Annotated in this window: 55 protein-coding genes and 2 tRNA genes (1 of these 57 cut by a window edge); 19 read left to right on the top strand and 38 right to left on the bottom strand. The window is 41.4% G+C overall.

Annotation, left to right across the window (positions count from 1 at the left end; translation table 11 throughout):
- From AC1D0K_RS20155 to AC1D0K_RS20135, 5 genes are all read right to left on the bottom strand, one after another.
- Positions 1 to 19, bottom strand: partial view of a TolC family protein gene (locus AC1D0K_RS20155; protein ID WP_477391324.1) — the 5' end (the start) only. It extends 1,403 nt beyond the left edge of the window; only the first 19 of its 1,422 coding nucleotides appear in the window; its start codon is at positions 17 to 19; its stop codon lies off the left edge, out of view.
- 526 nt (positions 20 to 545) lie between these two features.
- Positions 546 to 947 carry a DUF1634 domain-containing protein gene (locus tag AC1D0K_RS20150; protein WP_477391325.1) on the bottom strand — a complete coding sequence of 134 codons (402 nt, stop codon included), beginning with the start codon at positions 945 to 947 and terminating at the stop codon, positions 546 to 548.
- Between the two features lie 21 nt (positions 948 to 968).
- Positions 969 to 1,802, bottom strand: coding sequence for a sulfite exporter TauE/SafE family protein (locus tag AC1D0K_RS20145; RefSeq protein WP_477391326.1), 834 nt, complete (start codon positions 1,800 to 1,802; stop codon positions 969 to 971).
- A gap of 42 nt (positions 1,803 to 1,844) precedes the next feature.
- Positions 1,845 to 2,213 carry a hypothetical protein gene (locus AC1D0K_RS20140; RefSeq protein WP_477391327.1) on the bottom strand — a complete coding sequence of 123 codons (369 nt, stop codon included), beginning with the start codon at positions 2,211 to 2,213 and terminating at the stop codon, positions 1,845 to 1,847.
- Positions 2,214 to 2,519: 306 nt separating this feature from the next.
- A tRNA-Ala gene (locus AC1D0K_RS20135) sits at positions 2,520 to 2,593 on the bottom strand.
- Between the two features lie 287 nt (positions 2,594 to 2,880).
- Between AC1D0K_RS20135 and AC1D0K_RS20130 the strand changes: the two genes are divergently transcribed.
- From AC1D0K_RS20130 to AC1D0K_RS20110, 5 genes are all read left to right on the top strand, one after another.
- The gene (locus tag AC1D0K_RS20130) at positions 2,881 to 3,420 is read left to right on the top strand and encodes a TetR/AcrR family transcriptional regulator (RefSeq protein WP_477391328.1); all 540 of its coding nucleotides are present in this window, start codon (positions 2,881 to 2,883) and stop codon (positions 3,418 to 3,420) included.
- Between the two features lie 748 nt (positions 3,421 to 4,168).
- Positions 4,169 to 5,365, top strand: a complete 1,197-nt coding sequence (locus AC1D0K_RS20125) for an MFS transporter (RefSeq protein WP_295716720.1) — start codon at positions 4,169 to 4,171, stop codon at positions 5,363 to 5,365.
- Between the two features lie 148 nt (positions 5,366 to 5,513).
- A complete protein-coding gene (locus AC1D0K_RS20120) occupies positions 5,514 to 5,771 on the top strand; it encodes a hypothetical protein (protein WP_477391329.1) in 258 nt (85 codons plus the stop codon).
- Between the two features lie 19 nt (positions 5,772 to 5,790).
- Positions 5,791 to 5,922, top strand: a complete 132-nt coding sequence (locus AC1D0K_RS20115) for a hypothetical protein (protein WP_477391330.1) — start codon at positions 5,791 to 5,793, stop codon at positions 5,920 to 5,922.
- Between the two features lie 35 nt (positions 5,923 to 5,957).
- Positions 5,958 to 6,119 (top strand): hypothetical protein, encoded by a 162-nt coding sequence (locus AC1D0K_RS20110; RefSeq protein WP_477391331.1) that lies wholly within the window; start codon positions 5,958 to 5,960, stop codon positions 6,117 to 6,119.
- An 81-nt stretch (positions 6,120 to 6,200) separates the two neighbouring features.
- Here the strand turns inward: AC1D0K_RS20110 and lpxB are convergent, their stop codons facing one another.
- The 6 genes from lpxB to acs form a co-directional block, all read right to left on the bottom strand.
- Positions 6,201 to 7,313, bottom strand: coding sequence for a lipid-A-disaccharide synthase (lpxB, locus tag AC1D0K_RS20105; protein WP_477391332.1), 1,113 nt, complete (start codon positions 7,311 to 7,313; stop codon positions 6,201 to 6,203).
- Positions 7,310 to 7,594, bottom strand: a complete 285-nt coding sequence (locus AC1D0K_RS20100; protein ID WP_477391333.1) for a stationary phase survival protein SurE — start codon at positions 7,592 to 7,594, stop codon at positions 7,310 to 7,312. The genes lpxB and AC1D0K_RS20100 overlap by 4 nt, the downstream gene beginning before the upstream one ends.
- Position 7,595: 1 nt before the next feature.
- The gene (gene surE, locus AC1D0K_RS20095; protein WP_477391334.1) at positions 7,596 to 8,369 is read right to left on the bottom strand and encodes a 5'/3'-nucleotidase SurE; all 774 of its coding nucleotides are present in this window, start codon (positions 8,367 to 8,369) and stop codon (positions 7,596 to 7,598) included.
- A 134-nt stretch (positions 8,370 to 8,503) separates the two neighbouring features.
- Positions 8,504 to 8,689 (bottom strand): CsbD family protein, encoded by a 186-nt coding sequence (locus AC1D0K_RS20090; protein WP_090641334.1) that lies wholly within the window; start codon positions 8,687 to 8,689, stop codon positions 8,504 to 8,506.
- 141 nt (positions 8,690 to 8,830) lie between these two features.
- On the bottom strand, positions 8,831 to 9,424 hold the full coding sequence (locus tag AC1D0K_RS20085; RefSeq protein ID WP_477391335.1) for a hypothetical protein: 594 nt from the start codon (positions 9,422 to 9,424) through the stop codon (positions 8,831 to 8,833).
- Positions 9,425 to 9,478: 54 nt separating this feature from the next.
- Entirely contained in the window at positions 9,479 to 11,380 is a 1,902-nt protein-coding gene (gene acs, locus AC1D0K_RS20080) for an acetate--CoA ligase (RefSeq protein ID WP_477391336.1), read from the bottom strand.
- Positions 11,381 to 11,620: 240 nt separating this feature from the next.
- Between acs and rpmB the strand changes: the two genes are divergently transcribed.
- From rpmB to bshC, 6 genes are all read left to right on the top strand, one after another.
- Positions 11,621 to 11,854 carry a 50S ribosomal protein L28 gene (gene rpmB, locus AC1D0K_RS20075; protein WP_022830076.1) on the top strand — a complete coding sequence of 78 codons (234 nt, stop codon included), beginning with the start codon at positions 11,621 to 11,623 and terminating at the stop codon, positions 11,852 to 11,854.
- Positions 11,855 to 11,959: 105 nt separating this feature from the next.
- Positions 11,960 to 12,142, top strand: coding sequence for a 50S ribosomal protein L33 (rpmG, locus tag AC1D0K_RS20070; protein WP_067063463.1), 183 nt, complete (start codon positions 11,960 to 11,962; stop codon positions 12,140 to 12,142).
- A 93-nt stretch (positions 12,143 to 12,235) separates the two neighbouring features.
- A complete protein-coding gene (locus tag AC1D0K_RS20065) occupies positions 12,236 to 12,400 on the top strand; it encodes a DUF4295 domain-containing protein (protein WP_295716702.1) in 165 nt (54 codons plus the stop codon).
- A 213-nt stretch (positions 12,401 to 12,613) separates the two neighbouring features.
- On the top strand, positions 12,614 to 13,579 hold the full coding sequence (ftsY, locus tag AC1D0K_RS20060) for a signal recognition particle-docking protein FtsY (protein WP_295716701.1): 966 nt from the start codon (positions 12,614 to 12,616) through the stop codon (positions 13,577 to 13,579).
- 122 nt (positions 13,580 to 13,701) lie between these two features.
- Positions 13,702 to 15,039, top strand: coding sequence for a 30S ribosomal protein S12 methylthiotransferase RimO (gene rimO, locus AC1D0K_RS20055; protein WP_295716700.1), 1,338 nt, complete (start codon positions 13,702 to 13,704; stop codon positions 15,037 to 15,039).
- 46 nt (positions 15,040 to 15,085) lie between these two features.
- Positions 15,086 to 16,678 carry a bacillithiol biosynthesis cysteine-adding enzyme BshC gene (bshC, locus tag AC1D0K_RS20050; protein ID WP_477393309.1) on the top strand — a complete coding sequence of 531 codons (1,593 nt, stop codon included), beginning with the start codon at positions 15,086 to 15,088 and terminating at the stop codon, positions 16,676 to 16,678.
- A 299-nt stretch (positions 16,679 to 16,977) separates the two neighbouring features.
- Here the strand turns inward: bshC and AC1D0K_RS20045 are convergent, their stop codons facing one another.
- From AC1D0K_RS20045 to AC1D0K_RS20010, 8 genes are all read right to left on the bottom strand, one after another.
- On the bottom strand, positions 16,978 to 18,981 hold the full coding sequence (locus AC1D0K_RS20045; protein ID WP_477393307.1) for a M1 family metallopeptidase: 2,004 nt from the start codon (positions 18,979 to 18,981) through the stop codon (positions 16,978 to 16,980).
- Positions 18,982 to 19,154: 173 nt separating this feature from the next.
- Entirely contained in the window at positions 19,155 to 19,505 is a 351-nt protein-coding gene (locus tag AC1D0K_RS20040) for a Spx/MgsR family RNA polymerase-binding regulatory protein (RefSeq protein WP_477393305.1), read from the bottom strand.
- Between the two features lie 9 nt (positions 19,506 to 19,514).
- A complete protein-coding gene (locus tag AC1D0K_RS20035) occupies positions 19,515 to 21,974 on the bottom strand; it encodes a TonB-dependent receptor (RefSeq protein ID WP_477393303.1) in 2,460 nt (819 codons plus the stop codon).
- Between the two features lie 107 nt (positions 21,975 to 22,081).
- Positions 22,082 to 22,642: an aminoacyl-tRNA hydrolase gene (gene pth, locus AC1D0K_RS20030; RefSeq protein ID WP_477393301.1), complete on the bottom strand. Its 561-nt coding sequence runs from the start codon at positions 22,640 to 22,642 to the stop codon at positions 22,082 to 22,084.
- 232 nt (positions 22,643 to 22,874) lie between these two features.
- Positions 22,875 to 23,234, bottom strand: coding sequence for a four helix bundle protein (locus AC1D0K_RS20025; protein ID WP_477393299.1), 360 nt, complete (start codon positions 23,232 to 23,234; stop codon positions 22,875 to 22,877).
- Positions 23,235 to 23,344: 110 nt separating this feature from the next.
- Positions 23,345 to 23,929, bottom strand: coding sequence for a 50S ribosomal protein L25/general stress protein Ctc (locus tag AC1D0K_RS20020; protein ID WP_295716690.1), 585 nt, complete (start codon positions 23,927 to 23,929; stop codon positions 23,345 to 23,347).
- A 144-nt stretch (positions 23,930 to 24,073) separates the two neighbouring features.
- Positions 24,074 to 25,018 (bottom strand): ribose-phosphate pyrophosphokinase, encoded by a 945-nt coding sequence (locus tag AC1D0K_RS20015; protein ID WP_295716689.1) that lies wholly within the window; start codon positions 25,016 to 25,018, stop codon positions 24,074 to 24,076.
- Positions 25,019 to 25,194: 176 nt separating this feature from the next.
- Positions 25,195 to 25,265, bottom strand: a tRNA-Gln gene (locus AC1D0K_RS20010).
- Between the two features lie 215 nt (positions 25,266 to 25,480).
- Between AC1D0K_RS20010 and AC1D0K_RS20005 the strand changes: the two genes are divergently transcribed.
- On the top strand, positions 25,481 to 28,615 hold the full coding sequence (locus AC1D0K_RS20005) for a glycosyltransferase family 117 protein (RefSeq protein ID WP_477393296.1): 3,135 nt from the start codon (positions 25,481 to 25,483) through the stop codon (positions 28,613 to 28,615).
- 246 nt (positions 28,616 to 28,861) lie between these two features.
- Here the strand turns inward: AC1D0K_RS20005 and AC1D0K_RS20000 are convergent, their stop codons facing one another.
- The 3 genes from AC1D0K_RS20000 to AC1D0K_RS19990 all read right to left on the bottom strand — a co-directional run bounded on the left by AC1D0K_RS20000 (position 28,862) and on the right by AC1D0K_RS19990 (position 32,193).
- Positions 28,862 to 29,818 (bottom strand): acetyl-CoA carboxylase carboxyltransferase subunit alpha, encoded by a 957-nt coding sequence (locus AC1D0K_RS20000; protein WP_295716685.1) that lies wholly within the window; start codon positions 29,816 to 29,818, stop codon positions 28,862 to 28,864.
- Positions 29,819 to 29,866: 48 nt separating this feature from the next.
- On the bottom strand, positions 29,867 to 30,367 hold the full coding sequence (locus AC1D0K_RS19995) for a hypothetical protein (protein WP_477441324.1): 501 nt from the start codon (positions 30,365 to 30,367) through the stop codon (positions 29,867 to 29,869).
- 68 nt (positions 30,368 to 30,435) lie between these two features.
- Entirely contained in the window at positions 30,436 to 32,193 is a 1,758-nt protein-coding gene (locus AC1D0K_RS19990) for a family 43 glycosylhydrolase (RefSeq protein WP_477393291.1), read from the bottom strand.
- A gap of 236 nt (positions 32,194 to 32,429) precedes the next feature.
- Between AC1D0K_RS19990 and AC1D0K_RS19985 the strand changes: the two genes are divergently transcribed.
- On the top strand, positions 32,430 to 34,514 hold the full coding sequence (locus AC1D0K_RS19985) for a beta-galactosidase (RefSeq protein WP_477393289.1): 2,085 nt from the start codon (positions 32,430 to 32,432) through the stop codon (positions 34,512 to 34,514).
- Between the two features lie 286 nt (positions 34,515 to 34,800).
- Here AC1D0K_RS19985 and AC1D0K_RS19980 read toward each other — a convergent pair whose 3' ends face one another.
- The 11 genes from AC1D0K_RS19980 to AC1D0K_RS19930 all read right to left on the bottom strand — a co-directional run bounded on the left by AC1D0K_RS19980 (position 34,801) and on the right by AC1D0K_RS19930 (position 47,095).
- Positions 34,801 to 35,130, bottom strand: coding sequence for an ArsR/SmtB family transcription factor (locus AC1D0K_RS19980; RefSeq protein ID WP_295716680.1), 330 nt, complete (start codon positions 35,128 to 35,130; stop codon positions 34,801 to 34,803).
- Between the two features lie 45 nt (positions 35,131 to 35,175).
- Positions 35,176 to 35,589, bottom strand: coding sequence for an arsenate reductase ArsC (locus tag AC1D0K_RS19975; protein ID WP_477393286.1), 414 nt, complete (start codon positions 35,587 to 35,589; stop codon positions 35,176 to 35,178).
- Positions 35,590 to 35,591: 2 nt separating this feature from the next.
- A complete protein-coding gene (arsN2, locus tag AC1D0K_RS19970; protein ID WP_477393284.1) occupies positions 35,592 to 36,023 on the bottom strand; it encodes an arsenic resistance N-acetyltransferase ArsN2 in 432 nt (143 codons plus the stop codon).
- Positions 36,024 to 36,034: 11 nt separating this feature from the next.
- Positions 36,035 to 36,598, bottom strand: coding sequence for a DUF6428 family protein (locus AC1D0K_RS19965; RefSeq protein ID WP_477393282.1), 564 nt, complete (start codon positions 36,596 to 36,598; stop codon positions 36,035 to 36,037).
- Positions 36,599 to 37,137: 539 nt separating this feature from the next.
- Entirely contained in the window at positions 37,138 to 38,847 is a 1,710-nt protein-coding gene (locus AC1D0K_RS19960; RefSeq protein WP_477393280.1) for a HAMP domain-containing sensor histidine kinase, read from the bottom strand.
- Between the two features lies 1 nt (position 38,848).
- Positions 38,849 to 39,976, bottom strand: a complete 1,128-nt coding sequence (locus AC1D0K_RS19955; protein ID WP_477393278.1) for a sensor protein KdpD — start codon at positions 39,974 to 39,976, stop codon at positions 38,849 to 38,851.
- Positions 39,977 to 40,146: 170 nt separating this feature from the next.
- On the bottom strand, positions 40,147 to 40,713 hold the full coding sequence (locus tag AC1D0K_RS19950; RefSeq protein ID WP_477393276.1) for a K(+)-transporting ATPase subunit C: 567 nt from the start codon (positions 40,711 to 40,713) through the stop codon (positions 40,147 to 40,149).
- A gap of 106 nt (positions 40,714 to 40,819) precedes the next feature.
- On the bottom strand, positions 40,820 to 42,850 hold the full coding sequence (kdpB, locus tag AC1D0K_RS19945; protein ID WP_477393275.1) for a potassium-transporting ATPase subunit KdpB: 2,031 nt from the start codon (positions 42,848 to 42,850) through the stop codon (positions 40,820 to 40,822).
- 116 nt (positions 42,851 to 42,966) lie between these two features.
- Entirely contained in the window at positions 42,967 to 44,682 is a 1,716-nt protein-coding gene (gene kdpA, locus AC1D0K_RS19940; RefSeq protein WP_477393273.1) for a potassium-transporting ATPase subunit KdpA, read from the bottom strand.
- A gap of 12 nt (positions 44,683 to 44,694) precedes the next feature.
- On the bottom strand, positions 44,695 to 44,772 hold the full coding sequence (gene kdpF, locus AC1D0K_RS19935; protein ID WP_169611101.1) for a K(+)-transporting ATPase subunit F: 78 nt from the start codon (positions 44,770 to 44,772) through the stop codon (positions 44,695 to 44,697).
- Positions 44,773 to 45,358: 586 nt separating this feature from the next.
- Positions 45,359 to 47,095, bottom strand: coding sequence for an MAC/perforin domain-containing protein (locus tag AC1D0K_RS19930; RefSeq protein WP_477393271.1), 1,737 nt, complete (start codon positions 47,093 to 47,095; stop codon positions 45,359 to 45,361).
- Positions 47,096 to 47,589: 494 nt separating this feature from the next.
- Between AC1D0K_RS19930 and AC1D0K_RS19925 the strand changes: the two genes are divergently transcribed.
- A complete protein-coding gene (locus AC1D0K_RS19925) occupies positions 47,590 to 48,045 on the top strand; it encodes a hypothetical protein (protein ID WP_477393269.1) in 456 nt (151 codons plus the stop codon).
- 659 nt (positions 48,046 to 48,704) lie between these two features.
- On the opposite strand, the gene AC1D0K_RS19920 is transcribed toward AC1D0K_RS19925, so the two are convergent.
- The 4 genes from AC1D0K_RS19920 to AC1D0K_RS19905 all read right to left on the bottom strand — a co-directional run bounded on the left by AC1D0K_RS19920 (position 48,705) and on the right by AC1D0K_RS19905 (position 51,682).
- Entirely contained in the window at positions 48,705 to 49,355 is a 651-nt protein-coding gene (locus AC1D0K_RS19920; RefSeq protein WP_477393267.1) for a hypothetical protein, read from the bottom strand.
- A gap of 41 nt (positions 49,356 to 49,396) precedes the next feature.
- Positions 49,397 to 50,743, bottom strand: a complete 1,347-nt coding sequence (locus AC1D0K_RS19915; protein ID WP_477393265.1) for a sigma-54-dependent transcriptional regulator — start codon at positions 50,741 to 50,743, stop codon at positions 49,397 to 49,399.
- Positions 50,744 to 50,882: 139 nt separating this feature from the next.
- The gene (locus AC1D0K_RS19910; RefSeq protein WP_295716654.1) at positions 50,883 to 51,083 is read right to left on the bottom strand and encodes a YqaE/Pmp3 family membrane protein; all 201 of its coding nucleotides are present in this window, start codon (positions 51,081 to 51,083) and stop codon (positions 50,883 to 50,885) included.
- Positions 51,084 to 51,142: 59 nt separating this feature from the next.
- Positions 51,143 to 51,682 (bottom strand): acyl-CoA thioesterase, encoded by a 540-nt coding sequence (locus AC1D0K_RS19905; RefSeq protein ID WP_295716653.1) that lies wholly within the window; start codon positions 51,680 to 51,682, stop codon positions 51,143 to 51,145.
- Between the two features lie 473 nt (positions 51,683 to 52,155).
- On the opposite strand from AC1D0K_RS19905, the gene AC1D0K_RS19900 reads away from it, so the two are divergent.
- The 4 genes from AC1D0K_RS19900 (at position 52,156) to AC1D0K_RS19885 (ending at position 55,265) form a co-directional block, all read left to right on the top strand.
- Entirely contained in the window at positions 52,156 to 53,055 is a 900-nt protein-coding gene (locus tag AC1D0K_RS19900; RefSeq protein WP_295716651.1) for a LysR substrate-binding domain-containing protein, read from the top strand.
- Between the two features lie 71 nt (positions 53,056 to 53,126).
- On the top strand, positions 53,127 to 54,158 hold the full coding sequence (locus AC1D0K_RS19895) for an NAD(P)/FAD-dependent oxidoreductase (RefSeq protein ID WP_477393262.1): 1,032 nt from the start codon (positions 53,127 to 53,129) through the stop codon (positions 54,156 to 54,158).
- Positions 54,159 to 54,160: 2 nt separating this feature from the next.
- A complete protein-coding gene (locus tag AC1D0K_RS19890) occupies positions 54,161 to 54,469 on the top strand; it encodes a 2Fe-2S iron-sulfur cluster-binding protein (RefSeq protein WP_295716648.1) in 309 nt (102 codons plus the stop codon).
- A gap of 73 nt (positions 54,470 to 54,542) precedes the next feature.
- Positions 54,543 to 55,265: a hypothetical protein gene (locus tag AC1D0K_RS19885; protein WP_477393259.1), complete on the top strand. Its 723-nt coding sequence runs from the start codon at positions 54,543 to 54,545 to the stop codon at positions 55,263 to 55,265.
- Between the two features lie 293 nt (positions 55,266 to 55,558).
- On the opposite strand, the gene AC1D0K_RS19880 is transcribed toward AC1D0K_RS19885, so the two are convergent.
- Positions 55,559 to 56,965, bottom strand: a complete 1,407-nt coding sequence (locus AC1D0K_RS19880; RefSeq protein ID WP_295716647.1) for a hypothetical protein — start codon at positions 56,963 to 56,965, stop codon at positions 55,559 to 55,561.
- Positions 56,966 to 57,394: 429 nt separating this feature from the next.
- Between AC1D0K_RS19880 and AC1D0K_RS19875 the strand changes: the two genes are divergently transcribed.
- Positions 57,395 to 57,616: a YdeI/OmpD-associated family protein gene (locus AC1D0K_RS19875; RefSeq protein WP_477393255.1), complete on the top strand. Its 222-nt coding sequence runs from the start codon at positions 57,395 to 57,397 to the stop codon at positions 57,614 to 57,616.
- Positions 57,617 to 57,671: the final 55 nt, after the last annotated feature.

Genomic DNA, 57,671 nt, shown 5'->3' with positions numbered 1-57,671 from the left:
GCTTTTTATTCGCTTTCATAATAAAAAATATTAAAATGTCTGTGTTATGAGCCATCAATGGCTCACCTATAAGTCTTATGTGTTATCCGGAAAAACCCGGCAGGAGATAGAAAACACGATAGCAGACGCGGTCAATACCGGCGGTTGCTTAAACTAAAACAGAGACACCGGTGGGGCCCGGAGCGGAAGTAAAGGGACAGGATTAACCAATACAAGATGTTCCCGGAATGGAACATAAACCCTGATAATAACAATAAAGATCAGGACAAAAGAAAGAAGAGCTACCGCCGGTGGAACGGCAATTGGCTGGAATTTCTGCGTATAACATTGTAGCTTACAATGAATAATGGCAGCCCTAACATGAATTCCTTTAGTAGAGCTGAGTTCGCTTTTGAGGTTTTTATTCAGACACTCTGCATACCGTATAATAACCCTCCCCTGTAATCCTGTAAAAATCAGGAAGACAAGCAACAGCTTTAATACGTTATGCAGTTTCTTTTTCACTTTAATTTTATTTACTATTCATTTAAAATAAATTGCGCTGTTTAGGCTTTTAAACCTCCAAACAGGCTCAGCAGCATCACACTCAAAACAATAAAGGTGATTACGATATACAGCTTATCTTTTTCGACAAAAAATGCGACAAGTGAGAAGGCGATGCGCAAAATGGGGGTCGCTATTAAAGCAATCACTCCTAACTGAATGATGCCTTTGGTATTTAAGCTCAATACGCTTTTGAAAATCCCTCCAAAAGTGGTGTATTTAACGCTTTCTCCACCAAATACATGATATTGCGGCAGGCCGGCTTCACTATGATGATATAGGTAGCCAAGACCACCGATAAACACAATAGCACTTGAAATAATGACACCGTATCTTAATAATTCACCTATCATCTTTTCAACGTCCTGATCGGCCCAATAGCTTTTTGATAATACCTTTTTCATGTTAAATATTTTAATATGCTTTTAAAATCTATGTTGATAACCGTTATAAATCATTTCCAGGGCGACAAAGGTGATGGCAACACAAAAGATCAATCTTAACACCTTGGGATCCATGCGACTAAGCAGCTTGGAGCCGGTAAACGCCCCGCCCAACACTCCCAGCATAACCGGTAAAGCAATACCAGGGTCCATATAGCCCCGCTGCAGGTAAATAACCGCACTTGCAGCAGCAGTAACCCCAATCATAAAATTACTGGTGGTTGTGCTCACCTTGAAAGGGACGTGCATAACCGTATCCATCGCCAATACCTTTAATGCGCCTGAGCCTATCCCCAGCAGACCGGATAAAACACCAGCCGCGGCCATGATTGAAAACCCACCACCCACGTTGTTCAGCTCATAAGTTACATCACCATCTTTGGTGGGATAGCTCCCATTAAGCTTAAGCAAATGAGAAAATTTACTGCCCACCGGCAATGCCAGCTGGTTCTTTTTTCTTAGGGACATTGCCGCCGAGAAGATCAGCACAATACCGAAAATAACGGCAATGGCATTTGTAGGCATATACACGGCTATGAATGCACCAATTACAGCCCCAATCGTGGTGGCAATCTCTAAAAACATACCTAAACGGATGTTAGTGATCCCCTCCTTTACGTAGGCGCTTGCTGCTCCCGAAGAAGTAGCAATGGAGGCCAGTAAAGCTGCACCTATAGCGTAGCGGATATCCACATGAAACACGAGGGTTAACAAGGGAATAATAACTACCCCGCCGCCAAGTCCGGTCAGCGAACCAACCAGCCCGGCCAGGTAGGCACCTGCCAATAAAATTAATGTGAATGTTAATATGGTCATGATTTATTATTGTTTAAAAGAGATGCAAACAAGTTGTTAGATTTATTCGAAATGCGATGGATGAATGTAATTGCTGAATAATGCTTTAATGGGGCAGTACATGGTAAAGGCAGTTACCTCGAGATAAAATATAACCGGCGCGATAAAGAACATGGTATGAGTTCCATAATCCCAGTCAATAGCAGATAGCATTGGCATCGTTATAATAAATGCACCCAGGATAATAGCCTCGGTGTTTGTCAGGTTTTCTCTGCTATCCTTTAAAAACCATCCGCTTTTTGTTTTGACTGGTGCAACATCATTTTCTTTTGTTAAAGGAGCAGCAATTGACGTTTGTTCCGTAGTTTTAAACTGAGCCGATTTCCGTTTTTTAGCAATTTCTGGTGCGGGCGCTAATTCTAATGTTTTCATGATATTTTACATTTATTGTTTAGCAATTGTGTTTGTTGGCATAAAATTATGGGGCACCTGATATAGCTACGCAGGATATTCGGTGAACAGGCAAAAACTATCGTTGAACCCTGGCAGGACCAGCTTTGGCAAATGTTTACAACGCGAAATAGGAATATTATTGACAACCGGGGATCGGCGTATTTATAAGCAAGATACGTTTGGTTTTTGAGTGACGCCGCCGCTAAATGGGATTTTCAAAGCACATTACGGGTTACCTGGAATAAAAAAAGGCCTCACGAAATTCGTAAAGCCTTTTTATCAATGTGGAGAATATCGGAGTCGAACCGATGACCTCTTGCATGCCATGCAAGCGCTCTAGCCAGCTGAGCTAATCCCCCATTGCGGGAGTGCAAATATATATCTTTCGGTGAAAATTCCCAAAGTATTTCAAATTCGTTTAAAAGTAACTTTTTAAGCTGCATTTTACCTATAAAGTCGCGGATAACGCGAGTGTCCCGCATAAAAAAATTATAGCGTTTGAGGGTGCTGCCTCGTTTTTTTCACACTCCTATCATGGGGTTATCGCTTGTGAAATTGCCTTTTTAACGTAGTAAAAGGTTTATCTCGGCAATCAGATAAATATACCGACCTGTCTGTATATAAAAAACATTTTTACCTTTGAGGTATGAAAACAAGTTTTGTCCGCAATCAAATAATTGAAACCGCTTCGAGGTTGTTTTATAAGCAGGGTTATAATGCAACGGGCATCAACCAGATAATTCAGGAGGCTGGCGTGGCAAAGGCTTCACTCTATCAGCATTTTCATTCCAAAGAGGACCTGTTGGCAGAGTATTTAACGGCGAGAAGTATTGAAACAAATAATGCTTTAAAAAACGAAGTGGAAAAATTCACCACTCCTAAAGAGAAAGCGCTGGCATTATTTGATTTCCTGGTAGAATTATCATCTAAACCTGATTATTACGGATGTAATTTTTTAAACATAGTTTCTGAATTACCTGTAGATAACGCCAGGATCAGGGAAATAATCAAGAAACAAAAAAACGATGTAAGGGCAATTTTTGCCGACATTTTAAAACCTGTTAAAAAAGAGAGATTGGCCGATGAACTTTATATGCTTTTTGATGGTGCCTTAATAACCAATAAAGTACACGGTAATGCCTGGCCTATAAAAACTGCCAGGGATATTGCAGAAAAAATAATCTGAATCATTATGGATTTAGTTGTTGGCTTCAAAGCCATTCCTGTCGAATTTTAATAGGAAGCAATAAATATACGTGTTGGAAAGGCGTATGCGATTATTATAATTAAGCCATTAAAACAATGGGGGGCTTCTTGTTTGCCGTCTAAATACCAAACCCTTTAAAACAAGTAAAGCCCCTGATGGGCAGGGGCCTTTACTAACCAATTATAAACCTAAATTATGAGAAGACTTTTTTGTGTTTGTATTACTGTGTAAAAGTAACACTAAGTTTTTATATTATTTTAAAATACTTTGTAATTTTATTGTAACATTTATCACAACCACTCTATTACCCTGTTTGATTCTCAAAAATACAAATAAATCATTATTAAAGTGTTAATTTTTTATCTTTTTAATATCGATTCATTTAAAGGCCAAAATAAGCGTCAAATTATTTCACTTTATTAAATTATTTTCAATAAAAATTTAAAATAGATCATTTTACAAGACACAAATGATGAAAAAATCGTTAAAAAAATATTTTCAATGATTTAAAATCAAATTTTATTCCAAAATCAAACAACATTGATAAAAAATAGAGATAAAATACTTTTTTTACGAAATATCTGCCAAAAAAAATCTCTTTTTATCAATATTTAAAACTCATAACGTTTTAAGATATTGTATCATCGCGTATAAAAATTACTTTAAATAAGCATAGTTTAAAAAACGCTTGCGCATTTTTGCAGCGAATTTTATATTTTTTTATACAATGACAGCTACCCAGCAGCTCAAAACGCATCCTCATTTAACGCCGTTCACTTTATGGATCATGACCATCGCTACGGGGTTGGTGGTGGCTAATATTTACTACAATCAGCCACTACTGGCCGATATAGCACACACTTTTAACATCACCGATAAAAAAGCGCAGCAGGTATCCTTCTTTACGCAAATAGGTTATGCAACGGGTTTACTATTCATAATCCCACTTGCAGATATGCTTAAGCGGAAGCGATTAATATTGATTGATTTTATATTGGTAATAATATCATTATTAATAAGCGCGCTGGCCCCTACTGTAACCATATTAACTATAGCCGGGTTCCTGGTTGGTGTATCATCTGTAATACCACAATTATTGATACCCATGGCCGCCCACCTGGCCAAGCCTCATGAGCGCGGTAAAAAATTAGGGGTTATAATGGGTGGCCTGTTGATAGGCATATTACTCTCGCGTACGTTAAGCGGTTTTGTAGGCGAACATTTTGGATGGAGGGCCATGTACTATATTGCCACCGGACTTATGCTGGCTATGTGGCTCATGATATTTTTCTTTTTACCCGAGGTTGAGCCCGATTATAAAGGAAATTATAAAAATCTGATGAAATCGCTTGTTCATTTGGTTAAAACTCAACCCAAATTAAGGATGGCAGCCTTCCGTGGCGCTTTGTGCTTTGCGGGTTTCAGCGCTTTTTGGACCACGCTTGTTTTTTTACTAAAACAACCACAGTTTAACGAAGGCAGCTCGGTAGCTGGTGCTTTTGGCCTGGTTGGGGCCTTTGGTGCATTAGCTGCGGGCTTAATGGGCAGACTGAGCGATAAAATGAATTCCTATAAACTATCCGGCTATACTTTGTCACTGGTATTGATTTCTTTCATCATCTTTTATTTTTCCAGCCATAGCATAATAGGTTTAATTATCGGGGTTATTGTGTTGGATATGGGTGTGCAGGCTACGCATATATCCAACCAATCAATAATTTTTTCTTTGATACCAGAGGCACGCAACCGACTAAATACGGTGTACATGGTGTCTTATTTTATAGGCGGAGCGTCGGGTACGTTTTTGGCCAGCCAGGTATGGAAAAGCTACCAGTGGAGTGGCGTATGTGCAATTGGCGCAGCTTTGGCCATTGTTGCCCTGGCAGCACACCTGTTCAGCTATCAAAAAAACGTACGAAATTAAAACAAGTGTTCGGTTATTGAAGACCAGGTAAACACATTTAGCCGCCCACAAATATCATTTCACCAAAAAAACTAAATTTTTTTTTGGTGATAAAAACCGCTTAAAAACAACTATTTACACGGTATTGTAAAAAAATACTGAGGCTGCAATGACTTTTTTTGATCCAGGTTATTTTTTTGGCACAGGATTGGAATACAACCTATCAAATGCAACTGTTATGGAAACTACTAAGAAAACGGTTAAGGAAGAAGAGAAAGAATGGGAAAACCCGGTAGAGCCCGCAAAAACAACAGACCCACGCGATGAGGAGCAAATTTTGAGGCAATACAACGAAGCAAAGCGCCGCAAAAACAACCTTACCGAGAATCAGGAAACTGAAAAGAAAGATTTAGATAAAAGAAATTAAAAGCATAAAAAACTAAACTATGAAAACTAATAGAAAACCATCAACCAGCAAATTAGTAGCACGTTTTGATAACGAATTGAAAATAATACTAATGAATGATTTGAAAGCTATTAAAGCTAAATCACCACAGTTAATACCAAGCGCAGCTTAATAAAACCAACTTACTTACCTATAAAACATCTACCTATGAAAGCCTTTAAAATTACACCATCAACAAGTAAATTAGTTGCCAGATTTGACGATGAATTATTAAACATTTTATTAGAGGATCTGAGAAACTTCAAATTGAGACATCAATTTATTAACAACAAGCAGGTTGCCGCGCAACAAACACGCAAAGCTGCCTGATCATCATATATACCTACATCTATCTATCTAAAAATAGTACAACACCTATGAAAACGATAAAACCCTGCCAAAAACAGGGTTTTATTTTTTTGAAGCGTATTTGATAATCAAGGCCGCGGTTTTGGCCGAGGCTCCTGGCTGGCCCATTCTGTTATCAAGCTCATCATAATTGAGCAGCATGTTTTCCCGGTACGCGCTATCGCCCGTGATTGCTTCAAGCTCGGCAGCTATTTGCAATTCGTTGCAATCCTCCTGAATAAGTTCCTTTACTATCCCCTTATTTACAATAAGATTAACCAATGATATAAATTTGATTTTCACCAGCATCCGGGCTATGGCTATGGTTAAGGCATTTCCCTTGTAAACCACCACCTGCGGTACATTAAACAAAGCGGTTTCCAACGTTGCGGTACCTGATGCTACAACAGCGGCATGGGCATGGCTTAACAGATCATAAGTAGCATTAAATATAACGGTGATATTTTTATCCTTTACAAACTCACTATAAAAATCCAGCTTAAAGGATGGCGCACCGGCTATAACAAATTGATAGCCCGGAAACCGTTCTGCTACCGCGATCATTTCGGGCAGTAAATAGGTGATCTCCTGCTTGCGGCTACCTGGCAATAATGCGATGATCTTTTTCCCGGTTAAATGGTATTTCTGCAGAAACTCCGGTTCGGGTTTAAATGCAGTTTTAGCATCCAACAGGGGGTTACCCACATAATCGACATCCATGCCCCATGTTTTGTAAAAGTCAACCTCAAAAGGGAGGATACAAAACAGGTGATCAACAATTTTTTTGATCTTTAAAACCCGTTTCTGATTCCAGGCCCATACTTTAGGGGATATGTAATAGTAAACAGGTAGTCCAATAGATTTTGCAAAACCGGCTATCTTCAAATTGAAACCAGGGAAATCTATCAGCACCAACACATCCGGCTGATAAGCAGCGATGTCTTGTTTACAGGCTTTTAAATTTTTCATAATGGCGCGCAGGTTAGCTACCACCTCCACAAAACCCATAAAAGCCATATCGGCATAATGCTTTACCAGCGTACCGCCTTCGGCTTGCATGAGATCGCCACCAAAAAACCGAAATTCCGCCACGGGGTCTAACTCTTTTAGCGCCTTCATCAAATTAGCGCCATGTAAATCGCCCGAAGCTTCGCCGGCTACCAGGTAATACTTCATCTGATGGGTTGTAATTTAAGTAAAAAAACTGCCGCCGTAAATATAAACGTCACCAGTATCATACCTGTTCCGGTGTTATCCTGCCCCTGTTTAAAACAATACCTGATCATAAATAAATTCAACGCAATAGCTACCAGGTATGGGATACCCGGTTTATTAAATATTAAAAAGTTACCTTTTAACAGATACAAAAAAATGAACAGGCTAATGCCCGGCAGTATTAAACCACCAATTATACCCGCCGCTATACTGTCGGTTTTAAGTATTTTTTTGAACTCCATTTTATACATTAAACTTCCAGTTGTTTAAAAATGGTATGGCGTGGTGGGCTGTCATATCAAACTGTACAGGCACAACCGATACATAATTATGATCAAGGGCCCAAACATCGGTATCCTCGCCACCGTCATTAAGCTGAAAAACGCCGGTAAGCCAGTAATATGGCCGTTTATGCGGATCAACTCTCTCATCAAACTCCTCGGCCCATTTTGCGTTGGCCTGCCTGCAGATCCTAATACCTTTAATATCGGGCGTATTGGGGAAATTTACATTAAGCAGGGTATTGGCCGGCAGGCTATTGGCTAAAACCTGCAGTGCAAGTTCTTTAATGTATTTAACGCAGTGGCTAAAGTCTGCATCAAGGTTATAATCATCCAAAGAAAAACCTATCGACGGAATACTCTCAATTGCACCTTCCACAGCGGCCGACATGGTGCCTGAATACAAAACGTTGATGGAATTATTTAAACCATGATTAATGCCTGATACGCACAGATCGGGCTTCTGCCCCTTAAATATCTTATTAACTGCCAGCTTCACACAATCAACAGGAGTGCCCGAGCAACGGTACATTTCAATGCCCTCATAAATGTCAACCTTATCCAGGCGCAGTGGTTTGCCAATAGTAATGGCATGCCCCATGCCCGATTGCGGGCTATCCGGCGCTACCACTACTACCCTGCCAATCTCGCTCATCGCTTCTATCAATACCTTAATACCAGGAGCAGTTATGCCGTCGTCATTTACAACAAGAATATTGGGTTTCGCTGTTTTCATTGTGCGAAATTAGTTATATTTGATTTATGCTGACCGGTGATAAGAAAAAGAAATACACCGTTACCGGGATTCGGCCTTGAACTTTCAAAGCTTTTCAAATAAAAAGGCCCCGTTGCAGGAGCCTTTTCTAAATCTTATAAACTGTTAATCCACTTCACCAGTTCATCCCGGGTTTTACCCGTTTTTTGCTGAAGTTTTCCTAATGTTTCATCGTCTTTACCCTCTTCGTAGGTAAGGTCATCATCGGTAAGGTCGCCGTAAGCCTGTTTAATCTTGCCCTTTAACTCATTCCAGCCGCCTTTTATTTGTAGCTTATCCATAATGTTTTTTATTTAGATGTATTGTTATAACATCTGGGAAATGATATGGTTTGTTGAAAGAGTCAAGAGATTAGAATCAAGAGTTAAGACTTATTAATTGGAACTGGGCAATAAATAGAATCCATTCTCTGCTCTCCTAAATTAGTCTTTCACAAACTGCTTCAATACCTTACGCTCAAAATTATTGGACGGCCAAAGCTCTATTTTATAGTGATCTGTCCCTTCATCTGCTTCGGAATTGATGTTTTTGAGATCATAGGAATAGACCCTTACACGATAATATCCTGGAGTAACTATAGCTTTTAATTGAATTTTATGATCTGGAAAATCAAGCACCTCCAATATCCCCGAACTAATTCTGACACCGGCCTCCACCACATGATCATACTTTTTAAAATCCTTTTCCCCGCTCGCAGCATCTAATACATTAAGCTCGGCCTTTACGTGGCCAAAGCTTTCAATACTAATTCCAACAATATCTTTATCCTTTGCTGTCGCCAATCTGTCGGCATAAGCTAAGGGAGTCCAAAAACTGGCATCGCCCGTTTCGCCAGTAAAGGCAGAATCGCAGAGGTAAAATTGATTTTCTGAGGTAAAAAAGTCGAGCTTGTATCTCGCAGATGGCCTATTTTTAAAGGAAAAAAGAAAGCTGGAGCAAAGAACAAGGATAAAAAAAACAGAGAAAAAAGGCAAGGAACCTATTTTTACGATGTCCTTGCTCCTCATTTTCTGCATCTGTTTTATTATTCAACAATTGATCTTTGCTCCTTTATCCAAATATCTTTATTCCTACAAAGCTCCTGCCTTGATCTCTTCAACAACAGCCGGATCAAGCAGTGTACTGGTATCACCAAGGTTACTGGTTTCGCCCTCGGCTATCTTACGTAAAATGCGGCGCATGATTTTGCCCGATCGTGTTTTGGGCAGTCCGCTTACAAACTGAATCTTATCCGGCTTGGCAATTGCACCTATTATCCTGGCAACTGTCATGATAATATCTTTACGGGCAAGCTCTGCGTCGCCGTGCTGATTTGGGCATACCACAAAGGCATATACACCCTGCCCTTTTATATCATGCGGGTAACCAACAACTGCCGATTCAACCACACTGCTGTGCATGTTGATAGCGTTCTCCACCTCTGCAGTTCCAATACGGTGACCAGATACATTGAGCACATCATCAACACGACCGGTGATGCGGTAATAACCATCTTCATCACGCAGGCAGCCATCGCCAGTGAAATATAAATTTTCATAAGTGGCAAAATAGGTAGTGCGGCAGCGTTCATGATCGCCATAAGTGGTGCGCAGCATACCCGGCCACGGAAACTTGATACAAAGGTTTCCGCTTACGCCATTACCCTCAATTACTTTTCCATTTTCATCAACCAATACAGGCTGTACACCCGGTAAAGGCAAAGTGGCATAACCGGGTTTAGTTGGTGTAACATTACAAATAGGCGATATCATTAAACCGCCATTTTCCGTTTGCCACCAGGTATCAGCAATAGGGCATTTGCCATGACCTATTTTTTCATCGTACCAATGCCAGGCCTCTTCATTAATAGGCTCCCCTACAGAACCCAGCTTGGTAAGCGAACTAAGGTCCTTACCTTTTAATGGCTCATCGCCAAAGCTCATCAACGAGCGAATAGCTGTTGGCGCCGTATATAATATATTTACCTTGTACTTATCTACAATATCCCAAAATCTGCCTGCATCCGGATAGGTGGGTACTCCTTCAAACATTAATGTAGTTGCTCCCTGCGATAGCGGACCATATACAATATACGAGTGCCCGGTGATCCATCCAATATCGGCAGTACAAAAATATACCTCGCCCTGGTTGTACTGAAAAACATTAGCAAAAGTATAGCCGGTATAAACCATGTAGCCACCGGTGGTATGCACTACGCCCTTAGGCTTACCTGTTGAACCTGATGTATATAATATGAATAACATATCCTCCGCGTCCATTTGCTCGGCAGGACACTCGGGATTACCTTGTGTTTCAACTTTTTTAACTTCATCTTCCCACCATACATCGCGCCCCTTTATCATAGAAACCGGTGTACGGCTCCTGGTTAAAACAATTACCCGCTTAACAGATTTACACTGAACCAGTGCATCATCTATCACCGTTTTTAAAGGAATAGGTTTATTTGCCCTAAAACCTCCATCAGCAGTTATTACAATATTACATTCTGCATCATTTATTCTATCGGCAATTGACTGCGCCGAAAAGCCGCCAAATACAACCGAATGAATTGCGCCGATACGGGCACACGCTAAAACGGCGATGGCCAGTTCAGGTATCATAGGCATATATATACAAATACGATCGCCCTTTTTTGCCCCGTTGTTTTTTAATACAGTGGCAAACTGGCAAACCTTATCATGCAGCTGGCGATAAGTTAATATGCGGTGATCTTCCTGCGGGTCATTTGGCTCCCATATAATGGCAGGTTTATCTCCAATAGTGTCTAGGTGACGATCCAGGCAATTTTCGGTTATATTGAGTTTTGCCCCCTGGAACCATTTAATCTTTGGGTCTTTAAAGTTCCAGTCAAGCACCTTATCCCATTTCTTTTGCCATAAAAAATTTTCGGCAATACCGGCCCAGAACTGTTCAGGCTGTTCAACACTTTGTTGGTAAACCTGCTTATACTCTTCAAATGATGTAATCTTCATAGCATTTATAATGGTGGGCGTAAATTAGCAATTTCTGTGTTATGTACATATTAAAAACACCACTTATTAAATAATTTTAAAAAGAACCAATATCCAATAACAAACAGCCTGAAATAAAGGCAAATGTTGGCTTTTAAAAATTATTTAACAATTTTTGAAAACGCTATTGAATATTCGATTAAAAAGTCTGATATTTGCAAACTCTTTTGAATAAAGGGTTGATAATTAAAAATATTTGTCATGTCAAGAATTTGTGATCTAACAGGAAAAGGATCTATTGTAGGTAATAACGTTTCAAACTCAAACGTTAAAACAAAACGTAGATTTCATCCAAACTTAAAACTTAAGAAGTTTTATATCCCTGAAGAAGATAAATGGATTACCTTAAAGGTATCTACATCTGCTGTTAAAACTATCAGCAAAAACGGCATTACTGCCTGTATCAATAAATTTGTTAAAAAGGGATACATTTAGTAGGTATTACGTTAACGCCTCATGTTTAACATAGGTATTAAACGCAATATATAATTTAAAAAATTACGTAAGCCGGGATGGTGATGCGTACAACATAAAAAGAAAATGGCAAAAAAAGGCAACAGGGTTCAGGTAATTCTAGAGTGTACTGAACACAAAACAAGCGGTATGCCAGGCATGTCTCGCTATATTACCACTAAGAACAAGAAAAATACAACTGAAAGACTGGAAATGAAAAAATTCAACCCGGTTTTAAGGAAAGTAACAGTTCATAAAGAAATTAAGTAATTGGTTGATTAAGTTAATGGTTGAATAGGTTTAGATCTCCCCCAACGGTTAACTCACTAATTCAATGATTCACTAATTCAATAATTAAAAGAAATGGCAAAGAAAGTAGTTGCAACGCTAAAAGTAGCAGGTAAAGGCAAAGAATATTCAAAAGTTATTACAATGAACAAATCACCAAAAACTGGTGCTTATTCATTCAGAACCCAAATTGTCCCTAACGATTTTGTTAAGGATGCAATTGCAGGTAAAACTATATAATACCTTTTGATTAAAATATTGAAGCCGTCTTGTTTTTACGAGAGGGCTTTTTTTGTTGATGTGTATGCATCAGATACGCAGATTAAAGTAATTATATTGATCTGACATCTGTTAACTATCATTTAGGCATATTTGCATTGCTAAATTTAACATCAAAAAATACGCACATTATAAATCTGCACTTCTGCACATCTAAAATCTGCACATCTAACTATGGGATTATTTGATTTTTTTAAGAAAAAGGAAAATACACAGCAGGAGCAACAAGCCCTTGATACCAGTTTAGAAAAAACCAAGGATAACTTTTTTTCAAAGATCACCAAGGTTATTGCCGGTAAATCAACCGTTGATGATGATGTGCTGGATGAGCTGGAAGAAGTACTGGTTACCTCTGATGTTGGTGTTAGCACCACCCTCAAGATCATCGGCCGTATCCAGGAACGTGTTGCCCGCGATAAATACGTTGGCACCAGCGAACTTAATGTGCTGTTGAAAGATGAGATCCAAAAATTACTGGCCGAAAATAACAGCAACGATTTTCGCAATTTTGAGTATGGCGATCATAAGCCCTATGTAATCATGGTTGTGGGCGTTAATGGTGTGGGTAAAACTACCACTATTGGTAAACTGGCCCATAAGCTTAAACAAGCCGGTAACAAGGTAGTACTTGGTGCTGCCGATACCTTCCGTGCAGCAGCGGTTGATCAGTTGCAGCTTTGGGGTAAACGTGTTGATGTAAAAGTTGTAGCCCAGCCAATGGGATCAGATCCGGCTTCGGTTGCCTATGATACCTTACGCTCGGCAGTTGCCAATGGCGATGACGTAGCTATTATTGATACTGCCGGCAGGTTACATAATAAAGTAGGCCTGATGAATGAGCTTACTAAAATAAAAAATGTGATGCAAAAGGTGATCCCTGGTGCACCTCATGAAATACTATTGGTACTGGATGCATCAACCGGGCAAAATGCCATTGAACAATGCAAACAGTTTACCGAAGCCACCAATGTTAATGCCCTGGCCCTAACCAAGCTTGATGGTACAGCAAAAGGTGGTGTAGTAATAGGTATCTCGGATCAGTTTAAGATCCCTGTAAAATATATCGGCGTTGGCGAAGGTGTTGAACACTTGCAGTTATTTGACAGGCAAGCTTTCGTAGATAGCTTATTTAAGCAATAAAATTATCTTATTGCGGGGAGGAACGACGAAGCAATCTCCTCTCTTGCAATTCAATTCTGTATAGTTCGCGATTGCTTCGTTCCTCGCAATGACAATTTTCTCATTGCAATGATTAGTGTGTTATGAAGACAAAAGAAATTTCCCGCCCGATAGCAAAACCAGTTAAACAACGCGTTAACGTGGTTACTTTGGGCTGCTCAAAAAATATATATGATTCCGAGATCCTGATGGGTCAGTTAAAAGGCAATCAATTTGATGTAGTGCATGAGGCCGAGAAAGTGGGCAAAAATGATATCATCGTTATTAATACCTGCGGTTTTATTGATAATGCCAAGCAGGAATCAATAGATACCATATTACAATACAGCGAACTAAAACAACAAGGCAAGGTTGGCAAAGTGATAGTTACCGGCTGTCTTAGTGAACGTTACAAACCTGAGCTGGAAGCCGAGATCACCAATGTTGATGCCTACTTCGGTACCAATGACCTGCAGAATTTATTAGCATCTGTAGGCGCCGACTATAAACATGAGCTTATTGGCGAGCGCCTGCTTACCACACCATCTCACTTTGCATATTTTAAAATTGCCGAAGGCTGTAACCGTCCATGCTCTTTTTGCGCTATCCCATTGATGCGTGGAAAACACCTGAGCACTCCTATTGACCAATTGGTTAAGGATGCGCAGAACCTGGTTAAAAATGGCACAAAAGAACTGATATTAATTGCACAGGACTTAACCTATTATGGGCTTGACCTGTATGGCAAACGTAACCTGGATGAGTTACTTCGCCGCCTGAGTGATGTTAATGGTGTTGAATGGATCAGGTTGCAATACGCCTACCCTTCCGGCTTCCCGATGGAAGTACTGGATGTGATGAATGAGCGTGATAATATTTGCAAGTACATGGATATGCCTTTACAGCACATCAGTGATGATATGCTGAAATCAATGCGCCGTGGTATCACCAAACAAAAAACTATTGATCTGGTGAACCAGATTCGCGATAAGGTGCCGGGCATTGCTATGCGTACCACCTTAATCACCGGTTATCCTGGCGAAACTCAAGAGCATTTTGAAGAAATGGCTCAATGGGTTGAGGATACCAAGTTTGATCGTTTAGGCTGTTTCACTTACTCGCACGAAGAAAAAACACATGCCCACTCTTTGGTTGACGATGTGCCCGATGAAGTAAAACAGGAGCGTGCAGATGCCATCATGGAAATTCAGCAGGGCATTTCATTTGATAAGAATCAGGAAAAAATTGGCCAAACATTTAAAGTATTGATCGATAAAAAAGACGGGGATTATTTTGTTGGTCGTACAGAATTTGATTCGCCAGAAGTTGATAACGAGGTTTTAATTGATGCCAGCATTGACTATGCTACAGTAGGTGGCTTTGTTAACGTGAAGATTGACAGCGCCGAAGACTTTGACCTTTATGGACAAATTGTAAAATAATGTTAATTTGCGGCGCATTACCAGTAATGATTTTACATTTGGATTAATGGAAGCCTCCTGTATAAGTTATAAAGAAACCGGATTTTTTTCGCCCACAGTTATTGATTATATCGGGAACCGGGCCGATCTTCAACCGTTTTATGGCTACCGGCCTGATATGGCCGGCTTTGCCGAACTGTTGAAAAACAAAAAAGCAATTGCCGATCGTGAGATATTGTTTCGCGTGCTATCAAAACAGTACGCGCATAATGAACCGTATCCATCGGTAGTAAAACACAACCTTGATCTGCTTAAAGAGGATAGTACTTATACTATCACCACCGGGCACCAGCTTAATATTTTTGCAGGTCCGCTTTATTTCCTTTACAAAATTGCTACCGCTATTAAATTGGCGCAGCAGTTAAAAGCCGCCCATCCCGATAAAAATTTTGTACCCGTTTACTGGATGGCCAGTGAAGACCATGATTTTGCCGAGATCAACTATACCAACATTGGCGGCAAAAAAGTGCATTGGTGGTACGAGGCCTCGGGCGCTACAGGGCGCATAAACCCCGATACCATGCGCCAGGCTCTTAACCAGTACAAAGGAGTATTGGGCATGGAGGGCCATGCCACAGAAGTCGCAGAAATTGTAGAAACCGCATATACAAAATTTGATAAGCTGGCCGATGCCACCCGTTATTTGGTAAATGCCCTATTTGGCCAATATGGCTTGGTCATTATTGATGCCGACGATCACGAGTTTAAGAAGCAGTTTGCGCCTATTATGGAGCAGGATATCATTAACCAAAACAGCTTTAAAAATATAACTGCCACCAATGAGCAATTGCAAAAGCTGGGGGTACATATCCAGGTTAATCCGCGCGAGATTAACTTTTTTTACCTGAAAGATAACCTGCGCGAACGTGTAGTGTTTGAACAGGAAAGCTACCAGGTAATGAATACCGAAATTAGCTTTACCGAAGCAGAACTGAAAGAAGAAATTGCCAGTTACCCGGAGCGCTTTAGCCCAAATGTAGTGATGCGCCCTCTTTACCAGGAATGCATTTTACCAAACATTGCTTACATAGGTGGCGGTGCCGAAGTGGTTTACTGGCTGGAATTAAAATCAAACTTTGATTTTTATAAGGTAGATTTCCCAATACTGATCCTGCGTAACTCCGCATTGGTGGTTCGTAAAGAACAAGCCGCCAAAATTGAGCGTATGGATCTGGATACGGCAGCATTGTTTAAACAAGATGATGAGCTTAAAACCGACTGGATAAAAAAACACAGCAACCATAACCTGAGTTTGGAAGGTGAATGGCGTGAAATGGCTTCAATTTTTGAAAAGATCAAGCTTAGGTCATATAAAATAGACCCTACCCTATCGCCATCTGCATCAGCTGTACAGGCAAGACTAAAGCACGCTGTTGATAACCTGGAAAAGAAATTAATAAAAGCCGAGAAACGTAATTACGAGGTTAGGCTGGAGCAATTATCAGCAGTAAAGGCCGAGCTATTCCCCAAAGATAGTCTGCAGGAACGTACCGAAAATTTTGGATTGATGTATGTAAAATGGGGACAATTATTCATTGATGAACTGATCCGTCACTTTGAGCCACTTGATTTTGAGTTTACAGTGCTCACAGAAAAATAATTTCATTTAAAGTCGTTCCGAGCGATGAAATTTCGCGAAACGCCGAAGGAAAAATGACATTTTAAAAGTTTGTCATCCTGAACGCAGTGAAGGATCTATTATTCGCCATGCTTCTTCGCCCTGTAAAGTCTCCGAATAGATCCTTCACTATCGTTCAGGATGACAAAAAGTTTTTTTTCAAAACACGCCAACTTATTTCGGCATCCCACAGGACACTATTCAAATGTGCTGTTCTTTAAGAAAATCAATCTTTTTGTTTTCAACAAAAAACCCGGCGTTCACCGGGTTTTTGTATTTCATTATTTCTTTGTCCAAACGTTATTGTCGGGGTTGTAATCCGGTAATACTTTATCCGGGTCATAGGTAACAGATTCAATTTCTTCTGTTGATGGATATTTGAATGTCCAGGTAGCATTACGTTCCCAAACTTCAACAGGTAATTTCATCCTGTCTGTTTTACCGCTTTTGGTATTTATTTCCAATATAACCGGCATTGCCATTTTTCCAAGGTTATCAATAGTGATCATAGCGCCTTTTGAAGCGTCGTTATCAACATATTTAACATCACTTACAGCCACATCCAAACGCCAGTCATTCTGGAACCATCCCCTCCAAAACCATTGTAAACTTTCGCCTGAGGCATTTTCAATAGTACGGAAGAAATCATCTGGTGTTGGATGTTTAAATGCCCAACGGTTGATGTAAGTTTTAAAAGCAAAATCAAAACGCTCAGGGCCTAAGATCTGCTCGCGCAACAAAACAAGACCAGCACTTGGTTTTGAATATAATAAAGTACCTGTATTTTTTTCTTTAAGATTAGCTGGCTGGCTCATCATTGGCTCAAGATCAGGTCTTGTAAAATTAGCGCCAATTTTGTGCATATCACCGGGTTTACGGTTGTACTCTCCGTTGTTAAAATCAGCTGTTGAAAGTGTATTGATAAAAGTATTAAAACCTTCATCCATCCAGCCATATAAACGCTCATTTGATCCTACGATCATCGGGAACCAGGTATGACCAAACTCATGGTCGTTAACACCCCACAAACCACCTTTTTTTGCTTTGTACCCGCAAAAAACAATACCAGGGTATTCCATACCACCAACTATACCGGCAACGGCTGTAGCGGCAGGGTAAGGAAACTCAAACCATTTTGATGAATTGTATTCAATTGATTTTTTAACATACTCGGTTGAACGTGCCCAGGCATCAGTACCGTCACTTTCAATAGGGTAAGCAGAAATAGCGATTGATTTTTTACCGCTTGGTAAATCCATCTTGGCTGCATCAACAATAAATGCTGCAGATGAAGCCCAGGAAGCGTCCCTTGCATTTTTAATTTTAAAGTGCCAGGTAAGGGTTGATTTACCTGCCGGGCGCGATGAAGCTTCGGTAACCTCAGATGCAGAGCGGATCACTACTGTTTTTTCGCTTTGCGCGGCCTGTGCCCAACGTTTTTGTTGTTGTGGAGTATATACTTCTGTTGGATTCAGTAACTCGCCAGATGCCACTACAATATGGTTTGACGGTGCAGTGATGCTTAAGTCAAAATCACCATACTCCAGGTAAAATTCACCCGGACCGGTATATGGCTGGGTATTCCATCCTAATATCTCGTCATACACACACATGCGTGGGTACCATTGTGCAACGGTATAGATCTTTCCATTTTTAGATGCTTTATCATCAAGGTAACCCATACGGTCTGATCCGTAATTTGGAGATACAAATGAGTACTCAATTTTTAGTTTTGCAACGCCTCCGTTAGCAGTTACCTGTTTAGGTAAAAAAACCTGCATACGCGTATCGCTAATCAAAAATTTGATATCGGTTGAAATACCTTTGGCATCTACGTATTTTACAGATTTAATTTTATAACCTGCCTCAAACGCTTCACCACGGCCCCAGTTACGGCTACCTGTAGGTGGTACTATCGCGGTACCGCGTGAATCTAACTTAAACAGGTTTTGATCAAGCTGCATCCATAAAAAGCCCAGGTTTTGCGGACTGTTATTGGTATAAGTTAAAACTTCCGATCCGGTAATTTCATTACTTTGATCATTCAAGGTAGCGGCTAAAGTATAATCAGCACGGTTTTGCCAGTATTTAGGGCCCGGCTGGCCATCGGCCGCGCGGAACTCTGTTCCATTTTTAGTGTAGAAAGGGGGGCCGAAAGTTTCGTGATAATTGTAATCAGAAGCCGGGGAGGTTGTTGGTGCTGGAGTTGCGGTTTGCTGCGCGTTACCTGCCGTAAATGCAAGCACACAGGCCATGCTTAAACCGGCCATCAGTTTTAATTTCATTTCAGTCAATTTTTTAGAATACAAAGCAAGTATACTAAAAAAACCGTTTTTACTACCCTAGTAAAATGATTGTTACGCGAATATTAAGGATTGAGTTACCGATTCGCCGCTTTAACGAGTAAAGTTATAAAACACTATTAATCAGGTAGATTTAATTGATTTTGAATAATTTATCATTTCTTCAAAAAGTGTTCTTCATACACCTTTTCATCAAAGCCAAAAAACAGGAAGCCATTGTCTTCAATAACCGGTCTTTTAATCATGCTGGTTTTTTGTTGCAGTAATTTTAAAGCATCGGTATTGGTTTTCACGCTTTCTTTTACTTCAGGATCAAGCTGTTTCCAGGTGAGGCCCTGTTTGTTCATAAATTTTTCGTAGCCCGCTTTGCTATCCCATTCCTGCAACTTTTCTGTGCTTACGCCCAGCTTTTTAAAATCCTGGAAATCGTAATCAACATGATTAGCTTTCAGCCAGTCGAGCGCCTTTTTTACTGTATTGCAATTGGTAATTCCGTAAACTTTCATGCCGCAAATCTACTGATTTGTGGAACTACTTTTACCCCCACCTTTGGTGTCATCGTTATTTATGCCGCGCTGGTTCTTTTTAATATCGCTGCTAAGCTTACCAAATTTGTAGTTAACCCTGATAGCAAAATTGCGATAAGGGTTTTGGTAAACCGATGATTGTGAAAAAGCGGGCGTATTGGTGTATGATTTATATATGCGGTATTTACTGTAGGGATTGTTTGCTACCAATGATATGGTAAGTGTTTTTTTAAGAAACTCTTTGCCTACTACATATGATGAAAATATGCCATGCCCGTTTTTACCCTGCAGGGTTACATCGCCGCTAAAATACCCGGCATCAATACCAAAACGGTAGCCGCTATCAAACTTATAAGCAAGGTTGGCAAACGCATTACCTGTATATCCATCATTTTTATAAAACTGCCCGTTATAAGTTCCCTTTAACCAAACATGTGTTAAACGGGCATTTAAGTTGATGGTGAACCTTTTTGTGATAGAATAATTAGTGTTGATATTTAAACCCAGGCTGCGGTTACTGCCTAAGTTTTGATAAGTAGTGGTAGTAACCGTATCGCGCTTGCCATTTGCCGTACTATCAATACTTATGCTGGTTACATTTTGTATGGCATTGTTTGAAAACGCATAGCTTAAGCTCGCATTAATGGAACCTTTTGAAAAATTACTATACGTAAGCTCAAACGTATTATTAAGCTCCGGACTTAGGTCGGGATTACCGGTATTAAGAAATTTAGGGTTCGATCTATCTATAAACGGATTCAGCTGGTATATGCCAGGGCGTTGAATACGCTGTGTAAACCCCAAACTGATGCTACTGCTTTTTAAGCTCCTTTGAATTGAAACTGAAGGAATCAGGTTATTGTATCCTTTATCAAGAGGTGTTCCCGAAAAATCGGCGCTCACCTGTGTATGCTCCAATCTTAAGCCGCCTTTACCAGTCCACTTGCTGAATTTTAATTGGTACGAATTATATACGCTGTAAACATTTTGCTGATAATCAAATACGTTAGTCTGACCGGTATTAACTAAATAATTATTAGTAAGCGAGTCGCGGTCCTCGCGCCTGAAATCGCTGAAGTTTTTGCGGAAGATGGCTTTTGCACCGGTTTCAATGCTGATAGTTTTAAGCGGGTAAGCATAATCTAACTGAAGGGTATGCTCTTTATTACCGGCTTTGTTATACTGCCTAAAATCGGGCTGTATTTGCTGGCTATAATTAACCCTGTCTGCAAATACGTTATCGGCAAACTGGGTGCCTGGTGAATAACTATATTTATAAGACAGGGTAAGCAATTCGTCTTTATGCTTTTTAAAACCTATCTGGTAATTAAGGGCCGCATCAAATCCCCGATCATGGTTATAACCATCGGTTAACTGGTGGTAGCCCTGTGTTAAACCGTTGCGGTTAGTTTGAGCCGATATGAGGTCATTGTCCTGTATAAACTCTCCCTGGAAAATTTCAACCGAGCCAGTGAGCAGGTTAAGGGAATCTATCTCGTAGCTTAGCTCAAAATCGCCGTAACGATAATTGCCGCCAAAGGTACCTGTACCTTTTTGTAATATGGTGGTATTTTGAGCAAACTGATTCTGCGTGTTGGTAAAGTAATTATTATTTAAGTTTTGATGACCAAAACCTGCATAACCTGCCAGGCCAAACTTACCCTGTTTTACTGTTCCGTTAAGATTAAAACCGGGTCCCCAGATGCTGTTATAGCGCGAATTGATGCTGCCGTTATAACCCTGGTCGACATTTTTTTTGGTGATGATATTAATGATACCTGATAAGCCTTCGGCATCGTACTTGGCGGGTGGCGTGGTGATCACCTCAATCTTTTCGATATTGGTGGCCGGCATAGATTTTAACACATCCGAAGGATTTTTGGCCATCAAAGCCGATTCCTTTCCGTTGATCAATATTTTATAATTCCCGCTTCCCTTTAGTTTGATCTTATCATCACCATCAACAGAGAGCAAAGGAACCTTACGCATCATATCCAAAGCTGATATCGCCTTACTCTCCGGATCGGCCTGTACATCATAGCTCAGGCGATCAACCTCCTGTTTCATCACGGGCCGTACGGCAGTAATGCTTACCTCGTTCAGTTGCTTGCTGGAAGCCGACATGTAAATTTTACCTGCATCAAATACAGTTCCTCCATGTTTTACAGGCAAAACTTTTGAAGCAAGGCCTATAGAAGCAACAGCTAACTGGTAGGTTTTGCCATCAGGTGCATTCAGCTCAAAGCTGCCATCATTTTTGGTAAGTGTGCTTTTTACTGATGCCTTTGTACCGGCATCCTGCAACATAACGGTAACATAACCTAATGGCTTATTAACGGCAGAGTCGATAACTACGCCTTTAATAGTTACGTTGGCTGTATTTGGTGCTTGTGCAATTGCCAGTATAGAGATGTAACAGCAAATTAAGGTTAGTAAAAAATGTTTCATTCATAAGGCATTTAGGTAATAAGACGCTACAAGATACGCCGTCGTTGCAAAAACCGGAAAGTATTTAACATTTTTTAACTAATCACTTAGTTTACAGCGGAAAAGAATTACTTATTGAACCTGGTCATGGTTAATTCGGTACCAATAGTTGCGAAACTTTTAATCATTTCTATGGACCGGTCTATTAAAGCGGGCAGTTCTGGCTTTTCATCATCATCAAAGCCACTCAATACGTAATCAACCTGGCGGCCTTTAGGGTAATTATCGCCAACGCCAAAGCGTAAGCGCGCATAATTATTGTGCCCAACGGTAGCTTCAATATGCTTCAACCCATTGTGACCGGCAGCGCTGCCTTTGGGTTTTAAACGCAAAGTACCTAATGGTAAAGCAATATCATCCACGATTACCAAAACATTCTCCAAGGGAATCTTCAGATCCTGCATCCAGTGGTTCATTGCCTTGCCACTCAGGTTCATATAGGTTGTTGGTTTTATTAAATGCAGCGTACGGCCTTTGAATGATACCTCACTATAATACGCCAGGCGCATGTGGTAAAATTTAGCCCCTTCCTGTTTAGCTAATTCATCCAACACCATAAACCCTATGTTATGCCGGGTATCAGCATACTCCGGCCCTATATTTCCTAAACCAACAATTAGATATTTCATTTTTTGCGGAGCAAAGATAAGAAGACTTTCGGATGTTCGGACAAAGGACGTTCGGACTTTTGGATGTTCGGACGAAGGACTATCAGATGTTCGGAGAAAGGACTATCTTTTGGACGTTCGGACAAAGGACTATCAGATATTCGGACTTTGGGACGGCGCCTTTCAAATTTTCAGAAGAGAGACTTTTAGTTTTCGCCGATAAAAAAGAACCCTCTAAGAAAAGACTTTGGTGTTATGTTGCTATCGTGTTTTTAAATGCGATAATCTGCTTTTGAAGCGTGTGAACTTTGTTGAGCAACTTTGGGTAATCTGTATCATTGCACAAATTACATTGTTCGGCAATGATTAATTGCGTTTCCAGTTCAAATGCCGAACCTAAGCTAATTGATAAGAAATGGCCGAAATCCTTTTCAGATTTACGTGCAGAGCCTTCCGCAATGTTTGATGGAATAGAAACAGCCGCTCTGTAAAGCTGACTTGAAATGCCAAAACGATGGTCATTAGAAAACTTTTGGGTAAGCTGATAAATATCCTTTGTCAATTCCACCGAATCGATCCAAATCCTCAACTGTCTAAAGTTATGTTTTAACATGGCGTCACTAATTTATCCTAAAGAGTCCTTTGTCCGAAAATCCGAAAATCTTTTGTCAAAAAAAAACGCGATGGGCATAAGCCTATCGCGTTTTTTTTAATCAGGGTAAATTATTTTTTACCTGAAGCAGCTTCCTGCTCAGCCTGACGTAATGCACGTGAAGTAGTAACTGATACGATAGTATCCTCTACAGCATTGGTGATAATCAATGTTTCCAGTTTCAAATCTGAAACCTTAACTGATTTACCAACTTCAAGGCTTTCGATGCTTACTTCAATAGCATCTAAATGATCTTTAGGCAATGCTTTGATGCGCAGTTTCCTTAGTTTTTGAACTAATTTACCACCCACTTTAACACCTGGAGAAGTTCCGGTTAATTTAACAGGGATCTCGATAGTGATAGGCTTTTTCTCGTCAAGCAATAAAAAGTCTATGTGGATAAGTTGTTCAGTTAAAGGGTGAAACTGCATATCTTTAATAATAGCCTGTGATTTAACACCAGCAACATCAAGATCGATGAAATGAACAACCGGAGTGTAAACTACGGCTCTCAAATCAGCTGCGGACACTGAAAAGTGGGTTTGAGTTGGCCCACCGTAAAGTACTGCAGGCACTAAGCCCTGGTAACGCAGTTCTTTAGCGTCTCTTTTCCCTACGTTCTCTCTTGGAGAACCGCTAATAGCAATTGATTTCATTGTTTTTTATTTTATTATTTATTGTTAGTTCATGGTTCATAGATCATTGTTCATGGCCTTTTCCCCATAAGTTCTTTTTCGTTTTTAAATGTTCAGCGTAGATGGCGCTTCTATGAACCATCAACAATGAACCATAAGCCTATCTTAATCTACCTTAAACAGCTGGCTTATTGAGCCATGTTCGTTTACGTTGATTATTGCCTTCGCAAAAAGCTCGGCAGTTGATAATACCCTTATTTTAGGGCTTTGGTGTTTCAATGGTATAGTATCGGTCACTATCAATTCGGTTAAAGCCGAATTTTCAATAGTTTCATATGCTTTACCTGATAATACCGGGTGTGTACAAACCGCGCGCACGCTACGTGCACCACGCTCCATGATCAGGCCTGCTGCTTTAGCCAATGTACCGGCAGTATCGCAAATATCATCTATAAGCACAATATCCTGATCGGTTACATCACCTATCAGTGTCATGGACTCAATTTCATTGGCGCGTTTACGGCGTTTATCACAAATAACCACTTCGGCATTAAAAAACTTTGCGAAACTGCGCGCCCTGTATGAGCCACCCATATCCGGCGAAGCAATGGTTAAATTACCTAAGCCCAGGCTTTTTATATACGGTACAAAAATGATTGATGCATCAAGGTGATCAACAGGGATATCAAAAAAGCCCTGTATCTGTGCCGCGTGCAAATCCATCGTCATAATGCGATCAATCCCTGCGGCAACCAATAAATTGGCAACCAGCTTTGCACTTATGGCAACGCGGGGTTTATCTTTCCTATCCTGCCTTGCCAAACCAAAATAAGGAATAACGGCGTTTACATAATGAGCCGATGCACGACGGGCGGCATCAATCATCATCAGTAATTCCATCAGGTTATCAGTAGGTTGGTGGGTAGATTGGATAAGGAACACATCGCATCCCCTAACAGATTCATTAAAATGTGGTTGAAATTCACCATCACTAAAACGCGAGAGCACTACATCGCCAAGATCGCGGCCGTAAGCTTCAGCAATTTTTTGCGCCAACTCTTTTGAGCCTGAACCTGCAAATAATTTAACCGGATTAAATTGTAAGGGCATTTCTTCTTGATTTTGAATTTCGGATGTTTGATTTCGGATTTAGTTAATTTCAATTCCTTACCATTATGGTAAGCCTTAACTACTTCGTTAGTAACCTCCTAAAACACAATTCGGATTTCAATTTTCTAAACCGGAGTAAATCCGAAATTAAAAAATCGAAATCCGAAATCTTAATGTTGCCCGACCAGGATTCGAACCTAGACAAACGGTACCAAAAACCGTCGTACTACCATTATACTATCAGGCAATCTCCTTTGGTTTGTTTTTACTCTCCGAAAAGGAATGCAAATATAAGACGATTTTTTAACTCTCAAAATAGAATTTTAAAAAAGTATGTATATCGCTGTTTTACAGCGCAAAATGCGTTAAAAAGTGTTAATAAGGCGGTTTTGGTTTCAGCATCGTGATAGTTTTTCTTACTTTCGGCTATATAAAACCTTTTTCTATCGAAAATATCCTGACATGAACTACAATAAGATCAACAATATTTTTGGCTGGATAGCCTTTGTTATCGCTACTTTAACCTACATTTTAACGCTTGAACCATCATCCAGCTTTTGGGATTGCGGCGAATTTATTGCCTGTATCTTTCGTTTGCAGGTAGCCCACCAGCCCGGAGCACCATTGTTCACCATGATAGGCAAAGTGTTTACGCTGCTATCTATGGGCGATAATACCAAAGTAGCCTACTGGGCTAATATGGCATCGGCAATTGCCAGCGGGGCAACTATTATGTTCTTGTTTTGGACGGTAACCTCCCTTGCCAAAAAGATGCTGGTTAAAAAAGCCGAAGATATTAACCCCACCCATTTGATCATTATAATAGGCTCGGGACTGGTTGGCGCTTTAGCTTATGCCTGGTCTGATACCTTCTGGTTTTCGGCAGTTGAGTCTGAAGTTTATGCACAGTCATCTTTGTGTACAGCCATTGTTTTCTGGGCCATATTAAAATGGGAAGCCCACGCCGATGAACCTCATGCTAACAGATGGATTGTATTTATTGCTTATATCATGGGCTTATCAATTGGTATTCACCTTTTAAACCTATTGGTAATACCTGCTATAGCATTGGTAATTTATTTCCGTAAGGCAAAAAACATTACCACACAAGGTACTTTACTATCGTTTTTTGCAGGTATTGTATCCGTAGCTTTTGTGTTATGGGGAGTTATACAGTTTACTGTAAAGGGAGCGGCCTTCTCCGATCTATTTTTTGTAAACACCCTGGGAATGAGCTTCGGCAGCGGTGCTGTTCTATTTTTTGTTTTGCTTGTAGCAACCATTGTATCGGGAATATATTATACCATTAAACAATCAAATACAGCAATCATAGCTTCTGCCATTTGCTTTATCCTGGCACTTGGAATTAGCGCCAGTTATTTGGGCGCTATAGTGGGCATCTTAGTTTTACTACTGCTGGAGTATGTGGTTAAAATACGCGAAAAACGTTTCGCCCTTAATAGCTTTTTTGTTTGCCTGCTCTTTATCCTGTTTGGTTATAGCTCATTTGTAATGATTGTGGTAAGGGCAAAAGCCGATCCCAACTTAAATAACAGCGACCCACAGGATGCCTTTGCGCTTAACGGCTATTTAAACCGCGATCAGTACGGCGATACGCCATTGCTTTACGGCCAGTTTTTTGACTCAACCCCAACAGACCAAACCGAGGGCGCAACAATTTACCGTAGAGGTAAAACCAAATATGAAATTGCCGGTAAAAAGCTAACCACCATTTATGATCGCAACACCATATTTCCGCGAATGTTTAGCGATAAGGCCGGGCATCCACAGTTTTATCGCGCCTGGAGTAAATTAGCTGATGGCGAAAAGCCCACTTTTGCAACCAACCTGGGCTTTTTTGGCACCTGGCAGGTTAACCAAATGTATACCCGTTATTTCCTTTGGAACTTTGTTGGTCGTACCAATGACCTGGATGGCCAAACCAGCAACAGTGCTGCCGATGGTAACTGGATAAGCGGCTGGAACTTTAACAAACAATTGCCCGATGCGGTTACCAAAAGCAAAAGTTATAACCGCTTATTCTTTCTGCCCCTTATCATAGGCCTGGCAGGCTTGTTCTTTCATTTTAAACGCGACCAGAAAAATGCGGGCGTTGTAGGTGTACTATTCTTTTTTACCGGCTTAGCCATTGTTTTATATCTAAACCAGGACCCGTTGCAGCCACGCGAGCGGGACTATGCCTATGCGGGCTCGTTTTACGCGTTTGCCATTTGGATTGGGCTTGGTGTTATGGGAATTGCCGACTTGCTTAGTAAAAAATTGAATGCGAAAACCAGCGGCATTATTGCCACCGTGGTATGTTTATTGGGAGCCCCAGTGTTAATGGCCAACCAGGAATGGGATGATCATAACCGCTCAACCAAGCTTACGCCGCATGATATGGCTTATAATTACCTTAACTCATGTGCGCCTAATGCCATTTTGTTTACCTATGCCGATAATGATACCTACCCCCTATGGTACATCCAGGAGGTTGAAAATGTAAGGCCCGATGTACGTATTGTAAACTTAAGCCTGCTGGGTACCGATTGGTACATCCGCGGGATGAAAAACAAAATGAACCAGTCTGAGCCATTGCCTATCAGCATGCCTTATGATAAATTTAAACCGGGCGTACGTGATGTAATTTATTTTAACGACCAAAAATTACCCGGCTCTGTAGAACTGAAAGAAGTATTTGATTTCATCACATCGGATAATAAAGCTGCGATGACAGAGTATGGCAATGGCGATATGGGTAATTACCTGCCAACCAAAAACTTTAAGTTAACGGTTAATGCTGATGACGTGGTAAAAACCCAAACTGTATCTGCCAGCCAAAAGGACAAAATTACACCAGAAATGGATTGGACTTTTAGCGGTAAATATGTTACTAAGGATGTTTTAGCGATGATGGATATACTGGCCCACAATAACTGGAAAAGACCAATCTATTTTGCCACAACCGTACCTGACGAAAACCTGATTGGACTTGGTAAATATTTATACAGCGAAGGCTTTGCTAATCGTTTGCTTCCATTAAAGCCGGATACCACCGCTGGCCAGGCCGAAGTTACCAATACACCGGTAATGTATCATAACATGATGACGCAATATAAATGGGGTAACATGAAAAATGCCAGCTATCTTGACCATGAGTCAAACACCATGTTTTACCCTTTAATTTCAAGACTTTATTCAACCCTGGCCGATAACCTGCTTAAAGAGGGACATCCTGATATGGCAAGAAATGTCTTCAAAAAATATGACGAGGTTATGCCTGATAACATTCCTAATACTGAGATAGCAATACGTAAGTATTATTTGATAGAGACAGCTTATCGCGTTGGCGAAGTACAGCTGGGAAATAAACTGGCAAACCTGGTTGATGATTACGTAACCAACCTGTTAGCTTATAATTACACGCTTTTGCAAAGTGGCGAAGTAAGTATTGACAGCCGGGATATTCAATACTCCATGTCTATGTTAAATGGTTTAACCGAGTATACCAAAAACTATAAACAAACAGATCTTAATACCAAATTCAGCGCACAGCTTAGGGATTATGAGAAAAAGCTGGGAATGGGATCTAAATAGTAACGGCCGTTGAGAATCAAGAGGCAAGAGTCAGGAATTAAGACTCTTGCCTTTTTTTATGGCAAATCGGCGAAAGACTTACGAAGTTTTAAAAACTTCGTAAGTCAGGGGTTCTGCACTTGTCAATGGCATGACAAAAGGGATGAAAACAAAAAAGCGGCAAATGCCGCTTTTTTGTTGATTATAAAGTTCTTGTCCTTCGTCTGAAAATCCTTTGTCCGAAGTCCTTGCTCCTTGCTCCAAAGATTACCCTTCGTTCACCACACCCATCGAACAGAATTTTTCGATGCGTTCGTTAACCAGTTCAGTAACATCTTTTTCTTTAAGCATCTTAAGATCCTTAAGCAATTGTTTTTTTAGGGTGGCTGCCATAGCAACCGGATCCTGGTGAGCGCCACCAAGTGGTTCTTTAATCACCCCATCTATCAGTCTGTTCTTTAACATTTCTGTCGAAGTCAATTTTAATACTTCGGCAGCACGTTCTTTATTTTCCCAGGTTTTCCAAAGAATGGTTGAACAGTTTTCAGGAGATATTACAGAATACCATGAATTATCAAGCATCAAAACCCTATCGCCTATACCTATACCTAAGGCGCCTCCTGATGCACCTTCGCCAATAATAACGCAGATGATAGGAACTTTAAGTATCGACATTTCGAGCAGGTTACGGGCTATAGCTTCGCCTTGTCCGCGTTCTTCCGCTTCTAAACCAGGGAATGCACCCGGCGTATCAATCAAAGTAACAACCGGTTTGTTGAATTTTTCGGCCATTTTCATTAACCGCAGCGCCTTACGATAACCCTCTGGGTTAGCCATACCAAAATTACGGTACTGACGCTCTTTTGTATTACGCCCCTTTTGCTGACCAATAAACATTACAGTTTGACCGTTTAGGGTCCCGAAACCGCCTATGATGGCTTTATCATCGCCAACTGTACGGTCGCCGTGCAACTCAATAAAATCATCGCACATCAGCTCAATATATTGCAGGGTGTACGGCCGCTCGGGGTGCCGGGAGATCTGCACTTTTTGCCAGCCGTTAAGGTTAGCATATATTTCTTTTTTGGTAGTTTCAAGCTTAGCTTCAAGTTCTGCCACTGTTGCAGACATGTCGAGCTTATTTTTATCCTCAACCTGCTTCACCTTTTCAATCTGCTGCATCAGCTCAGCCAGTGGTTTTTCAAAATCAAAAGTTATTTTCATACACTTTATTTGGGGCCGCTAAATTAAGCAAATCAAACGGCAAATTTATCAATTATGATTTTGCAAAGTTTCCAGCTTTTTAATTTGAGCCGGCGCCAGTAGTTTCCAGGTGTTATAACAGGCCAATAATATGGCATTTCTGAGCTCACCGTAGTATAATCCCGATCGGTTGCCATAAAAAATAATACTCCCTTCATCGGTGCCCCTTCGCAATAAATTATCCAATGCCTGTTCATTGGTGATGATGAACTTACCCATCTCCATCTTTTTACGCTTCAGCTCGTTGGCAATTACTGTAATTTGGGTTATTTGTACCGGACTAAGCCCCACCTCTTTTTTAAACGCAATAGCCTTATCGGGCATCGGGTAATGATTTACAACAGCAACAGGGGGCATGTTAAAAATATCATCGCCCTTTAATAATGCATTATACTGTGCATCACTTAAGGTTTTAACCGGCGATTTTTTTAAAGTGCTATCAATAGTTTGTGCTTTATTTTCACCATAAAAAAACAGAAGCATCATAAATAAGGGTATTGTTTTCAGCATAGATTGCAGTTTACAAAAAAACCGCAACTATTGGGCCATTTGCATTAATAAATACTGTCCCCGGTACATCAGTCAACCTTAATTATTTTTGTGCGTTGCGAAATCCCATTTTCATTAAAGGCCTCTATCTGGAAATAATAAGGCAAGTCCCTGTCCATTCCACTAAAATAAAATTCATTTTTGCTATACACCATCATGTTATTGTACAGTTTATCGGGCGCTATGCCAAAGTAAATAGTGTAACCGGTAGCCTGATCATTTGGTTTCCATTTAAGCCAGGAATTACGGCGCTCACTATCACCACGTAACGCAATCAGATTTTGCACAGTATCGGGCCGGGCACCTGCACCTTTACCAAACACCCTGAAGCCAGATAATGCGAACTTACCAGTTGGCATATGCAGGTTAACCATCTTAAGATAACGTGCTTTTGCAGGACTTTTTAGTTCGATATAGTCATGCGGAACATCGGTTTTGTTTTTGCTTTTGTCAATCAAAGGCTTCCACGCTTTTCCATCCAACGATGAATAAACCATGTACTGATGAAAAACCCTCAACGATTTGCCCAGGAACTCCGCATCCTGATCGGCATAGTTGATCTGAATTGCATTTATAGTGCTTACCTCGCCCAGATCGGTTTTAAACCACTCCCCTTTGTTGGCCGTTTTAGCGCTCCAATAGGTTTTGATATCCTCATCAACGGCATTGTTTGCACCATAGGCCCCCAATGTTGATGATACCTCAACCGGTTTATTATAATTCAATATCATCCAGCCGGTAAAATTACTTTTCAGGTGATCTTCGGGACCGGCGGCTAAATATTGTGGATAGTCGCCATATGCAGTATTACAATACAAGGTGCCGTCCTGATCAAAGCCGGCAGGCCAGAAGCCGATACGACGCTCAAAATTATTTTTTACCGCGATGCCCATGGTGCTGATATGCCAAAAATTGCCATACTTATCTGCCCAGGTAGCGCCATGCCCTGCCCCTTTTGCAAAGCCTCCGGGTTTGTAGGAGAATGGATTGTGTTTTTGGTAAGTAAAAGGCCCCAAGGGCTTATAACCTACAAAAACGCCATCGCCATAGCCACTTTGTTCGGTGCCGGGTGCGCCAAATTGCAGGTAGTATTTTCCGTTATGTTTATTCATCCATGAGCCTTCAATAAATGGCAGCAGGAACACATTATCATTATGCTCGCCAAAACGCTCCCATCCGTGCTTTTCCGGGTCGAGTTTTACCATTTCTTTTTTGGGGCCGATGGGCTCAAATGTTTTCCGGTCTATCTCCTGCCCATAAAGTGGCAGCGTATTGCTGGAACCATGGTAGATGTACACTCTCCCATCGTCGTCGGCAAACATACCCGGATCCCAGGCGCCTACCTTAAAATAATCTTTGGCGGCCTTCCAGTCATCTTTAGTGGGATTGGTGCTCATCCACAGTGTAAAGTCTTTATTATAGGTTGAACCTATTACCAACAGCGTATCTCCCAAAACCAGGGTAGCAGGGGCGCAAAGTTCATCGCCGAGATTTTGGTTGTAAGGCCGTACAAATTTGCGGTAAACAAAGTTCCAGTTAAGCATATCATTGCTCCACCAATAGCCAAACTGGTTGGTGCTGAAAAGGTAATATTTCCCCTTAAAAAGAGTCATGGTAGGGTCGGCGGTGGCACGGTGCCTGCCCCAGCTGGAAAAATCGGCAAAGGGTGTGTAACCGTAATCAAGGTTAAGCGGGTTACAGTAAGTAAGCTTTTTGGTTTGTGCGCTTAACTCTTGTAAACAAAAACAAAACAGCAGTATTGGTAAAATACGGGCAGTTAATTTCATAAATTATATAGGCTTATGTAGTAAATAACAGAAAGCTAATATCTGTTTTAAAACATTAACAAAAACCACATATACTACTACATTTACTGCTCAAAAGCATTCACCTAAGCTTTGTGCATACCAAAAACCGGTTACCTCATTCAATTTTACTCTCCAATATTTTATTAATGTGTGTTAAAGACACAATTAATTTGTACTTTCATCCTCATAACCCAATCATCCTAAATTTCATTTTTATGAAGAAGAAATACCTGCTGCTTTTAGCCCTGCAATTGTTGTTGAGTTTATCTGTTTTTGCACAATATCCTAAAATGGATAAACTGCTTTACGGTGTTGCTTATTACGATGAATACATGCCTTATGAAAGGCTGGATAAGGATGTGCAGATGATGAAAGATTGTGGCATTAACGTGGTACGCATTGCCGAATCAACCTGGAGCACCGTTGAGCCGCAAGATGGCGTATTTGATTTTACCCATATCGACCGGGTATTAGCCGCCATGCAAAAAGGTGGAATAAAAGTGATTGTTGGTACCCCTACTTACGCTATACCTACCTGGATGGCTAAAAAACATCCCGAAATATTAGCTATAACTCCATCGGGCCAAAACCAATATGGGGCAAGGCAAAATATGGATATTACCAATACGGATTTCAGGACTTATGCCGAGCGGGTGATCAGGAAAATAATGGAACATGTGAAGGATAATCCTGCTGTAATTGGCTACCAGGTAGATAATGAGACCAAAGCTTACGGCACATCCGGACCAAATGTACAGGCCTTGTTTGTAAAATACATGCAGGCAAAATACCACACGCTTGATAATATTAACCACATTTTTGGCCTGGATTACTGGAGCAACCGCATCAATAACTGGGATGATTTTCCTTCGATGAATGGCACCATCAACGCCAGTTTATCCTCTGAATTTGCCAAATTTCAAAGGCAGCAGGTTACCCAGTATTTAGGCTGGCAGGCCGCTATTGTGCGCGAATACAAACGACCAGACCAGTTTATTACTCAAAATTTCGATTTGGAATGGCGAGGCTATTCATTCGGGATCCAACCGGATGTTGACCACTTTGCGGCAGCCAAATCAATGGATATTGCGGGCATTGATATTTACCACCCCAGCCAGGATAACCTCACAGGCTCCGAAATTTCTTTTGGCGGTGATGTAACCCGATCAATGAAGGGCGGTAAAAATTATTTGACAATAGAAACCGAAGCTCAGGGTTTCGCGCAATGGACACCTTATCCGGGGCAGTTAAGATTACAGGCCTTTAGTCACCTGGCATCGGGTGCCAACATGGTGGGTTACTGGCCATGGCATTCTATCCATAACTCTGCAGAAACTTATTGGAAAGGCTTGTTAAGTCATGATTTTGAACCAAACCCGGTTTACAACGAAGCAAAAACCATAGGTAAAGATTTTGACCGGTTGAGCCCTAACCTCATCAACCTGAAAAAGAAAAACGATGTAGCCATATTATTCAGTAATGAGGCCCTTACCGGGTTTAAGTCCTTTGGATTTGGGTGGGGTGTACGAACCAGCTACAATGATATATTACGCCAACTGTACGATGGTTTATACCACATGAATGTAGGCTGCGATTTTGTTGACCCTACCAGCCAGAACATCGAAAATTATAAACTGCTGATAGTACCCGTTTTGTATGCAGCACCTGATAGTTTATTGCAGCGTTTAAACCGTTACGTAAAAAATGGCGGCCACATCATTTACACAGTTAAAAGTGGATTTAGTGATGAAAATGTAAAAGTGAGAACAACCCATCAGCCAGGGATCATCAATGAGGCTTGTGGAATTTACTACAGCCAATTTACAGTACCCGAAAATGTTGGTTTAAAAGGCGATGATTTTAACCTGAAACCCGAAGATAAAAAACTCAATACCTGGATGGAGCTTATCACTCCAACCACAGCCAAAGTACTGGCCTATTATGATCACCCGGTTTGGGGTAAATATGCCGCCATCACCGAAAATGCTTACGGCAAAGGCCTGGCAACCTATATAGGTTGCCTAACCAGTAATGCTGTAACCGATAAAATACTGGCCGATGCGGTGAAAAAAGTTGGCTTATGGGGTACCGATCAACAGTTGGCCTTCCCAATAATTACCAAATATGGCACTAATCAAAAAGGTAAAACAGTGCATTATTATTTCAACTATTCTGACAAGGAAAGCAGTTTTACTTATCCTTACGGGAATGGAAAAGAGTTGTTATCGGGAGCAGGCGTAAGCGCAAATTCGGCTATGCAGCTGGAACCGTGGGGGATTAAAATTGTGGAGGTGAATTGACGTTTTAAAAAGGGCTGTCCTGCTGAGCCTGTCGAAGCATGTGGGCAAAGGCCTCTGCGCGCGACCCTTCGACAAGCTCAGGGTGACAGGCCTTTTTAGGATGTAGATACGTTAATAAATACCAAACACGTCATAAGAAGCGTAGTGAAGGATCTATTCGCAGACTTACAGAGCGAAAAAGCATGGCGAAGAATGGATCCTTCGCTACGCTCAAGGATGACAAAAAGATTTTTTTTGGATGCAGGCCGTAAAATTTTATTACGATAAAACAATTCGATCAAAAAGATCAACAGCAACCGTCAGAAACATTCACTGTAACAAAAAAGGCGTTCAGCTTATCAGCGTATTGTTTCCATTTCACCTGGTCAATACAATAGTTCATGGATGTGCCTTCGATGGTGCCTTTAATTATGCCTGCGTCTTTAAGTTCGCGCAGGTGCTGCGAGGTGGTGGGCTGGGCCAAGCCCAATATATCAACCAAATCGTTCCCGATGCAGGCATTGGCCTTTATCAAATGCTCAATAATAGCAATGCGCGCGGGATGCGCCAATGCCTTAAGCATTTTGGCCAGCTCGTTTTGAGCCTCGGTAAAGTTTTCTGTTTTAGTTAAACCCATTACAAGCAATATTACAATAAAGTGATTAATAATCAAACTACGGTTTTAAACGTGCTGCTGTATAAAACTGGCCGAGAATACTTTGATCATTTCCCTTACCCGCCTAAATTCATTCATCACCTCATCTTCTGTTCCAGTGGCTTTAGCCGGATCGGGAAAGTTTTGGTGAAAACGCTCAGCTTTGGATGGAAAGTATGGGCAGTTCTCTTTGGCATTATCACAAACTGTAATAATGTAATCAAAAGGGATCTCCATATACTCATCAACATTATTTGATGTATGATGCGAGATATCGATATGATCTTCGGCCATTATTTTAATCGCCTTAGGGTTTACGCCATGAATCTCGACACCGGCACTATAAATTTCGGCTTTATCACCGGCAAAATGTTGTAAATAGCCGTGGGCTATCTGGCTGCGGCAACTATTGCCGGTACATAACACTAATATTTTTTTCATTATTAATTCAGTTCTTTTTTCATTACAATGGCGGACGCAGGGCACACATAACTAAACTCCGAAGAAACCTTTATTTCATCAGGTACCTCAATACGTGCAACAGTCATATATCCCTTTTGGCCAAAATACACCGATGCTGTTTCTGTGATAAGGTAAATTGCCTTTACATTGTTTAACAATGCCGATCCCTCGGCAATGCCAAGCAATTTGTTTGCTACCCCCTGGCCGCGATACCCGGGCTCAACGGCCAATGAACGGAGCAAAGCATAATCCCCATAAATTTCCAGCCCAACTACGCCTATTACATCGTTGTTATCATTTAATGCAATAGAAAAATTATCCAGCGATAATGGCAGATCTTCAACCGGTAGTTTTGCTGCACTCAGCAGTTGAACAATGCTATCCCTATAATTTTCAGCTTTTTCTATTAACATACTTTTTTATTTTAGCAGCATCCCCCACCTGGGGTACAGCATTCTGTAGCAACAGCAAGATTCTTTAATTCAATTTTGGGCTTTACTGTAGCCGGAGCGCAGCACTCTTCGCCGGTATCAGTAGTACCACAACTGCCGCCACGTTCAATGGCTTTGCATTGCACGGTATCTGGCCTAAGATCAACAATCAGATTATTCCCCTCGGCTATTACCTTGTTAGGATACATTTGGCGGGTATCAAAGTCCGAATTACCAAACTCAATTTTAACCGTTGCCAATGGATTTAAAGGCAATGTTTTTTCAACAAGCCCAATGATAGATAAAGCCTTGTCAACCTGCATTGCCCTTTCCTGCTGTTGCCCAACAGGCTCCCACAGTTGAACGATGATCTCTGTCCAGCTGTTCATTTTGCCACCGCAATCAACTGATGTGATGGGTGCCTGTTTAATTTCGGTGATGTGGTATGAAGCATCTACCCATTTATTTTCTGCATACTGAAATTGCAGATCCAGTTGCGGATGAGCAAGCAATTGCTCCTTAAATTCCATCCAATTTATAGCTTCCTGATTTTTCATAATACAAGCATTGAATTATATATTGCAATATTACGATTAATAGTTTAAAAGACGAATCAATTAAAAAAATTTAATTGTAAATTGGAAAATCCGGGGATCCTGGGGAGGAAAAATTACGTTACAAAAGGTTGTCACGCCGATAACACGGTTTTAAGCTATTGATTATCAGTGTGATTTTTTTCACATAGTCCTATAAATCGTCATTATAAGGTACGAAGCAATCCCCGACCTACAGAGTAGCTATACAAATACGCTCTGTATGTTTTGGGATTGCTTCGCACCTCGCAATGACGCGGTTTACAAAAAAAATGTCATCCTGAGGCACGAAGGATCTACTCTCCACTATGCTTTTTCGCCCTGTATAGTCTGCGAATAGATCCTTCGTGCCTCAGGATGACAAACTTTTTAAAACATTATTGAAAGAGAAATGACAAGCGGCGAAAGACTTACGAAGTTTTAAAAACTTCGTAAGTCTGGGATTCAACAACTTGTCATAGGTACGAAGCAATGACACTTACAGAGTGCCTTTTCTAAATTTCTTATACTGCCCTTTTCAACGTAAACGCGAACCTGCTGCCTGCTCCTATCTCGCTATCAACCCCGATGTGGCCAGATTGTGCTTCTATAAAATCCTTAGCTATGGCAAGCCCAAGGCCGGTTCCGGTTTGATCCGCGGTGGCATTTGGAACCTTAAAATAGCGTTCAAAAAGGCGCGATAAATATTGAGCCTCTATGCCTTTACCATGATCCGTTACAGAAAATTCTATTTCATCGTTCTTATGCTTTTTAACAACCAGCTCTACTACCGATTTTTCATGGCTGTATTTTATAGCGTTTGATAACAGGTTGATAAGTACCCAGGTAGTTTTATCCAAATCGGCATGTACTTCGGGGAGGGAGTCATCGCATTTAACTTTTATGGTTACCTGCCTTTGATCGGCTGTGAATTTGATAGCCTTGACTGCATAATCCACAATATTTTTAGGATGGGTACTACCAAAATTAAGCTGCAGTTTACCTGTTTCTACCTGCGCCATATCCAACAGTTCGCCGGTTATCTGCAGCAGGCGGCGGGCGTCATCGTCAATGTTTTCCAACAGCTGCCTTTGCTCGGTATTCACGTTACCAATACGATCATCCTCCAGCAATTTTAAGCTCATTTTTATGGATGATATCGGCGTTTTTAACTCATGCGATATGGTAGCTATAAAGTTAGTTTTGGCTTCATCCAGTTGCTGGTACTCGGTAATGTTTTTAAGGATGATCACCTTACCAATTACCTTGCCTTTACTACTTACTGATAGTGATTCGCGCGAGTAAAAGCTTTCCCGGTTATCGGCAAATATTTTTAGTTTGGGCTGCTCGTTAACCAAAAGATTTCTTAACAGGTCATTTTCCAAAGCTACATCGGGAGCATAGCGCCCGGTAAGTTGTTCCGCACTCATGCCTATTAATGAGCACGCTATCTCATTGGCAAATATGATGATCATCTTTTCATCCAAACCCACAATGGCATCCTGCATGGTATTGATGATGGTCTCGATCCGTTTTTTCTCGAACAAAATACTGGCCAGGTTACTATTCTCATACTCATCCAGCTTTTTGGTCATATTGTTAAAGGCCTGCCCCAACTCACCAAATTCATCATCCGACCGGAAATCTATCTGCTGATGATAATTTCGATTGGATATCTCCTTTATTTTCTCCGTTAACTCTTTTAATGGGTTAGCTATATACCCGGGGAAATTAACAGCAAAAGTAAACGCGATGGTGAATAAAAGCACCGCGCAAAAGGCAACCAGTATATTTGCTCTTTTAGCGGTACCGGCCGCCACATCATTTTTATGGGCAATGGCATCCATATTTAAATGCATAATGCCATATATGAGTCGCCGAACCTGCGCACGCACCTGGGCTTGCGTGGCTGTATTTTGGTGTAGTTTAATATCCTGGTAAGCAACACTTAAAGAATCTGTTAATTCACGTTCGCCTTTCTCAGTAACATTATGCATTTGATTGTTAAGGTTATCATCCATCACCGCAATTTGCTTAGCCGAGAGCGGGCCATCATTGGCATCTATCTCATCCAGTATGTTTTGAGTGTATTGGAGCGTTTTATAATTATCCTTCAGGATCAACCCGGCATCGGCCGAGAGGCGGTTGAGAAAATATACCGATAATCCGCAGCAGATAAGTGCCAGTATAAACAAAAAGCCGATGCCGGTACGGAGTTTATTTTTAATAGTCATGTTATGAAAGTATTACAAGGTCAATATCAGTTTTTGACATTTTATTCAATAGCTGGGTAAATACCGCTGTTTTCATGATCAGCTGGTAAAACTTAAACCGTGGTTTACCTATACAAATGGTAGTAATGTCATATTTTTCGGCTGTTTCCCAAATGGTTTGGGCTATGCGGTCGCTTTTTACTTTAAGCACTTCGGCACCCAACTGGGTAGCCAGCTTCATATTATTAATAAGATGCCTTTGCGAGGCCAGGTTTATCTTATCACTACTTTCTTTTGAAGTCTGCACATACAAAACAAACCATTTGGAACGATAGTAAGATGATAGCCTTGCGGTTTTACGTATTATTATTTTTGCAGATGCATCATTTGTACTGATGCAGGCTAAAAAAAGCTCGGACCGCAATTTTATGGTTTTAGGTATTTCAATATCAATTTTACGCTCAACCTGGTGGGCTACTTCACGCAGTGCCAGTTCACGCAGTTGAAGAATCCTATCGGCCTGGAAAAAGTTATTAAGCGCTGTTGGCACCTTTTTTTCATCGTATATTTTACCGTCTTTTAATCTATCTATGAGTTCGTCGGCTGTAAGGTCAATGTTCACCACTTCATCAGCCATCTGCAAAACCTTATCAGGGATGCGCTCATTAATGGCCGTACCGGTTATTCGCTCTACCTCCTCATTAAGGCTTTCCATATGCTGGATATTTACCGCGCTAATTACGTTGATACCGGCGTTCAATATCTCCATCACATCCTGCCAGCGTTTTTCGTTGCTGCTGCCCTCAATATTAGTATGCGCCAGCTCATCAACCAAAACCACTTCTGGCCTAAGACTGATAATGGCTTTCAAGTCCATCTCTTCCAATTCCTTGCCTTTGTAAAAAAGCTTACGACGCGGGATTACCGGCAAACCTTCCAGCAGGGCTACCGTTTCCCTCCGGTTATGAGTTTCAACATAACCTATTTTAACATCAATACCGTTGCGCAACAAGGCCTGAGCTTCCTGTAGCATGCGGTAGGTTTTACCCACGCCCGCACTCATGCCTATATAAACCTTGAACTTGCCACGACGGGATCGTTTAATAAGCTCCAGGAAATGCTCAACCGATTGTTCTTTACTTTCTTCCATTGTGATTCTTAACTAACTCATCTTGCTGTTTACAAACTATACATGAAGTAGTTTTTCCATTTCTTTTAACCTAATAAAAGGAGATTCCGAAAAACCCCCTTTTAGCGTATGAATGTTCATCAAACCAAACTTATAATTAACAACCAAAATTAATTATAAAACAATCCATACTATTTCTTCAGCTCGTCAAGAGCAACATTTAGTTTAAGCACATTTACTTTAGACGGACCAAACACACCCCACATTGGTTTTTCTGTATGGGCATCAACCAGTTTGGCTAATGCATCGGCAGATAAACCGCGTATTTTTGCTATACGTGCTACCTGTACCTGTGCACCTGCGGGTGAAAGATCAGGATCTAACCCACTACCTGATGCGGTAACCAGTTCGGCAGGAATCTGGGCGCGGGTTACGCCCGGGTTATGTTTCAGGAAATCCTGGATACGGCCCTCAACCTGTTTCAAATAATCAGGATTTGACGGACCTTTGTTTGAACCACCAGAACCAGCTGCATTATAATCAACTGCCGATGGGCGACTCCAGAAATATTCGTCCTTAGTAAATTTTTGGCCGATACCAGCATAACCAACTACACGGCCTTTATATGTTATGGTCTCCCCATCACCATGACCGGGAGTAAATTTGCCTATGCCTGCTATCGCTAATGGATAAATTCCGGCTGTAATTACTATAAGTATGATAGTTAACTTGATGGATGGCAACAAATATGTTTTCATTTTATTTTCTTTTTTGATATGAGATTTTAGATATGAGATTGTTAATTGGAGATATGAAATTGCCGACCTTCTTTTTGCCTCAAATCTCATATCTCAATTCTCACATCTAAATAAAAATTCCTACAGCAAGGTCAATCAGTTTTATACCGATGAATGGTATCAGTACACCACCAAGCCCATAGATCAATAAGTTACGGCGCAATAAAGCGCTGGCACCTATCGGCTTATACTCAACGCCTCTTAAAGCCAATGGTATCAGCAAGGGGATGATGATGGCGTTAAAGATCACCGCCGATAAGATGGCTGATTCCGGGCTGTGCAGATCCATGATGTTCAATGCTTTTAAAGCCGGTATAGATACCATAAACAAAGCAGGAACAATAGCAAAGTACTTAGCCACATCATTAGCGATAGAGAAGGTGGTAAGCGTACCGCGTGTCATCAGCAATTGCTTGCCTATCTCCACAATTTCAATCAGCTTGGTTGGGTCGTTATCTAAATCAACCATATTTCCGGCTTCTTTAGCTGCCTGGGTACCGCTGTTCATGGCCACACCAACATCGGCCTGAGCCAATGCAGGGGCATCATTTGTACCATCGCCCATCATGGCTACCAGCTTGCCGCCCTGTTGCTCTTTCTTAATGTAGTTCATTTTATCCTCGGGCTTAGCCTCAGCAATAAAATCATCTACCCCAGCTTTTTCGGCAATAAATTTGGCTGTAAGCGGGTTATCACCCGTAACCATCACTGTTTTAACACCCATTTTACGTAAGCGGTCAAAACGTTCGGCAATGCCTGGTTTTATAATGTCCTGCAATTCAATTACACCCATTATCTGCTCGTTTTGCGATACTACCAGCGGGGTACCACCGTTTGAAGAGATCTTTTTAACATTATCCTCCACCTCAACCGGGAATTGATGCCCAGCTTTAAGCGCGATGTTACGGATAGAGTCAAAAGCCCCTTTACGGATGCGTAAGCCCTCTGGCGTATCCAATCCGCTTGAGCGGGTTTCGGCAGTGAATTTGATGAACACCGAGTTTTTAGGCGCATTTACCGATGGTACTGTTTTATCCTGGCTGGCCAGTTCAACAATTGATTTACCTTCGGGAGTTTCATCAGCGAGCGAACTAAGCACACAGGCTGTAACAAAATCTGCAGGTTTTATGCCATTTGCCGGGTAAAAATTGGTGGCCTTACGGTTACCAATGGTGATAGTACCTGTTTTATCCAACAGTAAGGTATCCAAATCGCCGGCAGTTTCAACAGCCTTGCCCGATTTTGTGATCACATTGGCACGCAGAGCCCTGTCCATCCCGGCAATACCGATGGCAGATAACAGACCACCGATAGTAGTAGGGATTAAACAAACAAACAGCGAAATAAAAGCAGCAATAGTTATAGGGGTATTTGAATAATCGCCAAAAGGTTTCAGTGTAACGCATACTATAACGAAAATGAGCGTGAAACCAGCCAATAGTATGGTTAAGGCTATCTCGTTTGGTGTTTTCTGGCGCGATGCACCTTCAACTAAGGCAATCATCTTATCCAAAAAGCTTTCTCCGGGCTGGGTGGTTACCATTACCTTAATCCTGTCGGATAATACTTTGGTACCACCTGTTACAGAGGATTTATCACCGCCCGATTCGCGAATCACCGGGGCAGATTCACCGGTAATAGCCGATTCATCAATAGTAGCAATACCTTCAATGATCTCACCATCGGTAGGGATGTTATCGCCTGTTTCGCAGATAAACACATCGCCTTTTTTTAACTGGCTCGACATTACCCTTTCTTCCTTGCCGTTAACCAGCAGGCGGGCAGGCGTTTCCTCGCGGGTTTTACGCAGACTTTCGGCCTGGGCCTTGCCGCGAGCTTCGGCAATAGCTTCGGCAAAGTTGGCAAACAATACAGTTAATAACAGTACAATAAATACAGTAAAGTTATAGGCAAAACTGCCCTGACCTTTATTAGCAAAGGAAAATATAGTTACAATGAGCATTACCATTGTACCTATCTCCACGGTGAACATCACCGGGTTACGGAACAGGATGCGTGGATCCAGCTTGATGAAAGATTGCTTAAAAGCTTCTTTCATTTGATCGCCCTGGAATAATGTATTTTTATCAGATTTCATGATTATTTAAATTGTAGCCCCCTCTAAATCTCCCCCTAAAGGGTGAGACTTTTGATTTGTATCTTTTTTTAAAGCCCTCCCCTTCAGGGGAGGATTTAGGTGGGGCTGTTGTTGTTTTATTTTAGTGAAAAGTGTTCGGCAATTGGGCCTAAAGCAAGTGAAGGGAAGAATGATAGTGCAGCGATAATAATAATCACCGCGAAGATCATCACACCAAAAGTTGAAGTATCACTCTTAAGCGTTCCGGCAGATTCCGGGATGAATTTCTTGTTGGCTAACAACCCTGCAATGGCCAGCGGACCGATGATTGGCAAAAACCTACCCAACACCATTACTATACCAGTAGTAACGTTCCAAAAAATGTTACCATCGCCCAAACCTTCAAAGCCAGAACCATTGTTAGCTGCTGATGAAGTGTACTCATACAACATTTCAGAAAAACCATGGTTACCGGGATTGTTTAACCAGGCGGATGGTTTTACAGCCCAATCTGCGCCGGGCATGTGAACAATTACGTAGGATGATATGGCCAGGCCAACAAGTATAATGAACGGGTGTAATAACGCGATTAATGAAGCGATCTTCATTTCGCGGGCCTCTATCTTTCGGCCCAAAAACTCCGGTGTTCGCCCCACCATCAAGCCCGAAATAAATACGGCGATGATGATGAAGATGTAAAAGTTTAAAATTCCTACACCACAACCACCATAAAAACAGTTCACCATCATGCCCATCATCATCATTACACCTGATACCGGCATAGCACTATCGTGCATGGAGTTTACAGAACCTGTTGATATAATGGTGGTCATGATACTCCAGTAAGCAGAGTTAGCCGGACCAAACCTTACTTCTTTACCCTCCATGGCACCGGTTGGCTGACTAACGCCCATATGTGCAATAGCCGGGTTACCATTCAGTTCTGCATTCATAGTTGGGATAAGCAGTAATAGCATCCCGAGGGTCATTACACCAAAAATTACGTACGAGAATTTTTTCTTATTGAGATAAAAACCTAAGGCAAATACCAGGGCGATGGGGATTATACATTGTGCTACCAGCTCAGTAGTATTGGTTAAATAGTTAGGATTTTCAATAGGGTGAGCCGAGTTGGCACCAAACCAACCGCCGCCATTTGTACCCAGGTGTTTTATAGCTACTAAGGCAGCAACTGGTCCGCGCGATACGTGTACGGTATCGCCTTGCATACTGATAAATGTATCTTTACCGGCATAGCTGGTGGTCATGCCGTTAAAGGCAAAAACAACAGCTATAACAAATGATATAGGCAATAATATACGGGTAATGGATTTTACAAAATAATCCCAAAAGTTACCCAGCTTATCTGTCACCTTATCTTTTAATGCCCTGAATAATACAATCAGCGCGGCAATACCTGTGGCGGCTGATACAAAGTGCAGAAACATAAACACAAAATGTTGTGTAAAGTAGGTAGCGCCACTTTCGCCCGAGTAATGCTGCAGGTTACAGTTCACTAAAAAGCTGATGGCTGTATTAAAAGCAGTATCCGGCGATTGACCGGGGTTACCATCGGGGTTAAGTGGAAGATGCCCCTGGGCCATTAAACAAATAAATGCATAAATAAGCCAAACGCTGTTGATAGTAAGCAGGGCAAATAAATGCTGTTTCCAGTTCATTTCCCTTTTGGTATCAATACCGCTGAAACGGAAAATGAAGCGTTCAACAGGGGCCATAAAATCAAGCCATGTTTTTTCGCCTTTAAAAATACGGGCGATGTAACGGCCCAATGGAATGGCGATGGCAAGCGTGAGCAGGTAGGTAAATACTACACCTGAAATTTCAGTGTTCATGGTTTTAAGTAATTAAAATTTTTCGGGTTTAAGCAGCACGTACACCATGTATATAAACACGGCAATGGCCACAATGAATAATGCGATCATGGTGATTAAATTTTTTCGAAGTAATTAACTGATTTGAAGAAGATCCAGAAGATGGCTATGAAAGTCACCACGTAAATAACAATCTGTAAAACATCCATATTATTAGTTTTTGCAGAAGGCTTTACCAAGCGGATGCCAATAAATACCAAAGCATTACAAGCAACTGAATTACAGAAACTTAATAGATTTCTGTATATTTATGATACGCGAATAGCTTAAAAACGGGCTATCATTTTGATAGGTGATTATCAATGTGGGAGAAGGGAGAAAGCATGACGAAAACAAGGCGCAGACGACTCACCCCGACGATCCGCCAGCCGGCGGACGTCTGCCCCTCTCTCCGACTGCGTCGCATAGAGGAGTAAAAGCTTCTTGTTTTTTCAAACCCTCTTTGCGACGCAGTCGGAGAGAGGGTGGTTCCAGCGAAGCGTAGACCGGGTGAGTCGCAGCCAGCGTTCATGCGAATGTTTGCGTAAAACCAAACACTTTATGGATAGTTATAAAGCATCCGCCATAAAAACCCATGATATTAAAAAAGCGCTCCCAAACCTTTCGTTCGGGGGCGCTTTTGCCATTACCGGTTTTTTTATTTGTCAAAATCAAGCCCTGCCGTAAATCCAATTGCATAAGTCATGCAGTCGGCTTGTGACACATGGCTGTCATCGTCTTTATGATATTCCGTCCAGCTATTGGATGATGATGGAAAGCTTTGCTGCACAAGATTACCAGCATCACTGGCGTTTGCTACTGATACACCACCGCAGGCAATAGATATGCCATCGCCCAGTGTTGCGGTTTGGCTGCCATATTCAGATTCGGATTCGGGTGTACTAACCAAAGATGGCGTAATAGTAAGCGAAGCGTGGTTGCTTTTGATGCCAATTGCAGAAGCCGTAAGCACAACCCCGGATGCCGAATGCTCATAATCATGGTTGGTGGCAGTCCATGTATTATCACTTGACGGGTAGCTACCCAAAAGGTATTTAACCGTATTGCCAGTGGTAAAAGACTGAATACCGCCACCTGAAAGTAAGTAATCAGCATCTACACTACTTGAAGCGGCATCGCCGCCGGCATCCGGATTACTGCCCGATGCTATTTTTAATTGAACCTGTAGCAGACTATCTGTACTGTCAACGGTATAACTGGGGTCATATATGGCCATAGCAAAGGCAGTTATATATTCATTGGCAGTTGCAGGAACCTCAATATCATGCGATGCCGCCGTCCATCCATTGATATGGCCACGACTATCTGTTTGAGGGTAAGAGTTTACCAGGAAGCTGCTGTTGTTTTTTTCTACAAGCGCCCCTCCCCCAATAATCCGGAAGCGCGCATCGGTTGCTACTGCATTAACACTAACTACAGTGTATGGCTGCAAGGCTGCTTCTGCTGCAAATATGGTGGGGTTATTGATACTTTGCTTCAATATTACCAGGTTGATATATTGTTGCAAGGTTTTTTTTGCAGTATCATTTGCAGCCAGCTGCCATATCTCGGTAGAACTTGTTATACCATAAGAAGTATCGCTGGTACAGCTGTTGGCCCAGGCGGTAACTGTTTTCGGGTCTTTTGGGTCGATCTCGGCCGCAAGGCTGCTCTGCCCTCCGGAGGTATCAACAGTTTGCTCAAGACTGGAAGAAAAACTTTCCTGCGATAATTTTTGAGTTGCACTTGCAGCTGCGCTAATGCTGCCGGCACCTTCATAGGCTGCTGTTACCGCAAGCGACATGTCTTGTTTATTTTTGTAATTACTTGTTTGCGATTTTGATTTTAACTGAATGAAGCCACCCAGGTTTAAACCAAGCACAAGGTGTGTGCCGTAAGTGTTTACAAAAGCGCAGGCGGCTTTAAGTGTAGTAATGCTGTCAAGGCTTTCGCAAAATTCGGTTGTTAGACATGCTCTTATAGCATCGTTATCGCTTTGCCTTTTAAAAGTTACCGTACCGCAATTAATAACGGCATTAAAACTGCTACTGAAAGCTGTGGAAGCCTGGTAGGTTTCAGAACTGTAACTTGCTTTTACTGAACCGCTGTAAAATCCATAACTGCCCTCGATACCCACAGAGGCGGCGAACTCTGTATCAGAAGATTGAGAAGATTGAAATTCTTTGAAGGTAGATGAAAAGGTTTGCTTAACGGTTTGGGTGTTTACATCATCGTCAGTTAGTGGTGTTTTTAGATAACTGTTGAGCTGGCTCAGCAATAAATCGGGATTCTGAGCAATGATGGGATTAAAAACATTGAATGATTGCAGTACGAAATCCTGGGGTTTTGATTGTCCAATCTGCTCCCTGAGCATTTGTGTGTTTGATGTTGTCATAAGTTGTGATGGTTTATTTGGTTTAGATGATAACTATGCACAATATTACCCAAAGGGTTTACCAAAAGCGAATAAAATGACAGGGTAAAACTACCCTTTTTGCCAAGGGTTTTCCGGTCAATAATATTCGGTAACAGAGTTATCCATCAACCCACAAGTTAGCGCAGTTCTTGTGTAAAGGACAGAGTAGGGAGGACTTGTTATTCTCTTTCTTACTAAAAACATTCCCTTTCGCCGCTCCCACAAGGATCCACACAGCTCCCGCAAAGCGCCACCCTGTGGTCGCTTGCTGAGTATGTGCCGTGTTCCGATGACAATCGGCTACAATTTAATAACATGTACCAATAGCCTCTAAAAGTAAAAAATCCGGATCAAATAAACATCCGGGATTTCGTATATTCAACAACTTGCATGCGGGCACATAAGCCTGGAAGCGAACAGCTGGGGTGACTTCGGAAAGCACGAAATGCTGAACTTGGTAAAGATTAAAAATAATGAAGTTATCTGTAATTTATCTCGTAGTTTTTGTTGCATGTTTTAATATGGGGTGCATCCAATCAAGACAAAGCAAACAAGTGAAGGCAGTGATAACTACAACTTTTGTATTGAAGAATTTAAAACGCAACTTAGTAGATAGCTCTTCACTGATAAATATATCATTGTTACAAATATTTCCAACATACCATGAGTGTAACGGTGATCATAGATTCGTGAATCTTTATATCTGTAAAAACGATAATTCAAAGGATACTTTGTTGGTTTTTGAACCTTGTCAGCAGGTTCCTGACTATTTATCAAATAATTCAGCAGAAAAAAGGCCTTTATGTATAGCAACAGATGATATTCAAAAAAAATATCCAGATTCAGTTTTTGTGGATTTACCACATGGTACTAAAATACCACCAGGATATAAATTTGTTTTTGCAAAGATTTTGCCTTTAGAAGAATAGTTCGGACTCAGCCCGTCCTCCTGCAAAGTTCCACCCTTGTGGACTACGTGTTAAGTGTGCGCCATGCTCCGCTCCCGCAAGGGTCCACCCTTGTGGTTCGCATGCTGAGTATGCGCCGTGCCTCTCCACCCTGTATAGCCCGGAGATTGCTTCGCAATGACGTGGTGGAGATGAGTAACCCTTATGGTTAGTATATTAAGGCTTGTTATTCTCGTTTTACGAAAGCTCTCCCTTTCCCGTCAGCAGAACAGCTTCGGGCGAAAACGGGCAAAACAATGCGGGGATTGTGCGGCGGCAGGGCATAGGAAGTTTTTGCACGTGAGGAGGGTAAAGCGCGCCGGGGCAAAATAATTCCAGCCCAGGTTTTGCGCGTTTTGCAGGGCAGAGGCCTTGTGCGCAAAGAAGCATTTCTGCTGACAGCCATTTTGGTTACTTTTGGGGCTTCAAAAGTAACAGCCCTTCCCGCGGCGATTGAGCGGGCCAATGTTGTCAGTTACAACTTCACTTTAATTAGCCAAACAAACGTAAGCACAGTTAGCGACTGCTTCGTGCCTCGCAATGAAATGGTTTTACACAGAAAATTCATTGCCTCACTCCAACCCATATTCCCTTCACTTCTCATACAAATCAAAACCTAATAGTAAACTGAATATCGAGTTTTAATATTTTAGTATTTTTTTAATCTGATTTTCAAATTCAATTGAAGTCTCCATTGAATAAGGCAAGGTACCCGCAATAATCAAAAGGCCATCGTTAAATACTTCAGCTTTGTAATGATGCTCTTGTAATGATTTTACAAGTTCTTTTGGGTACCGTTTAAAAAAAACCTTACAAAGTTCAGTATCGTAATAACTTACAGGATATACCCTATTGATAACTTTCCCTCTATTTGCAAATCGTTTTTCCTCGTGATCTTTGAATATTAACTGCTGATCAAAAATATCTGCTGTATAAGCGTTAAAACCCTTTATAACTTCGGGAAAAACCTTTGTCAATAAGTGCTCGTAATCAACTCTTTTTGAGTTAAATTCGATATAAATCCGATCATCGTTTGTTTGTTCGTCTTGAAGATTGTTTCTAAACCTGTAAAACACCGACATCTTTATTCCATTTCCCAAAAATTTAGTTAAGGTAGATGTAGCCGTAAACTCCCCTTTAAATCCGGGAAATGGCACGTCAATATCCGGGTGTAGGCCCCACGGTAAACCGATTTCTTTTAATAATTTAATTAAGTTGTCGTGTTTGCTTTCTGCCGATTCCGATAATATAGGTCTGCTGTTAACTTCAAAAATGCATTTCATAAAATTCAATTAATCTTGCAATCTTAATTGAGACATGTTCCATTCCCCAATCATTCCAACCCGTATTCCTTCAACTTCCTATACAAAGTAGCCACCCCAATATTCAACAGATTAGCCGCTTCGGCACGGTTACCGTGCGTGTGGTTAAGTACCCGCTGTATGTGAAGTTTCTCTACAGACGAAAGATCAAACGCTGATATTGGACTACCCGCCTTTACCTGGTTTTGTTGAATTTCATAAGGAAGCAGGCTTTCATCAAGGGTATTGTTATCGGTAAGTATTACCGCCCTTTCAATTATATTTTTCAGCTCGCGGATGTTACCGGGCCAGTGGTAGGCTTCCAGTTTGCTTACAAACTCATCGCTTAACACGTTGATCTGCTTTTTTACTTTAAGGGCAAAGTACTGCATAAAGTATTCTGCCAGCAGCTTGATATCCTTTTTACGCTCGCGCAAGGGAGGTAATGTGATCTGGAAAACAGATAAACGGTAAAATAAATCCGACCGGAAATGGCCTTCAGCAATCTCAGTCTGCAGGTTACGATTGGTGGCTGCTAATATGCGTACGTTAACCTGTGTTGGTTTGGTATCACCTATTTTTAAAAACTGCTGCGATTCCAGCACCCGGAGCAGTTTGGCCTGCAGGTCGTGATCAAGCTCGCCTATCTCATCTAAAAATATGGTGCCGCCGTTGGCCTCTTCAAACAGACCTTTTTTATCTTTTAACGCCCCGGTAAATGAGCCGGCTTTATGGCCAAAAAGTTCACTTTCTAATAATTCTTTTGTAAAAGCACTACAATTTACCGCCACAAATGATTTTGTATTGCGGTTACTTGCCTGGTGAATGGCTTCGGCAAATATTTCTTTACCGGTACCAGTTTCACCTAATAACAGAACGGTAGTATCTGTTAATGCTACCTTTTGGGCTAATTTAATTACATCGCCAATAGCGGTGGATCTGCCTATCAGCCTGTCGAAACCAAATTTATCATTCAGCTTACTTTGCAGCTCTATAACTGTTTGCTGCAACAGGGCCTTATCCATGGCCTTGCTTACCAGCGGGATGATTTTTTCGTTATCATCACCTTTGGTTATGTAATCAAAAGCGCCCGCTTTGATGGCCTTAACGCCATCGTTAATAGTGCCATAAGCGGTAAGCACAATAATTTCTGTTGCGGGATATGTTTTTTTTATGGTTTCGGTAAGGGTAATGCCATCAATATCGGGCAGCTTAACATCGCTTAGTACAACGTGTATCAGTTCCTGTTGCAGTTTACGCAAACCTTCTTTACCAGTTGCCGCGGTAATTACCTCGTGTCCTTCCAATTGTAGAATGCGGGCCATGAGATTACGCAGCCGTTCTTCGTCGTCGATAATTAAAAGCTTACCTTTTTGCATCGAGGCAAATATGAGGATTTTGGTTGGAATTTGTCTGAACCGCGATTTTTACGATTAAAGGATTTTCAGGATGTCTGTCGCTCTGAAAAATCAAAATCAAAAAAATCTGATAAATCTGCTTAATCGGAGTTCAGATATTTTACCACCTTGCGCGGCGCGTTGCACGTATGAGTTGCCTGTGCCTCCTGGCCTCATAATAATCGCTGGTTACCAATATGGAATGAATAACTCCGGGGATCCAGAAAAATAACGTCAAAAATATATTGAGGATAAATGCCCCTATTCTGCCGGTGGTTAATATGGCCAGAGGTGGCATAAAAAAACATAAAAAGTATCTCATGGCTATGATTTTTAAACTAATTATTATTTAGACCATACCCATTACCTTTTGTTACGAAATTAATCTTTGAGGTTTAAGGGCAGTTGCTCGCCAAAAAAAAGAGCTTTAAGTTCGGTAGCATCATTAGGGTGCATTTTTCCGCCCAGTATTAAACGCAGCTGGCGGCGGCGCAGGGCACCTTCATATAATGCTATCTCATCATCCGTTTGGGGCAGTAATTCAGGCACCCGGGTTTTTTGTCCATCGCCATCCAATGCTACAAAGGTGTAATAAGCCTCGTTGCTTTTTACTTTGGTACCCGATGGGATATTTTGCGCCCATACATCCATCCTTACCTCAACCGAGGTGGTAAACGCCCGCGTAACCTTTGCTTCAATGCTAATTACATCGCCCAATTTTATAGGCGATTGAAATGATACATTATCCACAGAAGCTGTAACCACAATACGGTTGCTATGTTTTTGTGCCGATATAGCGGCGGCAATATCCATCCAGTGCAGCAGGCGCCCACCCATCAGGTTGTTTAATGTATTGGTATCGTTGGGCAATACCAGTTCATTCATGATGGTATATGATTCTTTGGGCGATTTTCCTGTCATATTGCAAATATAGCAAGAATCAGCAAGTTAGGGGAAGGGAAGAGTCAAGAATCAAGAGTTAAGAATTAAGACAGTGAGTTGGTTACCAAAACTTCCTGCTCGCGCTTTGTTTGAGTTATTTGCCTAAGTGTTCGGAAAACTTTTCAGTTCCCTCCCCACGGGCTACTGGGTGTATAAAAGTTTGTTAGCGTGGCTCTGATTTGGCTAAAGCCACCCATACTCTTTATTTATTCGTCCCATAAATGGGACGGCAATGAATTAAAGCGTTGTTTACCTTCAATTCTTCATTGCCGTTGGTTTCAACCAACGGATAAAAAGCATATACAAGCATGGCTTTAGCCTAAATAATCAGCATTTTACCACAAATGCTTGTTAATTTATTATATCAACCGATTCTAAAAGATGTGTACACACACTAGCTCCAAGTAGAGGATTTTATTAATCTATGAATTTAAACCCTTAAATTTAACCCGATGATATTCGATTTCAGGTTAAAGGTATTTTATACGGTTGCGCAACGGCTAAGCTTTACCAAGGCGGCTAATGAGTTGTTTATCACCCAACCGGCGGTTACCAAACATATTAAGGAACTGGAACAACAACTTAACGTACAGCTATTTAAACGTAATGGCAACAACATTGCCCTTACTACAGCAGGCAAGATACTGTTACAATATGCTGATAAGATCTTCCAGACCTATACCGCCCTTGAAACCGAACTGGCCCAATTAAATAACCTGGAAGCCGGCACACTGCATATTGGCGCAAGCACCACAGTAGCGCAAACAATTTTGCCCAAAATACTGGCCCTGTTTAAGAAAACATATCCCGAGGTTACCTTCAATTTTATCCAGGCTAATACTGATCATATCTCTCAAATGATCCTTGATGAAAAACTTGATATAGCAATTATCGAAGGTTCATCTCACTCGCCCCAACTCGCCTATTCGCCCTTTGCAAAGGACGAAATTGTGTTGGTGACCAAGGCAAACAATAAGTTATCAAAAAAAGCAGAGATCAGCCCGAAACAGCTATTGGATATCCCATTGGTGCTGCGCGAGGCCGGTTCGGGTACGCTTGATGTGATTTATGATGCACTGGCGGGTGTACAGATCAGCCCGAAAGATCTCAATATCGAGATTCAGCTGGAGAGCAGCATCGCCATAAAACAATACCTTTTATACTCAGATACAGCTACTTTTCTATCCATCCAATCGGTAGTGAGCGAATTAAAATATAATGAACTTTGTATTATTGACATTAAAGGACTGGAGATCTTCCGCACGTTTCAATTCATACAACTCCATGGTAAAAACAGCAAACTGATTGAGCTTTTTAAACGCTTTTGCCTTGCCAATTATAACTTAAAGTAATCAAGTATTACTTTATATCATTTGTTCCCCACCTTTTTTACCGACAGATTTGTGTACGATAAAACACAATCATGAGCGATAAAAGTACAATTACGAACGATATTAACACGGATATTTGCATTATTGGTGCAGGCCCGGTTGGTTTATTTGCAGTTTTTGAGGCAGGGCTTTTAAAAATGCGCTGCCACCTTATTGATGTGCTGCCCCAGGTTGGCGGCCAGCTTTCCGAGATCTATCCGCATAAACCCATCTATGATATTCCGGGATACCCAGAGGTTACCGCCCAGCAACTGGTGGATAAACTGATAGAACAGATTGCCCCCTTCCACCCTACTTTTAGTTTGGGCGAAAGGGTAGAAACTCTTACCCGCAATAACGATGGATCATACATTATCCAAACCAACGATAACACTACCGTACATTGCCAAGTGGTGGTAATTGCGGGGGGGCTTGGCTGCTTTGAACCGCGCAAACCAGAGATTGACCGCCTTACCGACTTTGAAGGCAGGGGCGTTGCCTATATGGTTAAAAACCCCGAACTGTTCCGTAACCGTAAAGTGGTTTTGGCCGGTGGCGGAGATTCTGCCTTAGACTGGGCCATTTTCCTGGCTAATGTTGCTGAAAGAGTTACACTGGTTCACCGGGGCGATACCTTCCGGGGAGTTCCAGACTCTGCCGAAAAGGTTTTTGAACTGGCTAAGGAAGGCAAGATAGACCTCATCCTCAAATCAAACGTGGTTGCCTTAACTGGCGAAGGCCATTTACAGGAGGTTACTTTGTTAGATAGACACAACGAGGTAAGTCACATTGCTGCCGATCACCTGATTCCGCTGTTTGGTCTCAGCCCAAAGCTTGGACCAATTGCCGACTGGGGTTTAAATATAGACCGATCTGCCATCGTGGTAAACACCGTTGACTACAGCACCAACGTTGAACGTATTTATGCCATAGGTGATATCAACACCTATCCGGGCAAATTAAAGCTGATCCTGTGCGGTTTTCATGAAGCCGCGCTGATGGCCCAAAGCGCTTTTAAATATGTTTATCCCGAACAAAAACTGAGTTTTAAATACACCACCGTTTACGGCGTAACCGCCTTTTAATCATGATCAATTTAATTATTGAAGACCGCGAGGGCATCCGCCAACCGGTTGAAATTCCCGAAGGTATAAACCTGAGCCTGATGGAGGTTTTAAAAGCATCCGAATATGATGTACTGGCTACCTGCGGCGGCATGGCCCTTTGTGCCACCTGCCATATACAAGTACTGGAAGGTCCCGAACAATATTTCCACGCTACCGACAATGAACTTGATATGCTGGATACCCTGCCTAATGCAGATGAACACAGTCGTTTAGCCTGCCAGATGCGGGTTACCGAAGAAATGGATGGTTTGGTGGTACGTTTAAAATAGTATCAAGTAGTTAGTATCAAGTATCAAGACAGAAAATCCACGTTATTAATACATTCCAATACAAACCTTATCTATGGATATAATCAAGGTGATCCAGGAAACCGCCACCTGGATAGAAAAAGTTAATAATGACTTTAACACCAACCTGTTCCGCACAGAGGAATTATCCCCTCATTACTATTACTACCAAATTCGGGATGCTGAAAAACCTGACGTTATCAACAAGATTGTATCAACACGATCTGCCTTGTTAAATGAATCTGGGGTAGATTTGATTCCCATTTCTGAGCTGCACCATTATGGCCGCATCATGATATTTGATCCGGATTCAACGGTAACCGACGGTGCGCCCGAAGCGGAAAGTGCTTGTTATATCGACATTGGTGATACCCCACCGTGGGATACCTGGCTGGCACTTGGCGCACAATTAAACCGTATGTGTTTTTATAACTCAGGTTACGATATTAACCCGGGCTTTTTGATAGCCTGGGTGCCCAAATCGCATTATTTTTATGCCAATGGTGCTGTGGAAGTAGCCTGCGTAGATAACTTTGCATGGGCCTCAAATGAATTTATAACAAACGAATATGATTCGGTAAAAGAATTATTCTGTAAGCCGGCGATCATAAAACCGGACTTTCCGCTTTTTTGCGACGAAAAAACGAACAGATTGCTTGGCACCGTGCTGCAAGATTTAGAGTATAACTCCAAATTGTACTATGCCGATGTTATTTCCCGGTACCGGGTTAAGAAATCATTTTGGAACAAGCTGGCAATATGGAAAACCAGAAAATAATATCGTAGCCTAATTTTTCCCAGCGCACGTCGAAGAATCCACAGTTACCTGGCCTGCCAGATGCGGGTTACGGAGGAAATGGGTGGATTGGTGGTACGTTTAAAATAGCATCAAGACAGCTTCGATGGAGTAAGGATGGGAAGATAAAGGAGCAAGGACGAGACTACCCTGGGAGCGCGATGCACTCCTATTGACGTATATACTCCACCGGGATCTCTTGTAAACTGGCAAATAAAAAAGCCGCCTCCAATTGATATAGGGGCGACTTTATGTTATGGTAACCAGGTAATTTATTAATGCCAGAACCTGCTGTTGGTATTATGTCTTCTAAACCTGTCAACAGCTGCTTTTTTGGTTAACAGTAGCTTGGTTGCTCCGGTTGGGTGCGCGGCTTGGTAAGCCAATACCGATTTAAATGCCATCACCATATCGTAATCCATGGCTACCTGGCCTTTATCAAAAGGCACATTGCCAGCCCTATCCTGGAACCATAAATTCCAGTCGGGGCTACCGGGTGTATAAACCTTCAAACTATCCGAGGTAGGGAACGGACCAGGCAACAGGAACGAGTTAAATGAATCCTGCGCCGGGCTATGGCAACTCATACATGATGACAGTGCAAGGTTGGTATACTTTTGGCCAGTGTTAATATTATAGGCCACCTGTGCAACGGCACCATCATTAGGGCCGCTCAACCGGCCGCCCCAGCCTAAGGTTTCTGTGCTATAAGCCGGTGCCTTAGGGTTAACTACGGTTTCGGATAGTTTAGGGTAAGGTGGCGTAAGCGGGCTATTTACACCCGGGTCATCGCCCCACATGGCACCCAGCGGTACCATTTTATCCCAGCCAGATCCAGGGGCATCCATATCATACACAAAGGTAGAGTAAACCCAACCTGTTTTGGGCGATGTTTTACTGTCCTTTACAATAACATCCATTTGAAAAAAGCTAACTTTTCTTACCTGGTAGCCTCTTTTAGGGTTTTCTTTGGTGGGTATGGTATCATAAACGCTAAAGGTTTGCGCGCCCTTCATTACCGGCCATTGCGGGTAGTTAACGTTAGAAAAAGCAAACTTTACAATAACACTGCCTTCTTTAAATTGAGCGGCATCATTGGCAAGGTTAACTTTTTGACCGGTTTTACCCCAAATTTGTCCCACCGTATAGGCCGCTACAGAATCATATAAAACCAGGGCATATCCGGCTTCGTCCTCCTTAAGGGTTTTAAACATATTGGCCGGGTTTCCGTTACCTAAGTAAGTGCCCAAAATAGCTTCCCGTTGTGAACCAACCCAAGGTTCATTAAACCAGCCATACTTTGCCGATGTCCAGTTTTTATTATCCTTAAAAAATGGCAATACATTAGGTGCCACATAGCTTTTCAATGAATCCATGTAAGCGATATAATTTTTATCGGATATGGGTTGCCCGTTCAATGCCTTTTGCCACGAAGGATCAACAACCGGTTTAAACGTTGTAGGATAATCATGACTAAGCGTAAAAAGTGAATCGCTGTATTGCTGTGGCGAGGGTACGGAGTCGCGGTGGTTTAAGAACGCGCCGCTTTGCTTGGTGGTATCTGTTAAAGCGGTTGTTGCTACACCGTCTTTAGATTTGTTGTTGCCTGCGCAACTGTAGCCAATAAAAGCTACTATAACCAGTAAAGTTAGCGTAGCAGAAAAAGTTAATGCTTTTTTCATGTGTGTTTAAAATTTAGGTAAAATGGTATTATTAAGTTCAGATGCGTGATAAATTCAGGGTTTGGTTTTAGTATCAGGCAGATGGTTTATAATTATAGATAAATGTATAGTTAAAAAAATAACCGTCCTATACATGAATGAAAAACAGGTATTTTTACCTGTATAACAGCAGTATAAACACCCCCGTAAAATACTTTTAATTAGCTTAATATTGAAGAGAATTTCCTTTTAGTTAATATACAATACCCCCTCGCCCAAATAACAAGGCTTTATGGCCTATGAACAAATTGTCGATCTTACCCCCACTGGAATTTGTAAAGGAAGAAAAATAGGGTCATATTTAAGCTAAAAGCCGAAGGCAAAAAGCATAAATCTAAAACACTGGCTATCAATACCATTTATTATCAAACTAAAAACATAAAATAACAAATGCTAAAAAAAGGCGAACACATTGAAGGCACCCCAACCGAACTACAGGTATTACTTGACCAGGAACCAGAGGCGATGGATTTTTTTGAAAGCCTGTCAAAATCATACAAACAAGGCTATTGCGATTGGGTAGGTTCGGCAAAGCAGGAAGATACCCGCAAAGTAAGGGCTGATAAAGCCATGATCATGCTGCGCAATAAGCAAAAAACGCTTAAAACATAGTCACAGATTTATCTAATCTTTGATGTGCTTAGCCAATTTCGTCCCCCCAGGGTCT

Source organism: Mucilaginibacter sp. P1_A3, assembly GCF_056406855.1.
The sequence above is the reverse complement of the archived record's forward strand: the minus strand, read 5'-3'. Positions and strand labels throughout refer to the sequence as shown.

Excerpts from the sequence above, each read along its gene's own strand:
- AC1D0K_RS20150 (WP_477391325.1), bottom strand. The coding sequence starts at position 947 with ATGAAAAAGGTATTATCAAAAAGCTATTGGGCCGATCAGGACGTTGAA.
- AC1D0K_RS20145 (WP_477391326.1), bottom strand. The coding sequence starts at position 1,802 with ATGACCATATTAACATTCACATTAATTTTATTGGCAGGTGCCTACCTG.
- AC1D0K_RS20140 (WP_477391327.1), bottom strand. The coding sequence starts at position 2,213 with ATGAAAACATTAGAATTAGCGCCCGCACCAGAAATTGCTAAAAAACGG.
- AC1D0K_RS20130 (WP_477391328.1), top strand. The coding sequence starts at position 2,881 with ATGAAAACAAGTTTTGTCCGCAATCAAATAATTGAAACCGCTTCGAGG.
- AC1D0K_RS20125 (WP_295716720.1), top strand. The coding sequence starts at position 4,169 with ATGACAGCTACCCAGCAGCTCAAAACGCATCCTCATTTAACGCCGTTC.
- AC1D0K_RS20120 (WP_477391329.1), top strand. The coding sequence starts at position 5,514 with ATGACTTTTTTTGATCCAGGTTATTTTTTTGGCACAGGATTGGAATAC.
- AC1D0K_RS20115 (WP_477391330.1), top strand. The coding sequence starts at position 5,791 with ATGAAAACTAATAGAAAACCATCAACCAGCAAATTAGTAGCACGTTTT.
- AC1D0K_RS20110 (WP_477391331.1), top strand. The coding sequence starts at position 5,958 with ATGAAAGCCTTTAAAATTACACCATCAACAAGTAAATTAGTTGCCAGA.
- lpxB (WP_477391332.1), bottom strand. The coding sequence starts at position 7,313 with ATGAAGTATTACCTGGTAGCCGGCGAAGCTTCGGGCGATTTACATGGC.
- AC1D0K_RS20100 (WP_477391333.1), bottom strand. The coding sequence starts at position 7,594 with ATGGAGTTCAAAAAAATACTTAAAACCGACAGTATAGCGGCGGGTATA.
- surE (WP_477391334.1), bottom strand. The coding sequence starts at position 8,369 with ATGAAAACAGCGAAACCCAATATTCTTGTTGTAAATGACGACGGCATA.
- AC1D0K_RS20090 (WP_090641334.1), bottom strand. The coding sequence starts at position 8,689 with ATGGATAAGCTACAAATAAAAGGCGGCTGGAATGAGTTAAAGGGCAAG.
- AC1D0K_RS20085 (WP_477391335.1), bottom strand. The coding sequence starts at position 9,424 with ATGCAGAAAATGAGGAGCAAGGACATCGTAAAAATAGGTTCCTTGCCT.
- acs (WP_477391336.1), bottom strand. The coding sequence starts at position 11,380 with ATGAAGATTACATCATTTGAAGAGTATAAGCAGGTTTACCAACAAAGT.
- rpmB (WP_022830076.1), top strand. The coding sequence starts at position 11,621 with ATGTCAAGAATTTGTGATCTAACAGGAAAAGGATCTATTGTAGGTAAT.
- rpmG (WP_067063463.1), top strand. The coding sequence starts at position 11,960 with ATGGCAAAAAAAGGCAACAGGGTTCAGGTAATTCTAGAGTGTACTGAA.
- AC1D0K_RS20065 (WP_295716702.1), top strand. The coding sequence starts at position 12,236 with ATGGCAAAGAAAGTAGTTGCAACGCTAAAAGTAGCAGGTAAAGGCAAA.
- ftsY (WP_295716701.1), top strand. The coding sequence starts at position 12,614 with ATGGGATTATTTGATTTTTTTAAGAAAAAGGAAAATACACAGCAGGAG.
- rimO (WP_295716700.1), top strand. The coding sequence starts at position 13,702 with ATGAAGACAAAAGAAATTTCCCGCCCGATAGCAAAACCAGTTAAACAA.
- bshC (WP_477393309.1), top strand. The coding sequence starts at position 15,086 with ATGGAAGCCTCCTGTATAAGTTATAAAGAAACCGGATTTTTTTCGCCC.
- AC1D0K_RS20045 (WP_477393307.1), bottom strand. The coding sequence starts at position 18,981 with ATGAAATTAAAACTGATGGCCGGTTTAAGCATGGCCTGTGTGCTTGCA.
- AC1D0K_RS20040 (WP_477393305.1), bottom strand. The coding sequence starts at position 19,505 with ATGAAAGTTTACGGAATTACCAATTGCAATACAGTAAAAAAGGCGCTC.
- AC1D0K_RS20035 (WP_477393303.1), bottom strand. The coding sequence starts at position 21,974 with ATGAAACATTTTTTACTAACCTTAATTTGCTGTTACATCTCTATACTG.
- pth (WP_477393301.1), bottom strand. The coding sequence starts at position 22,642 with ATGAAATATCTAATTGTTGGTTTAGGAAATATAGGGCCGGAGTATGCT.
- AC1D0K_RS20025 (WP_477393299.1), bottom strand. The coding sequence starts at position 23,234 with ATGTTAAAACATAACTTTAGACAGTTGAGGATTTGGATCGATTCGGTG.
- AC1D0K_RS20020 (WP_295716690.1), bottom strand. The coding sequence starts at position 23,929 with ATGAAATCAATTGCTATTAGCGGTTCTCCAAGAGAGAACGTAGGGAAA.
- AC1D0K_RS20015 (WP_295716689.1), bottom strand. The coding sequence starts at position 25,018 with ATGCCCTTACAATTTAATCCGGTTAAATTATTTGCAGGTTCAGGCTCA.
- AC1D0K_RS20005 (WP_477393296.1), top strand. The coding sequence starts at position 25,481 with ATGAACTACAATAAGATCAACAATATTTTTGGCTGGATAGCCTTTGTT.
- AC1D0K_RS20000 (WP_295716685.1), bottom strand. The coding sequence starts at position 29,818 with ATGAAAATAACTTTTGATTTTGAAAAACCACTGGCTGAGCTGATGCAG.
- AC1D0K_RS19995 (WP_477441324.1), bottom strand. The coding sequence starts at position 30,367 with ATGCTGAAAACAATACCCTTATTTATGATGCTTCTGTTTTTTTATGGT.
- AC1D0K_RS19990 (WP_477393291.1), bottom strand. The coding sequence starts at position 32,193 with ATGAAATTAACTGCCCGTATTTTACCAATACTGCTGTTTTGTTTTTGT.
- AC1D0K_RS19985 (WP_477393289.1), top strand. The coding sequence starts at position 32,430 with ATGAAGAAGAAATACCTGCTGCTTTTAGCCCTGCAATTGTTGTTGAGT.
- AC1D0K_RS19980 (WP_295716680.1), bottom strand. The coding sequence starts at position 35,130 with ATGGGTTTAACTAAAACAGAAAACTTTACCGAGGCTCAAAACGAGCTG.
- AC1D0K_RS19975 (WP_477393286.1), bottom strand. The coding sequence starts at position 35,589 with ATGAAAAAAATATTAGTGTTATGTACCGGCAATAGTTGCCGCAGCCAG.
- arsN2 (WP_477393284.1), bottom strand. The coding sequence starts at position 36,023 with ATGTTAATAGAAAAAGCTGAAAATTATAGGGATAGCATTGTTCAACTG.
- AC1D0K_RS19965 (WP_477393282.1), bottom strand. The coding sequence starts at position 36,598 with ATGAAAAATCAGGAAGCTATAAATTGGATGGAATTTAAGGAGCAATTG.
- AC1D0K_RS19960 (WP_477393280.1), bottom strand. The coding sequence starts at position 38,847 with ATGACTATTAAAAATAAACTCCGTACCGGCATCGGCTTTTTGTTTATA.
- AC1D0K_RS19955 (WP_477393278.1), bottom strand. The coding sequence starts at position 39,976 with ATGGAAGAAAGTAAAGAACAATCGGTTGAGCATTTCCTGGAGCTTATT.
- AC1D0K_RS19950 (WP_477393276.1), bottom strand. The coding sequence starts at position 40,713 with ATGAAAACATATTTGTTGCCATCCATCAAGTTAACTATCATACTTATA.
- kdpB (WP_477393275.1), bottom strand. The coding sequence starts at position 42,850 with ATGAAATCTGATAAAAATACATTATTCCAGGGCGATCAAATGAAAGAA.
- kdpA (WP_477393273.1), bottom strand. The coding sequence starts at position 44,682 with ATGAACACTGAAATTTCAGGTGTAGTATTTACCTACCTGCTCACGCTT.
- kdpF (WP_169611101.1), bottom strand. The coding sequence starts at position 44,772 with ATGATCGCATTATTCATTGTGGCCATTGCCGTGTTTATATACATGGTG.
- AC1D0K_RS19930 (WP_477393271.1), bottom strand. The coding sequence starts at position 47,095 with ATGACAACATCAAACACACAAATGCTCAGGGAGCAGATTGGACAATCA.
- AC1D0K_RS19925 (WP_477393269.1), top strand. The coding sequence starts at position 47,590 with ATGAAGTTATCTGTAATTTATCTCGTAGTTTTTGTTGCATGTTTTAAT.
- AC1D0K_RS19915 (WP_477393265.1), bottom strand. The coding sequence starts at position 50,743 with ATGCAAAAAGGTAAGCTTTTAATTATCGACGACGAAGAACGGCTGCGT.
- AC1D0K_RS19910 (WP_295716654.1), bottom strand. The coding sequence starts at position 51,083 with ATGAGATACTTTTTATGTTTTTTTATGCCACCTCTGGCCATATTAACC.
- AC1D0K_RS19905 (WP_295716653.1), bottom strand. The coding sequence starts at position 51,682 with ATGACAGGAAAATCGCCCAAAGAATCATATACCATCATGAATGAACTG.
- AC1D0K_RS19900 (WP_295716651.1), top strand. The coding sequence starts at position 52,156 with ATGATATTCGATTTCAGGTTAAAGGTATTTTATACGGTTGCGCAACGG.
- AC1D0K_RS19895 (WP_477393262.1), top strand. The coding sequence starts at position 53,127 with ATGAGCGATAAAAGTACAATTACGAACGATATTAACACGGATATTTGC.
- AC1D0K_RS19890 (WP_295716648.1), top strand. The coding sequence starts at position 54,161 with ATGATCAATTTAATTATTGAAGACCGCGAGGGCATCCGCCAACCGGTT.
- AC1D0K_RS19885 (WP_477393259.1), top strand. The coding sequence starts at position 54,543 with ATGGATATAATCAAGGTGATCCAGGAAACCGCCACCTGGATAGAAAAA.
- AC1D0K_RS19880 (WP_295716647.1), bottom strand. The coding sequence starts at position 56,965 with ATGAAAAAAGCATTAACTTTTTCTGCTACGCTAACTTTACTGGTTATA.
- AC1D0K_RS19875 (WP_477393255.1), top strand. The coding sequence starts at position 57,395 with ATGCTAAAAAAAGGCGAACACATTGAAGGCACCCCAACCGAACTACAG.